Raw genomic sequence first — 57,671 nt, forward strand, 5'->3', positions numbered from 1 at the left:
GATTATTCGCTTTGGTATAATGAATTAGTAAAAAAAGCCGATTTGGCAGAGAATTCAGCTGTACGTGGCTGTATGGTAATAAAACCGTATGGCTATTCTATTTGGGAGAAAATGCAGGCTGAGCTTGATCGAATGTTCAAAGAGACAGGTCACTCCAATGCATATTTCCCTCTTTTTATTCCAAAATCTTTTTTGAGTAAAGAAGCTAGTCACGTAGAAGGCTTCGCGAAGGAATGTGCTGTAGTTACTCATTATAGATTAAAAAATGCGGAGGATGGAAGCGGAGTAATAGTAGATCCTGAAGCAAAATTGGAAGAGGAACTAATCGTACGCCCAACTTCTGAAACCGTCATATGGAGCACGTATAAAAGCTGGATTCAGTCTTACCGTGATCTTCCTTTATTAGTCAATCAATGGGCGAATGTAGTACGTTGGGAAATGAGAACTAGGTTATTTCTAAGAACTACTGAATTCCTTTGGCAAGAAGGACATACCGCTCATGCTACTAAAAAAGAGGCAGAGGCAGAGACGCTTCAGATGATGAATGTTTACGCTCAGTTCGCCGAAGATTTTATGGCATTGCCGGTTGTAAAAGGGCGAAAAACTGAAAGTGAGCGATTTGCAGGAGCAGACGATACACTTTGTATCGAAGCAATGATGCAAGACGGGAAAGCACTTCAGGCTGGAACTTCTCACTATTTGGGACAGAATTTCGCCAAAGCATTTGATGTAAAGTTTGCCACTAAAGAAGGAGGTCTTGAATACGTTTGGGGTACTTCTTGGGGAGTAAGCACACGGCTGATGGGAGCTTTGATTATGGCTCACTCCGATGATAATGGGCTGGTACTTCCTCCTAAACTTGCTCCTATCCAAGTCGTAATTATCCCGATCTATAGAAAAGACGAAGAGTTTGATGCGATTAGCGAGAAGGCAAATGAAATAATGGCTGAGCTTCGCAAAGTTGGCGTTTCAGTTAAATACGATAATCGTGATACACATAAGCCAGGGTTCAAATTTGCGGAGCATGAACTAAAAGGGGTTCCGCTTAGAATTGCAATCGGCCCTAGAGATTTGGAAAACGGAACTATTGAAATAGCAAGAAGAGATACCTTGACCAAGGAGCAATTTGAATTGGCTAATCAGCCAATTGCAGAGAAAATTGCTGATATGTTGGAAGAGATTCAGACCAGTATTTACTCCAAAGCTTTCAAATTCAGAACTGAAATGACAACTGAAGTGAATTCATGGGATGAGTTTAAATCTGTTTTGGAAGAGAAAACTGGATTTTTGTCAGCTCATTGGGATGGTACAGCAGAGACCGAAGAGAAAATAAAAGATCTCACCAAAGCTACAATAAGATGTGTTCCTTTGGACAGGAAAGAAGAAGATGGAGTCTGTGTCTTTTCAGGCAAACCTTCCAAAGGTCGGGTTCTTTTTGCAAAAGCTTACTAATCAGGGAGCCCGGTTTTATCCGGGCTTTTTTTATACTAATTCGTAAGAGATAGCTAGGAAACTTGTATTTTACACAACTATTCTTTCACACCTAGTCAATGACAATCGTAGTTTTATCAAGCCTTTTATTAATTGGCCTTATTCTTTTATTAGCGGAGGTGCTTTTTGTGCCCGGAACTACCGTGGTCGGGATTTTTGGACTTGCGGTTAGTTTGGCTGGAGTTGCCTATGCTTTCTTGAGTTTTGAACCTGTAATCGCCTGGTGGATTACTGCTGTAGCAGTAATTTTAAACCTCGCTGCCATCATATATGGATTTAGCTCAGGTGTTTGGAATCGCTTTTCACTTAAGACGGCGATAACAGGAGGAGCTTTTGATGGACGAACAGATAGATTGCAAATAGGAATGCCCGGTAAAACCACATCAGATCTTAAGCCAATAGGAAAAGCTAGTTTTGAAGATGTGGTGTATGAAGTCAAGTCGGAAAATGGTTTTATTCCAGTAGAGACCGAGGTCACAATTATCAAAATCGAAAACAATATAATTTTAGTTAAATAATAATATGGAGGCACTAGACCCATCAAGTTCAATGTTTATTCTTGTCGCTGCTGTGGCGGGAATCGTCTTACTTTTCATCTTTCTGTATTTTGTTCCAGTCAATCTCTGGATCACTGCACAGTTTTCCAATGTAAGAGTCGGAATAGGGGAATTAATAGGTATGAGAATCAGAAAGGTGCCACCTAGCATTATTGTGAATTCTCTAATCACAGCAACAAAAGCAGGTCTTCAATTGACAACAAATGATCTAGAGACTCACTATATGGCTGGAGGTAATATCCCGAATGTGATCAGAGCATTGATCTCAGCTGATAAAGCGAATATCAACCTGACTTTCAAGCAGGCAACTGCAATTGATCTAGCAGGTAGAGATGTGTTTGAAGCAGTTCAGATCTCTGTTAATCCAAAGGTGATCAACACACCTAATGTGGCCGCTGTGGCTGCTGATGGTATCCAATTGATCGCAAAAGCCAGAGTAACTGTTCGGGCAAACATTGCGCAGTTAGTAGGTGGTGCAGGTGAGGAGACTATTCTTGCCAGAGTAGGCGAGGGGATCGTTACTTCTATTGGTTCTGCGGCTACTCATAAAAGTGTACTGGAGAACCCTGACAAAATCTCTAAACTCGTTCTTCAAAGAGGTTTGGATGCAGGAACGGCTTTTGAAATTCTTTCTATTGATATCGCTGATATAGACGTGGGAACAAACATCGGAGCGAAACTTCAAATTGATCAAGCCTCTGCTGATCTAAAAGTAGCCGAAGCAAGAGCTGAAGAGCGACGTGCGATGGCTGTAGCACTTGAACAAGAGATGAAAGCCAAGAATGTGGAAATGAGAGCTAAAGTAGTTGAAGCTGAAGCTGAAGTTCCAAAAGCCTTGGCTGAGGCGTTTCGCTCAGGCAGACTTGGCGTGATGGATTATTACAAAATGGAAAATATCCAATCGGATACTTCTATGCGAGAATCAATTGCAAATTCTGATGAATCGAAAGATTCTGGAAAAGGTAAAAATGAGAAAAAATAAAGAAAGGGGCTTAGGCCCCTTTTTTATTTCTCTTGATTGGATCTTCCAAAACTTGGATCACTGTAGGAACATATCGATCCTTTGTGAAAATCTGATTATTTGTCCAGTCAACTTTGATTTTTTCATAGGCAACAGGGATTATTACTTCACCTACATCATTTATCACTCCAGTGAGTCCGTCTTTTTGAACAATGATAAAATTCTTTCTTTCTCTTCGTAATCCGTCAAATTCTATTGGAATTATTATCTCTCCATTAACATCCAGGAGACCAGTCTTTCCGGATTTTTCTACCAAAAAATAACCATCTGTAGTTCGGGATACATCATCAAATCCAACTGTATTTAAGGGTGAGCCAAAGGAGTTTAACAGGTAATATTGACTATTGGCTTTTGCGATGGCCAATCCTTTCTGAAAAGGCTTGATTTCTTCCCATGTCGGATCAGCTATTAGCACGCCAGAGGAATTGATCAGTCCCCAGTTTAAGCTTGTCTTATAAGCTGCAATATTTTCCGAGAATAATGTAGTCTCTGCATACTGAGGTTTTATGACCCAAGTTCCTGTAGAATTTACAAATCCATAAGCTCCTTTAGATTTTGCTGGAAAAAGTCCCTCAGTTCCAAAATGAATCTCTTCAACATCAAGCATAGGCTTTACCAGCCATCCTTTTTTTCCAAGCAGACCTAGCTTTTCATCTCTGAAATGAACATTATACAAATCCTTACCGATTTTGTCGACAGAAGTAATCCCTACATCATCCAATAAAATCCCACCTTCCTCCATCACACGACGAAGTTTGCCGTGAATATATTCCAACAAAATGTCATTTTCGAAGGTGATCTTGTGGAATGAATTGTATCGGATGTTAGACTTGATGTCATTTCCTTCGATCAGTAAATACTGATCCTGATTAAATCCATAAAAGAAGTTGCCATGTGTGTGTTCTAATGTTTGAATGATTGGATCCAACACGTAGTCTCCTTCTCTATTGATCAAGCCATAAGAACCAGAATCCTTTGCCAGTACAAATTCTCCTTCATTATCAGCTAGGAGTTCATAGGTTTTGTCAGGATTCTTGGAAAATGGCATAGAGTACTCATTTCCTTTTCTGACGATGACCAAACCTGTTTTGGTGATTTTGGCCTCATTTAATTCTCCGAGGTAAGTGGTTTTGTTTTTTCCTCGTTCAAACAACCAATATTCATTCCCTTTGCTAGCCAGCAGCATAGTGAAATAAGTCGCGATTTTGTCGTACTCTAATGGTAAAACCTGCTGTCCATATTCATGAAATGCTCCGATTCCTTTTGGTCCTTTGACAAGAATCCAAGGCTCCAAATATTGATAAATTTCTGTTCCGATTAAAGAAACTGCTGGTCTTAGGTCATTTGAAAGTAAAGAAAGTTCGTTCCCTTTTTTACCAATTTTCACCGTTTCACTTAGAAGCTCTATTTCATCATATATTAAGTGTGACTGAAGTTGAATATTGGTATTATATACCTCCCATGATTGAGAATGAGCTGCCACAGAAATTAAAAATGTGGAAAGTAAACTTACGAGTAGCGTAAAATTTTTATTCATTTAGGTATTGGTTATTCGGAATGGTGCTAAAGGTAAAATGACCAAAGGTTTGATTCAATCCTTTGGTCATTTTTATTAATGAGTGAATGTAGCTAAGACTCTATTCTGATTTTACTTTTTCCAAGTCAAATAAGTCAGAAATTATTTGAATCATTTCTTCGGCTTGATCACGTTGACATGCAGCTCGAAGTTGCACCACAGGAACCTTCAGGATTTTCTGCATCATACTTTTTGTGATTTTATCAATCACGGCATACTCCTTTGAGTCGGCATTCTTCGTGAATCTCGCCATTTCCTCCTGACGGATTTGCTCCAGGGATTGCTTCAGTTTATTGATGGTAGGAGAGGCGATCATTTCTTTTTTCCAGTCAAAAAACTCCTTGATGCTTTCTTCTATGATTTCTTCCACACGGGGAACTGACGCCAATCTTTTTTCCAGTGTCTCTGAAGCCTTACTTCTGATGTTATCTACATTGTATAGTACAACTCCAGGAACATCTTCAACTGAAGTTTCAATGCTTCTAGGTACGGATAGATCGACAAGTAATTTATAACTGTTGATCTCGAATTTGTTCACTAACTCCTTTGTGATAAAAGGCTCTGATCGCTGAATAGAGCTCACGATTACGTCCGCTTCTTCCATCGCTTCTAGGCAATTTTCAAAAGGAACTACTTCAAAGCCCATTTCTGCAGCAATAATTTCTGCTTTTGACTGGGTTCTGTTTGTGATTTTTACTTTAGCTGTAGGAATATGCACCATGTTCTTGGCTACATCTTCACCTATTTCACCGACTCCAATCAAAAGAATTCTTGGTTCAAACGTATTCGAAGTCAAGCTTTCGATCAATTCAATTGCTGCGTAGGACAGAGAGGCTGCCCCATCTCTGAATGCCGTTTCCTGTACAATGCGCTTATTGGTGAAAAAGACCGTATGCATCAAACGATGGAGGAATGGTCCAGTGATATCCAAATCCGCAGATGCCTGATAGGCTCTTTTGATCTGATTTGAGATCTGAATATCTCCCACTACTTGGGCTTCAAGTCCCATCGAAACGCGGAATAAATGACGGATCGCAGCGCGATCATCATTTAGAATTTCAAAATATTCTAAATAATTAACGATATCAACCAGTCCTTTTTCAAGTCCAATAAGCTTGATGATCTCGGTACTGATGTCTTGATCATGGCTGTAATATACTTCCGTTCTGTTACAAGTGGAAAGTATAAGCGTGTCAGTTAAGTTAAAAAAGTCTTTGATTTTCAGTAAGATACCGTGTACAGCCTTTTCATCTAGAGAGATAATTTCTCTGATCTGAACAGGGGCATTTTTGTGGGATAAACTTAGTGCTCTAAAATTGACTTGCATCATAATTAAGCTTGGAATACAAATTTAACAGACATACGCACGGGAAGTGCCCATTTTGTGTAAGGATCTATTAATTTGGAATCTATCTAAATAAGACTACCCTCTTTTTTCAAATTTATTAAGACTATTGATTACTTAATCTAAAACTAGTACCTTATGTTTAGTTGGGTACTTCAATCATTTTTTTTCACATCTTATGAAAGCTAGATTTTTTTATTGGCTCAAAATTTACCTAGGATTTTCGAGTAAAGAATCACGTGGTTTTGTCCTGCTTATTCCAGTTTTGTTATTCTTGGTTCTTTCCACAAGCGTTCTCAAAGAAATCAGAAATGCCAATGCGGAAGATTTTCATATTCAATATTTGGCCACTTTGGATAGTTTACAAGCTTCTGGAGTAGTTCTCGTGGGCTCGCCTAATCCAGTCTTCAACCCCCAAGATACAATCATCACCAAGTCGAACACCAAGCAACTCGACAACCTTAATCGTATTCCTTTTGCTGAAGCGGATTCTGTTACGCTACAAATAGTCCCTGGTATTGGTCAAAGTACAGCCAGCAGAATTGTGAAGTTTAGAGAAAGCTTAGGTGGTCTACATAGTAAGAGTCAGCTCACCGAAGTTTATGGATTGAAGCCGGAAACTATCGAAGCGATCTGGGAGTATTTTGATTTTTCACCAGGAATTTTTAGAAAGATTAGAATAAATCAATTGGAAGTAGACGAGCTGGGTAAGCATCCTTATTTCAGTTATGCAGAAGCCAAGGTTTTAGTGGCTTACCGCAAGCAGCATGGTGATTATCAGTCTTCCGAGGATTTTTTGAAAATTAGAATTTTTAAGCAAGAATGGATAGATAAAATCTCTCCTTATTTAGATTTTCAATAGTTAGTTAATCCCCCTTTTTCCAACTGAGCTATTTTCCGCATCTTTGATCCATGGATTCCAATCTGGATCATATTCAATTGCCCGAACTCAATTTGCCACACTTTGAGCCCCAGCTTCAAGAGAAAGACGGGAGGATGTGGGTATTTGATGCGCTGCGCAAAAAGCATTTAGTTTTGACTCCAGAAGAATGGGTCCGTCAGCATTGGATCAATTTCCTGATCACGCAGTTGAAATTTCCTAAAGGTCTCTTGGCCTTAGAAAAAGGATTGATCTATAATAGTCTGGTGAAGCGAACCGATCTCGTCGTTTGGGATAAAGACGGCAAGCCTTATTTGCTAATTGAGTGTAAAGCTCCAAAGGTGAAATTGACCCAAAAAACAATAGAGCAAGCCTGCATGTATCATAAGGAATTAAAAACGCCGTTTCTAGTCATTAGTAATGGTTTGCAGCATATTTGCCTGAGTTTTAATTCAGTTACAGAGAAGTTTACTCAAGAGAAAAGTTTCCCAGAACCTCCAGTTTAAATGCATTTTTGTAAATTTACCGCTTAGAATTAGCCTCGCAGTTTCCGAATTATTTTATTTAATCATGTCCAAGAATCCTTCCATTCATCCCTGTGATCTTTGTGCCAGCCGGAAATTCTCCATGTTTTCCGACCTTACCGAAGAGCAGGCCTGCAATATTTCGGATAACAAAAATATGATTTCACATCGCAAAGGGCAGGTGCTTTATTACGAAGGAGCAAAACCTTTGGGCGTTTTTTGTGTAAATTCTGGAGTCGTAAAAGTTTATAAAACTGCATCCAACGGGAAAGAGCAGATTATTCACCTCACAAACAAAGGTGGACTTCTAGGATACTCGGCTTTACTTGGTGAAGAAAATTACAGCAACTCAGCCATGGTGATCGAGGACGCAAAAATCTGCTTTATTCCTAAAGAGCCTTTCCTCAAAACCATTATTAGCAGCGGACCATTTTTCACCAAACTCACAAAAGCACTCAGTCAAGAAATCGGAGTGATGGAAGAAAAACTGGTAGATGCTTCGCAAAAGAGTATCCGGGAGCGTTTGGCTTATTTACTGTTGCAGCTTGCCAGCTCATATGGACTGGATGGTTCAGAACCTCAGCAGATTAATTTGGTGCTGAGTCGGGAGGAATTGGCAAGTCTAATTGGAACAGCTACAGAATCAGTAATTCGCCTTCTATCTGAGTTCAAAAAGGATAAGCTGATTGACCTGAAAGGAAAGAAAATCATTATTCTGGATAAAAGCGGACTAGTGAAGCTTTCTGATTTTTATGCCTGAAATGAACAGCAATCAGGTTTTTGGAGTTGAGGCAATATGAAAGCAATATTAACCCCTTTCCTTCTTGCACTAATTTTATTTGTAAGCTCCTGGGCTATTTCACCCATTGCAACTGCCCAATCAGTAGCTTACAAAGGCTTACTTTTTACAATTTATGATTCTGATTTTCCAGTTTTAAAACCCGATCAGGTTTCTGACTTATCAAAGTTTCAGGTGTTGGATACTCGAGAAAAGGAAGAGTTTGCTGTTAGTCATCTGAAAGGTGCAAACTGGGTTGGATACGATACTTTTTCTATGAATAATGTAGCTGCTTTGGATAAAAATAAGCCAGTTTTAGTCTATTGTACAGTAGGAGCACGATCTCAGGAAATAGGTAAAAAGCTTAAAGAAGCAGGTTTCAAACAAGTTTTTAATCTCTATGGAGGATTGATCCAATGGGCAAATGAAGATAAACCTATTTTTCACGAGGGCTCTCCAACTCATCAAGTTCATACCTATTCCAAATCCTGGGGGATTTGGCTGAATAAGGGAGAAAAGGTTTATTAATTCCTGAAATTGGTCTTGCATGCGACCATTTCAATTATCACTACATCTTTATTTTGCATAGGATCGTAAATCATCCTAAACACAACCCAATGAAAAATCTCAAATTAAATCTCTTCCTTTCCCTGTCAATAATCCTCCTAAGCTGTCAGAGTTCAGTTCCAGGAATGGCTGCGACTACACCGCCGAGCCATAAAACTTGGAATGAGTTGCTTCAGGCAAATGTAAATGAAAACGGAACGGTCAATTACAAAGGATTTATTAAGGAAAAAGCCAAACTTGAAACCTATCTGAACAGCTTAAGTACAAACGCTCCGGATCGTAAGACCTGGTCAAAGGATGAGCAGTTGGCGTATTGGATCAATGCCTATAATGCTTTCACCGTAAAGTTGATTGTAGATAATTACCCTGTGGAAAGCATCAAAGAACTTGGTCCAGCATTGAAAATACCTTTGATCAAAGATGTATGGCACTATAAGTTTTTCGAGATTGGAGGCCAGGAATCCAGTTTGGACGAGATCGAACATTCGATTTTGAGAAAGGAATTTAATGAGCCCAGAATTCATTTCGCTATCAATTGTGCGTCAGTTTCCTGCCCGCCCTTGCTTAATGAAGCTTTCGAAGCAAAGAGAATAAATGCACAATTGGATAAAGTAGCCAAAGGATTTATAAACGATTCTTCGAGGAATAAAATCACCCCAGATGCTATTCAGATTTCATCAATTTTCTCCTGGTTCAAAGGTGACTTTACTAAAAATGGTAGCCTGATCGATTTCTTGAACAAATACAGCACAGTCAAAATCAAATCAAGTGCAAAAGTTTCTCATTTGGATTATGACTGGAATTTGAACGAATAGCACCGAGTTTTTGGTAAATTTCAATTTGAGTCTTATTTCAACCCCAAACCAATGAGTTCAAATCGCCATGTCGTCATCATCGGCAACGGAATAGCTGGTATTACCTGTGCCCGACAACTTCGGAAGTTGGATGAGAAAGTCCAGATTACTGTGATTTCCGGTGAATCGAAATACTTTTTTTCCAGAACGGCTCTGATGTATGTATTTATGGGACACATGAAATTCGAGCATACACAACCTTATGAAAATTGGTTTTGGGAGAAAAACAGAATTGAACTAAAGGAAGCTTGGGTTAAATCAATCGACTTCTCTGCAAAGAATTTACTTTTTCAATCTGGAGAAAACTTATCCTACGATGACCTGGTAATTGCTACAGGTTCAAAGCCAAATATGTTCGGCTGGCCTGGTGAGGATCTTCAGGGAGTGCAGGGTTTGTATTCCAAGCAGGATTTGGAGCTCATGGAAGAAAATACCAAATCAGGAGTTCAGCGAGCAGTAATCGTAGGCGGAGGATTGATAGGAATAGAGATGGCAGAAATGCTTGCTTACAAAAAGATCCCGGTGACTTTTCTTGTTAGAGAAGCTGGATTTTGGGATAATATTTTACCAAAAGAAGAATCAGAATTGGTAAGTCGCCACATGAGGGAGCATCATATTGACCTCAGACTGAATGAGGAATTGGCTGAAATCATCTCTGGTCCCAATGCTAGAGTTAAAGCAGTACGAACCAAATCCGGCGAGGAAATTCCATGTCAATTTGTTGGATTGACCGCAGGTGTCACTCCTAGCATAGACTTTCTTAGAAATACAGAACTGGCAGTGAATAGAGGAGTGAAAGTTGATCTCGGTTTTAAGACCAATATTCCAAACGTGTTTTCTATAGGTGATTGCGCAGAGTTTCATGAAGCCCCTGCACCTGACCGTCGACCCGTGGAGCAGGTTTGGTACACAGGAAGAATGCATGGTGAAACTTTGGGATTTATTTTGGCAGGAGAAAAAGTCACTTACCAACCTGGAGTTTGGTATAATTCTGCCAAGTTTTTGGACATAGAATATCAGACTTATGGTGCTGTTCCTGCCAAGTGGCATGCAGAAAATTTTCAGTCTTTTTACTGGGAGCATGGGGGAGGAAAGGTTGCATTTCGTATGCTGATGGATTTGGAAGGAAAAATAGTTGGAGTAAATAATTTCGGTTTCCGGTTAAGACATGAGTTTTTCGATCAAGCAATTCGCGGAAAATGGACGGGTGCGAAGGTTATTTCCAAACTCAATAAGGCCAACTTCGATCCAGAGTTTTTTGCACCTTATTACATAGAAATTCAAAAGGCCTTTAAAAGTCAATTCGGTGGAAATGTTACAGTTTCCAAGAAAACATTTATCCAAAAACTATTCGGAGCAAGCGTATGATGATGATTCAAAGATTAGGAATAGGATTGTTTTTGATTGGTTTGGCGATCTTCACTATCATGCCATTCTTAGGTAATTATACGCTAACAGAAGAACTGGTTTTAGCTAATACCAAGGATATTCATCAGGAAAAAATGACGGAAATTCTTACGCCAATGTACGGTGAAACCTACTCCTCCAACTTCTCATTTATCTCAACCTTCAAGGATAATTACAATGCCTACAACGATGCGCTAAAAGACGAGTCCAAATGGGATGAAGTGATTTGGGATGACTATAGCTTTCCCTTGGCGCAAAGTTCTCTGAATAGTCCAGTTCGGGATAATCCATGGCTTTTCATGGGTTTATCGATTGGGTTGGCAGTTTTGGGAGGATTGATGTACAACCTTCCGAAGCATAGAGACGAACCAGCTGGCATCAAAAACAATGGGATTTTCCACTCTTCCATGAAAAACCGCGGTTGGATGGGAATGATCACTGGAGCGTACTTGATACTTTTCTACATCATTTTGTATTGGTTTCCAGCCTACATCGTGAATCAAGTTTGGATGGTAACTCCGATGAGCATGATCTTAAGTGGCAACCCAGCAAGTCAATGGTTTCTTTATGGGACGATTTACACCTTGGCAATCATCGTGATGGGCGTGCGGATGTTCAGAAAATACAGGGGAAATAAATACCAGCAATTACGCACGGCTTCGGTGATGTTTTTCCAGACAGCCTTCGCTTTCCTGATTCCTGAAATTCTCGTTTTGCTGAATCAGCCTTATTTTGACTTCAAAAATATCTGGCCACTGGATTACGATTTCTTTTACGATTATCAGATTGATACATTTCTGAGCGCGGGTGGAGTAGGGATGTTTATGCTGATTTGGGGGATTTTGCTGATTATTATTGCCGTTCCACTGTTTACATATTTTTATGGAAAGCGATGGTATTGTTCCTGGGTTTGCGGATGTGGAGGATTGGCAGAGACAGTCGGAGACCCCTATCGTCAGCTTTCTGATAAATCACTTAAAGCATGGAAATATGAACGGGTGATTGTTCACAGCGTATTGGTTTTAGCCGTGGTGATGACAGGCTTGACGATCGTCAATTACTTTTCTGGTTTTGCACTTTTGGGGAACGCCACGAACCAATTACATTCGTTCTATGGTTTTGCGATTGGGTCGGCCTTTGCGGGGGTGATCGGCACAGGTTTTTACCCCTTCATGGGTAACAGAGTCTGGTGTAGATTTGGATGTCCTTTGGCAGCATATCTTGGACTTGTTCAGCGTTTCAAATCCAGATTTAGAATCACGACCAATGGAGGACAGTGTATCTCCTGCGGAAACTGCTCTACGCACTGCGAAATGGGAATTGATGTGCGATGGTATGCCCAACGCGGTCAAGAAATCGTAAGAGCAAGTTGTGTGGGATGTGGAGTTTGCTCATCTGTTTGTCCACGGGGCGTATTGAAATTAGAAAATGGGTCAACAGAAAATCGAATCAATGAAATGCCAATTATTATTGGAAATGATTCCATCAAGATAAATGCGTAAATGATCTTCTTATATCTTTTGATTGGGATTTATGCCCTGGGAATGCTGTTTATTTTCCTTTACAGCCTTGCTCAAGGGCATTTGCTTTTGAGCTTTCTTCGTTCAAAAAAGCACATGAAGGAGGTAGCTCATGAAATCCCGGAATCTTGGCCAAAAGTTACTATCCAACTTCCGGTTTACAACGAACTATATGTTGTCGATCGCTTGATTGTGGCTGTCGCCAAAATGAATTATCCTGCAGATTTGATGGAAATCCAGATTTTGGATGATAGCACAGATCAGACTGCAGAGTTGATTCAAAAGAAAATCCAGGAGTTTCCAAATCTTAATTTTCAATACATACATCGTACTGATCGAGCTGGTTTTAAAGCTGGAGCCTTGAAGGAAGGCTTGGCAAAAGCAAGTGGTGAATTCATCGCGATTTTCGATGCTGATTTCGTTCCTGATCCAGATTTTTTGCTAAAAACTATCCCTTATTTTTCTTCGGAAAAAGTGGGTATGGTGCAAACGCGTTGGACCCATTTGAATAAAAACTATTCGCTCTTGACACGTTTGCAGGCTTTTGCTTTGGATGCACATTTCCTGATTGAGCAGATTGGCAGAAATAGTCAGCATGCCTTTATCAATTTCAATGGGACCGGTGGTATTTGGCGAAAGTCATGCATAGTCGATGCAGGAGACTGGCAGGACGATACGCTGACAGAGGATTTGGATTTGAGTTATCGTGCGCAGCGCAAGGGCTGGGAGTTTGTCTACAGACCAGAAATCGAATCTCCTGCCGAGCTGCCACCCATCATGTCAGCAGTCAAGTCTCAGCAGTTTCGCTGGACCAAAGGCGGTGCAGAATGTGCTGGAAAGCATGCAAAAGCAGTTTTGGGTGAAGATTTACCTTTTAGCACCAAAATCCATGCGATGGCTCATTTGTTCAATAGCAGCCTTTTCATCGCTATTTTAGTAGTAAGCTTGAGTAGTATTGGCGTTTGGTGGGCTGGAATGCAAGGCATGATTTCAGACAATCTGTTTAAAATTGCAGGGCTGTTTATGATCGGTTTTGTTATCATCGCTGGCGTTTATTTGGTGGCTTATTTCTACGAAAAACGAAGTTTCTGGAGAAGTCTACTCCAAGCTATATACATGCTACCACTTTTCCTTTCCGTGTCCATGGGATTGGCGTTGCATAATGCGCAAGCTGTTTGGGAGGGGTTAACTGGCAAGAAATCCCCATTTATCCGCACTCCAAAATTCAATCTGGAAGGAGGCTCAGGCCTAGAAAGCAATAATTATCTCAACTTTAAAATTCCAGCTACCACCTGGATGGAAGGTTTCCTGATGCTAGTCTTCTCCGGTATGGTCGGACTTCATATGTATTGGGGTACTTTCGAAATGTTACCTTTTCACCTAATGCTGGCCGTCGGCTATGGTCTGGTTTTCTTTTCTTCTTTCAAAGCTTACAGTTTAGGTAAATAATCCGCATGCACAATCCTCCTATTATTGACGTAATTATCCCTGCTTACAACGAGGAAAAGTCTATTCCAAAAGTCATTGGAGATATTCCTGCTGTTGTGAGAAATATTGTAGTGGCGAATAATAACTCCGCAGACAATACTGGCAAAGTAGCAGAAGCAGCTGGGGCAAAAGTAGTTTTCGAACCACAGAAAGGCTATGGGAAAGCTTGCCTGACAGCAATGGATTGGATCAAAAAGCAAGAGATTCAACCGGATATTGTAGTCTTTCTAGACGGAGATTATAGCGATTATCCAGAAGAGTTATTGGATTTGATTCAGCCGATTTTGGATCAAAAAGCAGACATGGTTATCGGTTCACGCGCTTTGGGAGAGCGGGAATCAGGTTCCATGACTTTTCCGCAAGTCTTTGGAAACTGGCTGGCTACGACAATGATGAAGTACATGCAAGGTGCCAAATTCTCGGATTTGGGCCCTTTTCGTGCCATAGTTTGGTCGAAGTTACTTGACCTAAATATGATCGATCAGAACTTCGGTTGGACGATAGAAATGCAGATTAAGGCTCACAAAGCTGGACTTCGCTACACAGAAGTGCCAGTGAATTACCGCAAGAGAATAGGAGTATCTAAAGTGAGCGGAACGGTGAAGGGAGTGTTTGGAGCTGGGTATAAGATTATTTATACGATTTTTAAGTATTGGTAATATTGAGATGCTAGTAGCAAGACAAAAGTATCAAGAGCCAAAACATAGATTTTAGACCTTAGAATGTATTTTAGTAATTTTACCTATATGAAAAATTTATTCATTCTTGGATTGGTTTTACTTTTCTCTTCCTCCTGCAATTCCACAGGTCGAAAAGCTATCGACGAGGAGCAATTTGCCTCGCATTGGTATCAGGGCAAAGCTGAGATAAATGTGTTTGATCTGAAACAAATGCGCTATGGAGAGGAGCGGGAAGGTAATGCAGTGATGATCTTTGTGACGGAGGATTTTTCAAAGCGCAAGCAGGTCAAGCTGGACGATCCTGCTGCAGCCGGTAAAGGAGCTATGAAAGTGATGAAGCTGAATATGACCCGCGATTTTGTGACGGGAGTTTATCCTTACAATACCATGCTTTCAGTTTTTACGCCAGTTTATGATGAGTTGAATTCTCCCAAAATCACCGCTTCGGTCACCGAATGGTGTGGACAGTCTTTTGTACAGCTCAACTGGAAAAACAATAAGTATCAAGCCAAATTATTCTCCTATTTCGAGTCTGAAGGAGATCAGGAAATCTCAATCAGTGCCATGTCAGAAGATGAAATCTTCAATTTGATCCGCTTAAATCCTGATTTGGTGCCAACTGGGCACTTGAAAATAATTCCAAGCTTGATATACAATCGCTTCACTCATCATCCCTTGGATGCGGAAAGTGTGAATATTAGTAAGCGTAAAGCAGGTTCAAATCAAGCCGAGATAGAAGTGATCTATTCAGAGATTGGTAGAAAATTGTTGATTCGTTATATGGATGCTTTCCCGTATGAAATTATGTCTTGGCAAGAGACTCAAACCAAAGAAGACGGCACAGAAGAAGTGACTTCAGCTGTGCGGACTAAAGTTCAAATGCTGGATTACTGGGAAAAAAATGGACTTCAGGATGAGTCAATCCGAAATAGCTTAGGGCTTTGACACGGAAGCTCAAACAGCTATTAATTCTTTTAATCTGGCTAGTAATTTCTGTTGGGTTTTTCTGTTTGGCTTACTTCGTTCCAAGAGAAAATTTCTGGCTTACCTTACTAATTTATACTTCCCTATTCGCTGGAACGCTTGCAACTTATTTATTGAGTGAGCAGTCGAAATGGAAGTTGATTTTTATTGGTGGCTTGCTGATTCGGCTGTCGTTATTAATTGCCATCCCAAAATGGTCGGATGATTATCCTAGATTTTTTTGGGATGGAGAGATGGTGAAGATGAACCAAAATCCCTATCTGGAAACTCCTGGAAACTGGCTTAAGAATAATCCCAAAAGTGCAAACCCTTATTTGGAGAATCTCTTTGATTTGATGAATTCTCAGGGGTACTTTTCAGTTTATCCTCCGCTAAATCAAGGAATATTTTATCTAGCTGCTGTAGGTGGAAACCTAGATCCTTTGACTGGGATTTTGGTTTTGAGAATTCTATTGATTCTAGGAGAAATAGGCGTTTTCTTCCTTTTATTTAAGCTTTTTGATCATTTTAAAATGACTAGAAGTAAGCTGATTCTGTACTGGTTGAATCCGCTGGTGATTATGGAAATCACAGGAAATCTCCATTTCGAAGGATTGGTATTATTACTATTGCTGGCGGCGTTATTTGCCTTGATTAAGGATAAGAATGGGCTTTCAGGTGGGTTTTGGGGATTGTCGGTTGGTATGAAATTGTTGCCTTTGATGCTGATTTCTACTTTTTTTTCCTTTGTGAAAACCCGTAAATCAATAGCCTTTTGGTTGGGATCCGCATGTACCCTAATAGTAAGTTTTGCATGGCTTTTAATCGATAATTCCTGGATCCATTTCCTACAGAGTTTGAAGCTCTACCAAGGCAAATTTGAGTTCAACGCTTCAGTCTATTACCTGATACGGGAAATTGGTTTTTGGATCAAGGGATATAATATAATAGGTGATCTTACGCCGATTTTGAGCAGTATAACGCTACTAGGAATTCTCTATTTTTCTTGGAAAAGGAAGCCTGAAAACACGCATCAGCTCGTTGATTTATGGGTGTTGATTTATTTGTTTTATCTGATTCTTCAGCCCGTAGTTCATCCTTGGTATCTGATTCCAGCTTTTGGCTTGAGTTTATTTACTAATAAAAAAGCCTTCTTAATCTGGACTTTCGCGGTCATATTTTCGTACCAAGCCTATGGAGATCCAAACTATCAAGAAAGCCCAATTTTCCTTTTCTTAGAATATTCCATACTTGCACTAGCTGTTTATTGGGATTATTTTATGAAGACGGATGATATGAATTCACTATCGAATGGTAACTGAAAAAAAGCAAAACAAAATTACTGGCTATGACATTGTCGCAATAATTTCATCAATTGGATTGATTGGCTGGATTATTACTGACTTTTTTGGTGGTATGATTTTGTGGTTTCTTTCTTATGGCGTAATTGTCGCATTTATAATTCTGTTATATGTTTTCTCATTTTTCAACACTTTAATCTCCTTAATTAGAAATGGAAAAGGAGCCAGTAAAGTAAAACTTGTAGCTCACGGAACAGTACTTCTGGTAATTCTCGGATTCAATTTATACCATTCTGAACTTTTCAAATCGAAAAGTATAATGATTGCATCTTTGAAAGATGATCTCTTTTATTACCGCTTGATTTTTAGAGAAAATGGAAATGTTGAAAATCAAATTAATGGTTTCTTCGGCTTTTCTGAGACTTACCACGGGAAATATAAAATTGAAAAAGACTTGATAATATTCAGTGAAAAACCTTATGATAATGATTTTATCCCTGACACCCTTTTGATTGACAAAAGCCAGAATGCACTATTTATGGAGAAGGATTCAAATGGTGATTTTCGAACCGAGAAAAATTGGTTAAACCACTTTGAAATTGAATGAAAAGGTAAGGAATAAACATCTTCTAGAAATTGCTCCATAAATGATCTCAGTTAATACTTTCATGAATTATAAATCTCTACTCTCTATTGTCTTATCTCTCTTCTTTTTCTCCTGCACTCCCAGTCCTGAAGAGCAAGCTCAGGAACTTGTTGAAAAGTCAATTGAAGGACATGAGCTTTCAAAGAAATGGGAAAATGTTGCTGCTATAAGGTTCAAGAAATTGACTCGCTTGCTATATGAAGATGGAGCGGTTGAGAGCGAGTCAGAGCAATGGGTGGAATTTCGATTGAAACCGTACTTTGAAGCTAAACTGACTTGGAGCAAAGACAGCATTTCTCATATTGTGAATTTCAACGGAAGCAAAACGAGCTATCAAATGGGGGAGAATTCTATTCAGAATGAAGGCTTTTTGAAAGCAAAAAGAGTTGAAATTGATGCTGTTTATTTTGCTTTTGCGCAGCCATGGAATCTGCTGGATGAGAATACTAGCTTAATGTACGAAGGTCAAAAGACTCTGGAGGGTGGTAAAATAGTGGAGTCAGTTCGAGTAGAAAACTTGAATGCTCCCAAGCCATTTTGGATTTATTTTGACACAGTTTCTTTCAAGGTGGAAACAATAGAATCGCAGGGGAAGGATTATAAAAGTTTGCTTGAAAATCTAGCTCCTGATGAATCTACCGGGCTTTTATTTCCAAAAGGGCAGAAGAGTTATAGAATTGATGATTCCGGTAAAAAGCTGTTTTTACAAGCGGAGTATTTATATTCTGACTATCAGGTAACTTTTGAATAATTAAGTCGTGGCCTACATAAAACATAACAATATGAAATCACATTACCTTCTTACTTTCCTCTGTGGAATTGCGATTTCCACTTCCTGTGACTCAAGGACTGAAGCTGAGAAAATCGTGGACAGGGCAATTGAAGCTCACGGAGGTGATGCTTATACTAATTCCAAAGTTGAATTTGACTTTAGGAATATCCACTACACCATTTTAAAAACGCTGGATAGATTTGAATACATCCGTGAATTTTCAGATTCTACAGGAAATGTGATGGATGTTCTCAATAACAATGGATTTGTACGCACAGTAAATGGTGCCAAAATCGATACGCTTTCAGAAGAGTGGATAGGTAAATACTCCCGCTCAGTGAACTCTGTGGCCTATTTTGCTTTTTTGCCTTATGGGCTAAATGATCCTTCGGTTTTTAAAGAGTCACTGGGAGAGACAGAAATCAATGGTGAGAAATACGATTTGATTAAAGTGACTTTTGCGGAAGAAGGAGGGGGAGAAGATTTTGACGACGAGTTTTTGTACTGGATTGGAATCGAGGATTCGATCGTCGATTTCATGGCATACAGCTATCACACGGATGGAGGAGGAGTGAGAATGAGGGAAGTAAGTGCAGTTAATGAAGTGGGAGGAATTCGGTTTCAGAATTATTTGAATCTCAAACCTGAAGATGAAACGGTGCATGTAGAAAAGATGCAGGAGCTTTACGAATCTGGAGATTTAGAGCTACTTTCAGAGATAAACCTGGAGAATATCAAGGTGCAGCCAATCAATAATTAACCTAAAATGAATCCAAAACGACTGACATTTACAAATAGAAACGGCTTAGAATTGGCAGCTCACTTGTATTTGCCAGCGAATCAAAAGCCTAGCTTTTTTGCACTATTTGCTCACTGCTTTACATGCTCCAAAAATTTCTCTGCAGTCACCCGCATTTGTACTGCTCTCTCACAAAATAGTATCGCGACCTTAAGTTTTGATTTTACCGGCCTTGGGATGAGTGAGGGGGAATTTGAGGAGTCAACATTTTCCAGTAATGTGAGCGATTTGTTGGATGCTGCTTATTTTCTTACCAAAGAATATCAAGCACCGAAAATGCTTATTGGCCACTCGCTAGGCGGAGCTGCAGTATTATACGCTGCTGCCGAGATGCCTGAAGTGAAGGCGGTGGTGACTATTGCTGCGCCTGCTTATCCTGGGCATGTGCAAAATCTTTTTTCCGAGAGTGTTGCTGAAATCGAGAAAAACGGAAAAGCAAAAGTGAATATAGGAGGTAGGCCGTTTACGATTTCGAAGAGTTTTTTGGATGATTTGGAGCAAAAGCCCTTAGATACCTTCCTGAAAAAGCTTCGGAAATCTCTGTTGGTGATGCACTCTCCTCAGGATGAAATCGTCGAAGTAACTAATGCTGCTGAAATATATAATGCGGCGTTGCACCCGAAGAGCTTTATATCGTTGGATGGCGCTGATCATTTGATTTCTAATCCAGAAGATGCCGAATACATTGCTGAGATGGTCGGAAGTTGGAGTAAGAGATATGTTGCAATTGAGGGGGCTGAGGAGGAGAATGATACCCGAGGAAATCAGGTTTTTGTACGACTTTCTGGAGATAAATATACGACCGAAGTCATGACTCCTAATCATCATTTGATTGCTGATGAACCAAGTGAAGTTGGAGGTGCTGACCTTGGACCTAATCCTTATGATTTGCTCATGGCTTCGCTTGGTAGCTGCACAGCAATGACGCTGAAAATGTATGCAGAACGTAAAAAATGGCCATTGGAAGAAGTTTCAGTTTTTCTCAATCACGAGAAAGTACACTTGGCAGATAGTGAAAATCCGGAAAATTCTTCAGCTAAAGTCAGTCAGTTTACGCGCATCATAGAGATTGAAGGGGATCTCGATGGAGAGCAAAGACAAAGGTTGTTGGAGATATCCAACAAATGTCCTGTGCATAAAACACTGCAGGAAGAAATTGTCATTCAAACTATGCTGTCAAAATGAAGACTTCTACCCAAAGAACATATCTTTTTAGCTCTGTAGGAGTCGTTCTGCTGTTGGGTTTGAGTTGGTGGTTTTCGCCTGAAAGTACTGGTGTAATAGCACTTGAAAAATGGAAAGGCGTCTGCTGGGTTGGAAGTAGGTCTCCACTCTTAGGACCTGAGTTGGAAGCTTTGAAAGCTACAGGAGCAGATGCACTCTCGCAGACTCCATTTGGCTGGCAAAGTGAGAAGAATACGCCGGAAATCCGTTGGGACACGCATAATGAGAACAAGTGGTGGGGAGAATCCTCCGCAGGCATTAAGGCGACTTTCGATTCCTCGGCCAGACATGGAATTATGAATATGCTAAAGCCGCACTTGTGGGTTCGTGGTAGCTGGCCGGGAGAAATTGAGATGAAGAATGAGGCCGATTGGGAGGAATGGTTTGCAAACTACAGAGGCTTTATTCTTGATTATGCGCTTATGGCTGAAGAGCATCAGATTCCCATGCTTTGTGTGGGAACAGAGTTGGAAATGACTTCTGAGCGTGAAGAAGACTGGAGAAAGGTGATATCGGAAATCAGAAAAGTCTATTCCGGTAAATTGATTTATGCTGCCAATTTCACTGAATTTGAGCAGGTTAAGTTTTGGGATGCGTTGGATTATATAGGTATACAGGCATATTTTCCACTTTCTACCAAAACGGATCCAACACTTTCAGATCTTAAATCAGGCTGGAAAAAGCATTTACCTAAAATTGATAAGGTGGTCCGCAAGTACAAAAAACCTGTCATGTTCACCGAGATTGGCTATTGCAATACCGTTGATGCAGCGGAGGAGCCTTGGGTTTGGCCAAACGAGCGAAAAGAGGTGGAGCTGTCAGAGGAAATTCAGGCGCTTTGCTATGAGGCATTTTTTGAAACCGCTTGGAAGGAATCTTGGATGGCAGGAGTATTTTTCTGGAAATGGTATCCTGAGGGGGAACATAGAGATCCGGATTTTACGCCACAGGGGAAAATGGCTGAGCAGGTAATGCAAAAATATTTTTTGGCTAATTGAATTCTAAAGGATGTAATCCATAAATTAAGCCTGTCAAAATCAAAAGATTATCAATAAAAAACTCAGCATTGAAGAATAAATGTTGGTTAAGTTGAGGAGTTTCGCTCTTCAGGGTGAAACGTCACTAATTAGTTAACCTATGAAAACGATTCGAATTTTTATTGCCTCTTCATCAGAATTAAAAGGGGATAGGGAAGAGTTTAGGGCTTTTATATCCCGTGAAAATGATCGTTTACACACCAAAGGGATTTACCTAAAGTTGGAGCAATGGGAGTTTTTCAAAGATTCCATTTCTAGCACTCGACTGCAAGATGAATACAATGAAGCTATACGTCAGAGTGATTTGGTTTTATGTCTTTTCTACACCAAGGTTGGAAAATACACTGCTGAGGAATTTTACACTGCATATGAGATTTTCAAAGCACAAGGGAGACCTCGGATTTGGACCTATTTCAAAAATGCTGCTATTAATGTGGGAGCAATCACAGACGAAATCAACACCCTTTTAGAGTTTAAAAGGAAATTAGGTGAATTAGGACATTTCCATACTGAATACACTTCAATTGACAATCTGATTAATAAATATCGAAGTCAGTTGGATATGATTTTGCCGGAATACGAATCTGACTCAAGACCTGAACAAGTTGAAACTGCTAATGAATCCTCTGATGAAAAAGAGGAGGGTCCAGTAGAAAATAGTTTTAATGAAGTGCTGACGAAAAACCTACTGGAAGCAATTAGTACGCATAACCGCAAAGCTGGAGATTTTTTATCTGCTAATGCTGACTGGGCAGAAAATGAGGATTTGGTTAAAACGGCGAAGCGAATCATCATCGGCGGATATGTAGGAGTAATAGGCGGCCAAATCCGAAAGTTGATGTCCATAGGCGCAGAGGATTATTCTGACAGCAAAATGATGAGGTATTTGGAGAATTGCCAGATTACGGCAAAGCGTGGCTTACAGCTTATTTGCTACGCAATGCTATCGAGCTTGTGGGATCATCAATTAGCAGATAAAATTGAATTTTCTTCATCTCAAAAAGATGGGCTAGTCAAGTTTTTCAGAAATGCAGCTGAAGAAGATATCCTGGCATTTGTAGAACTACTAGGTCATTTACTGGAAATATATACAGACAATAAATTGGATTTTCTTATTTCAGAATCCCTACACTTGCTTACTGGGCTTCAGGAAGATGGAGATATTAGGAATGCTTGTTTAAAGCTTAATGAGTCCTCTCAGTTATTGAAAAATGCCTCATATACCCTTGAGGATTGTTTGGAAGCAGAAAAAAATCTGTCCGTTGTTTTGGAGAGCTTAAGCTTCTTGTCAGAATACAGGATGATATCTATAAATGAGATAGATTTCAATCAACAGAGAAATGATCATGAAGGATTATATCTACACAATTATACTTTGCTGGTAGGTGAGAGTCTGGCAAATAATGAAAGTCAGAGCAGTGTGCGCAGAGAGTCGTCTCCAGTGATTTCTCATGCCGTGATTATTTTCAAAGATAATTATCGAAATAATATAAATCTCGATCCTTTTATCATTGATTTGAATGGATTGAAGTTAGAAGGAGGGTCAAAAATCTGCTTTTATTCTCACGCGAATACTTATGACGACCTTAGTCTCAACTATAGTTTTATTGAGGATAACAGCAAGGAAATCATTAAAAAGTCAAGTAATCCAAGGCCCAGCGACTCTAGCTTGAACGTACTTAATTCTTGGCTTTCCAAGAAGGAAAATAGGATAGATATGAACCTCGACAAGGTTTACAGTTTGTTTTTCGAAGCTAAAAAAGCCTTAACTGGAGTAGAAGAAGAATTCGCAGAAGACTCATTTTAATTTTTTGTAATCCATTAACAGCAAGCCCCATGAAAAAGTATCCTTTCAAATTTCTTGACTCCTATCAAAGAGAAGATAGAAATGTGTTTTTTGGAAGGGATGAGGAGATCAAAGCCTTGTATGAAATGGTCTTTCAATCTGCGACGGTACTAGTGTATGGAGCGTCTGGAACAGGTAAAACGAGTTTGATCAATTGTGGATTGGCAGGGAAGTTTCAGCGTCACGATTGGCTGGATCTGATGATCCGACGAGGTTCTGATATCAATAAATCCTTGAAATCAGTTTTGGAAAAGGCTGGAGGGAAAGTGGATGAAGCGTTCGATGAGACTAAATATCTAGACGAATGGGAAATAGACACGGATGGCTCGGGTCAGGAACTGACACCAATCAGTAAATCAATTCGGGCTGTTTACCAGAAGAACTTCAGGCCGGTGTATTTGATCTTTGATCAGTTTGAGGAGCTTTTCATCTTAGGCTCCCTTTCGGAACAGCAGATTTTCATCGAAACAATCCAAGGGATTCTTCAATCAGGTCAACCTGTCAAATTGATATTCTCAATTCGAGAGGAGTATTTAGGATATTTGTTTGATATTGAGCGGGCTATTCCTCAGCTTCTTCGCAAGAAACTGCGTGTGGAACCAATGAACCTGGAAAAGGTAAAGCAAGTAATTTTTGGAGCTACCGCATTTGAAGGATCGAATATCTCTATCAAAGAAGGAGAAGAAGAAGCAGTAGCTGAAGCTATTTTTCACAAAATCAAAGGCGACAAAAAATCCCTGACCATTCAATTGCCATTTTTGCAGGTTTTTTTGGATAAGCTATATCTGAATAGTACTGGAGACAAAAAGCGGGAAAAGCCAGCTGAATTCACTTCCGATAAAGTGAATGAAATGGGTGAGATCGGTGATATCCTGAGCAATTTTCTGGAGGAACAGGTTGCTGATATTTCTAGAGAATTGATAAGTAAATACCCGATCTTAAATCCAGGGCTAATCTGGAAAATACTTTCTCCATTCGCCACATTGGAGGGCACCAAAGATCCTATCACAAAAAAGGAATTATTCGATCGCTTGCCGGATTTAGATCAAAAATTGGTCAATGATGTGGTGGAGGCTTTTTCTAATAACCGACTCCTTCGCTACAATGAGAACACGGATACGTACGAGATTTCTCACGATTCCTTAGCTAAGCCAATCGCAGAACGGAGAAGTGTTGAGGAAACTGCTCTACTGGAAGTTAAACGTCTCATTAAGAGCCAAATCGGTGTATCGGATGAAGCTAGGGAGTTTTTTAGCGAGAAACAGCTTATCTATATTGAACCGTATTTGGCGAAGATCAAGCTGAGTGAGGAAGAGCTTAATTGGATAGCAAAAAGCAAATCAGAAATCCAGTTACAAAAAGAGCAATTGATAAAAAATCAACTTATAGAAATTAACAAGAAAAGGAAAGAAAGGGCGAAATGGATTACAATTATTGTATCAATACTTCTACTGAGTTTTGTAGTGGTTGTACTTTTTGTTTTTAATGCACAGCGAAACGTAGTCGAGGCAAAGGAAGCTCAGCTTGATAGCCAATTAAAGTCTTATGAGACTAAATCATTATTAAAGCTTATCGTTCAAGGCAGGGGGCCGGAATATGAAAATCTTTCAGATGAAGAAATCGAACAACTTGTATACAAAGAGAGAACTTATCCTCTTGATAGTTTAATAGAAGTTAAAGCCTCAGTTAGCCCTTCAAATACAAGTGGAAACAACAGGAATTACACTATGTGGCTGGATCTGCCATCTTTTAGAAGAAATGAAATCAAAGAAGTTCAATATAATTTCTGTAGAGGTTTTATAGATCAAAAACGGGTTTCGAAAGATCCCAGTTCTTCATTTTCAATCGGATACTTAGGTTTTGGATATTGCCCAACTATGGAAATCGATATAATTTTAGTCCATGGGGACACCATCAATAAGACCTTTTCCTTTGAGAATTATTTTAAAGAAAACCCGCTGACAGATTAATTCTAAAGATTTGATCTACTGAACAATAGTTAATAATCCCGCATTTTTAAGATGATCTTGCACTGTTAGATTTCCGCTAAGATCCAGTTCAGGAACCTCTCCTATGTCATTTTGGTGGAAGTGATAAACAAATAGCGATAGGACCATATTTGAGAGGCTTTTCTCCCTCAGAGGATCTGGGAGCGTATCGTAGCTGTTTTTCAACAATTGCTGTGCAAAGCCTGGAGTCATTGCAACATTGCTCATGGTGGCTGGGTTTGATGCCACGATAAATGCAAACATCCTAAACTCAGACTCTACCTTAAAAAACATGGACTTAAAAATTTCGAAGTAGGAGAACTTTCCATCACCGCCGAGATTCTGAGTAAATCGCTCTTCTGATGGAACTGGAGAACCATCGATGTTGAATTTTTCCAAACTGGTGGTCAACGCAAATCCATCCATATCATAATAGTAATGAAGTTGATTTTTGTACCCTGCATCGACTAAACTTTTGCTGAGGAATGAATCTACTTGGCCAAGAGTGGATAAAGTAGGCTTAAAAGCTAGTTTTATGAAATATGCTGATGCCTTTGGAGCTGGGTTAGGGAAAAAATAGTATTGCGAACTTTTAGAAGGCATTTGGACCATAGCTGAGGTACCTGCACTATTCTGTTCTCCAAATTGCTTATCGATGGGGAACTTACTGCTTATTTCCCTGCTCAGACTTTCAAGCACCTTCTGGTTTAATTCTTCCTTTATAAATCTATCTTTCTCACTCCTTACGCTACTTTTGAAATCTTTGAACTGTTCATGCAAAAGTTGTTTATTGAAATTTCTGGGAGCCCGAGTTCTTCTTGATGCTAAGTATTTTAATTGAACATATCGTGAAAGTATATCCAATCGTGAATCCGCGAGATATTCAGAGCTAATAAAATTAGGATCCCCAAAGGAAAATGGTTGAAAATCAGGCTTATTATTGGTGATTTCCATACTAAGTGGCATATCATAGATGCCAGCATAGAATTCAAGTGAATCAATATGGTACTGATTTTTATTTTTTGCAGCTAAGAAAATACGCTGAAAGTCAGGATAAATATCTTCGTTAAACAATGTGTTTAATTCATTTTTCAAGCTTCTGATTTCAGATTTCAACAACAGGTTTGATTGAAGATCAAATTTGATCAACTCATACAGGCTATTTTCTTTTTTATCAAATGTCTTGAAATCTTCAATTTTAGCATCATTGTAATATTTAATTCCTCGATCAAGGATGCTTTTCAATCGACGCAATAAGCCGCGGCTCACTTCATCTTTAGTGCTGAGTAAAAACTTCGTTTGGTTTTGATGAAAAAGGGCATTTGTGAAATTATAAAGCGTTGAATTTGATCGAATGAAGGCGCTGTCATTAATGGATTTGAGTTGATCATTTTCATATGCAATGATCTTTTTTAAGCGTTCATCAGGGATGCTGTCAAAATAAATTTCTACCAAATACAAGTTCATGTATGCTTGTGCAAGAGTAATTGTATCATTTTTACTGGAGATAGAATTATCCTGAGCTCTGGTGGAGTCTAGAGCAGCCACCAGTAATATTATGAGAAAGACGAGCCTGAAAAACTTCATTTGACTTAAATAAATGAATTATTTGAAACCTCGCTAATAGTTTGGGTATAGCTGAGATTACTTTAAAACAATTTTCTTACTTCAATATACTCTTTAAATTTATAAATGCCTGTTTAAGTGTGATTTGATTCTGCCTTGTTGTGCTTGATCAATCGTATTTTTCGTTTAGCTAAAATCCTTTTAAGGCATAGAATCCTTGGGATTTTATTGATCTATGTCATTTTTTTTGGGATAGTTAAGATTTACTTTTGCACGAAGAATCCGAACAGTCCTTTGAGTATTAGTTGTTGAAAAGTGAATAATCGCCCCTAACTTTTTGTCTATTATCTAATTTCTGGATTGTAATCCTTGCTAAGAAAGTTTGATTGAATAGTCCCAAATTATGATTGGAGATAACCGAAAGCCAAAAGCTTTCGGTTTTTTTATTTATAAGGTGCCCGGACTTCCTTTATTTTTTTATTAATTAGCTGAGTCATTAGATTTAAGCAATTTGAAATTGAACATAGAGTGACTTACTGCTATCGATAGGCGAATCAGACAAGCGAGATTCCTCCCGATAGCGGGATGACCATTGAAAAACAATAATAAACGTATGAAAAATAACCAGAGAAGAGAGTTTCTGAAGTCTACCGGCCTGGTAGGTTTGGGGCTTTTCGGAGCGGGATCTACCCTCGCCAATGAATTTGAAAACCTACCTTTACAAGCTAAGAAGGGCGTTAATCGCATCCAATCTTTCAATATGAGCGGTTTTGCTGCTCCTAAGATTGATACTGTTCGCATAGGGATAGTTGGACTTGGAATGAGAGGGCCTGGTGCTGTTGATCGATTGAGTAAAATAGAAAATGTAGAAATAAAAGCGCTTTGCGATTTACTACCCGATCGTGTAGAAAAAGCAAAAGCTCAATTGAAAGACACTCCACATAAGCCAACTGGTTATTCAGGCAATGCTTATTCTTGGAAAGAAATGATGGATCGTGATGATCTTGACTTGATTTATATCGCGACACCGTGGGAATGGCATACTCCAATGGCTGTATACGCCATGGAAGCTGGTAAGCATACGGCCTGCGAAGTTCCTATAGCGCGAACACTCGATGAATGCTGGCAATTGGTGGAGACTTCTGAGCGGACTAAAAAGCATTGCATGCAGTTAGAGAATTGCTGCTATGATTTCTTTGAGTTGATGACTTTGAAAATGAAGCGTGAAGGCTACTTTGGAGAAGTAATTCATGTAGAGGGAGCTTATATTCACGATTTGCTTGCTCTGAATTTCAACAAGGAGAATGGTTATCAGGATATGTGGCGATTAAAGGAAAACTATAGAAATGGTAACCTTTATGCTACGCATGGTTTGGGACCAATTTGTCAAATTCTAGACGTAAATAGAGGAGATCAAATGGACTTTTTGACCTCAACATCTTCCAATGATTTCTCCATGCATGCAGAGGCTGTAAAATTGGCTGAGCAGGATAATTTCTTTGCTTCTTATGCTGAGAAGAAATTCCGTGGCAATATGAATACCACCATGGTCAAAACTAAACTTGGCAAAACGATCATGATTCAGCACGATGTGTCCTCACCACGTCCATATTCAAGACTTCATGTAGTGAGTGGGACTGAAGGCTACGCTCAGAAGTATCCACAACCAAGAGTAGCTAAAGGTCACGGCTGGTTGAAGGATGAGGAATTCAAGGATTTGGAAACCAAGTATACTCCAGAAATCATCCAGAAAGTAGGAGAGTTGGCCAAAAAGGTAGGTGGCCATGGAGGTATGGACTTTATGATGGATTGGAGATTGATCGACTGCCTGAGAAATGGCCTTCCTTTAGATCAAGATGTTTATGATGCAGCTCTTTGGAGTGCAGTATCTCCGCTGAGTGAGTGGTCGGTAGCCAATAGATCCAATTCTATTGATGTACCAGACTTTACTGGCGGAAATTGGAAAACAAATGAGCCAGTCAATATCACTTTAGCTGGTGGTGGAAATACAGGAGTGAGAGTTTGATTTATTAGTCCCAAGTATTAAGTACACCAAATACCGAGTACTAATTATACTCTGATAGAAGTTTGGAGGATATGATCCAAGAACTCACAAAAAAGCCCGTTGATTAGTAGATCAGCGGGCTTTGATTTTTTAGTTAAAGTCTTAATTCTGAACTTGACTATTTTTCATTAAGCTTTTTGATAATTAACGCTTCTAATTTAGCCTGATCATCTTTGATAGGATCTAAGTCGATAATTCTAACTTTTCTAAAATCAATTGGATGACTTTCACTTTGTAATGAAATCCATCCTCCAGTTAGCATTTGACCATCTACTTTCACTTTTGGATCGGCTGGGTTTACATTTCCTCCACCTATTTGGGCCTGAGTGTAGCTTAAGACCGTGTCTTGTCCTACCAGATGATGCACGTCTCCATTTCCTAGGACTATGAAGTTTGCAGTTACCCACTGATCTCCATGGTATGTTTCGGAGGTAGAGTTGACACAGTGGGAAGTGATAAGTTTATCATCCATCACTACGTTGGTGCCTGGAGTACACAGATTACAGGTACTTCTTTTATCGGTTCCATTGCCACCTAGGAATTGTGCTTCTATTGAGATTGGGAAGTCCTGATCTTTAAGCATGGTTTTAGGATCTTGACAATGAAGCATGGCTCCACTATTTCTTGTGGCCCAGCCTTCTCCACCATTTGCTTGATCACCCACAAATCTATATTCTACTTGAAGCAAATAATTTGAGAATGACTTTTTGTAAAAAATATGACCATACTGCCTGTCAAACTGGTCGTAGCCATCATACCTAACTTTCATCAAGCCATCTTCAACTCTAAACGTATTTGCGAAATTGTCATTAAGTTCATGAGTTCGGATTTTTACAATCCAATCTTTCATGTCTTTTCCATTGAAAAGTGATTGCCAATCGGGGTCTTTAGCATCAGTTGATAAGAGCTGAAAGGAAAAAAATCCAACAGATAGCGTTAATACAAGGAATAGGGCTATTTTTTTCATTCTTTATAGGGTTTTATTAATCGAAGGGTAACTAAAACGGGGTAATGATCAGAGAAGGGCGCGTCAATTACCTTGTAGTTCACAAGCTCAAAATACTCTGAATCATACCATACGTAGTCAATTCGTTTTCCTTCCTCTGAGTTGAATGTTGAAGTGGTATCGTTTGCCACCATTCCGGCATCACTCCATTTTTCTGGAATACTTTTGTATACTTCTGAGGCAGGATCAAAGTTTAAATCACCTACCCAAAATGCTGGATTAGGAAGTGAATCTGCGTAGCTAATGATAGAATCCAATTGTGCAAGGCGGTTTTCTGGAAACTGATGGCAGAGATGTGTTGCTCCAAAGTAAAGCTCTTTTCGTTCTCTCAATTCAATTTTTGCCCAGGCAGCAGCTCTAGGTTCCCCACCAGCAGGTGTAGGTAAGGGCAAAGTGGTGTAATTCAAGGCTTTTTTGACCAAAATACCTTCACCATATGCGCCTTCTGCAAAATCCATCGCCTTGGCAAAGTAACTTCTATAGCCGGTCTTCTTTCCGAGCTCGGCTATCCAGTCAATTTTCTTACCGTAGATTTCTTCAGAGCGAGTCGTCATACTGTCCACCTCTTGGAAAGCTACCACTTCAGGTTGCAGTAAAACTATCAGATTGGCAATATCATCTAAGTTGGGCTCACCTAGGGAATCTGGCTTTTCCCCATGGTAAATATTATAGGTTAGAATCTTAAATTCAGGATACTTTTCTTGAGCAAATAAACTGAAGGTTAACCCCAGTAAAAAAAATAGTAATACAAAAGATGTTTTTTTCATGTTGGATCGAATTGCTCGTTCTTACTTTTTAAATATCTCAAATTAATTTATTTCGAAAAAAGTAAACGAATCAAAGTGGAAGTTAATGATTTTTGAAGCTTCGAAAGAATTAAAATAATGCCCTTGTTTCCACTTTTTATTTTTATGGTTGAATACTGCTTTTATGTGGAAAATTTCATCGGTTAATTAAAAATGATTTAGTTATAATTTATTTGTATCTTTTTGAAATTATCCATTGATAGATTCATCCTTACTTTAGTTTATTAATCTCCTCTTGAAAAAAGTTATTTGGGCTGTAGGAATTCTGATTTTCTTAGTCGCCGTTGCACTAGTTATTTTAGAGAAATGGGTAATTCAAACCTTGCCCGATTTAATCAATAGTAAAGAAGATAGAGCCTATACTATTCTTTATGAGGATGTTGATTTTCACTTGCTACGGGGAAGCATAGAGTTACAGGGAATCTCCCTTTTGCCTGTAAAGGAGGAAAAGTCAATTACCATCACCGGTACTATGAAATCTCTTAGGCTAGGAGGGGTAAATATGCTTGGATTTATTTTTGGAAAAGTGGCTGAAGTAGATGAGCTAAGATTCGATTCGCCAAAATTCATTTTTGTCAGAAATGATTCTGTTGCGTCAAAACCTGCAGATATGTCTAAAGAATTCCAAGGACTCTTTGGTGATTTGGTGTCGCGAGGAGTCATTCATAACGTAGTGCTAACTGGCGGTTCGGGAGAGTTTTATACCAAATCGGATTCTGTAAGGAAGTTTGGGAGTTTCGAAGATTTTGAGATAGCTGCGGTAAATCTTGAGACTGATTCAGTCCGAATGAATTATACCATTCCGTTTAAATTGGAAAGTATCAAGACCAGTATGAAAAACCTTCTGGTAAACATTAATCAAGATCAAACTTTCACCTTAGGTTCTTTGGCTTACGATTCTAAACAGGAAAAATTTGATTTTTTTGACCTTCATTTGAAATATAAGGATACCAATATTGAAGTAGCCAAAAAAGCACAGGTTCAAAAGGATTTCATTGAAGTAGATGTCAAACACCTTCGTATTGAACATATCAATGCACAAAGTAATATCTATGGCAACTGGGCTGTAGTGGCTGGGTTGCTGACGATAGATAGCCTGCATTTGCATGATGTCAGGAATAAAAACAAACCGAGACCTTATGAGCCTGAAAAGCCTATGTTTGAAGGAATGGTGGAGCAGATTCCCTTTCCTCTAGAGATAGATACGATTAAGGTATTGAATTCTAAAATTACCTATTCCCAAATTTCTGAGGGGAAATCTGAACCGGGGAGCCTGGTTTTTGAGCAACTCTCGGCCAAGATCTCTCATGCAATTTCTTTGGATTCGCTACAGTCTGGTGAGTTACTTATTCATGGAGAAGCTGTATTGAACGGTTTTGCACCCATGCGCATGGACGTAACAGTGCCCTACACAACTGATAGTACAAAGGAGAACTTTCACCTAGAAGCTAGTGTGGATCCTTTTTCCATGCCAGCTCTCAATGGGATTTTGGGAGACCTAGTTTCTGTAAATATCACCTCAGGAAGGATGCAAAAGCTAGAAATCACTATGGATGCCTCACGTTTTGCTTCTTCCAATTTTATGAAGTTCCACTACGAGGATCTCAAACTAGAGCTAAGAGACGACAATTCACAAAAGAAGAAATTGATGTCTATTGTCGCAAATGTGCTTACTTCAAGCAACAATCTTCCCGAAAACAAGAACTATAAAACAGCCATTTTTCAAACAGAACGAAATGTGTATCGAGGGACTTTCAATTTAATTTGGGAATCATTAAGAGAAGGAATGCTGGAAATAGTACCGGGTGACCTGATGCAAATCCTGATGAAGGAACAAGACCCTCCAGATGGAGGAAAGAGAAGATAATTGTGGCTAATTATTAATTCGTAAGTAGAAATTTTAACCCAAAAAAAGGCTCTCCAAAACATGGAGAGCCTAGCAGAGTCCAAGCACCACGCCTATTCAATTAGCGCTCTTCTTCTGTCAAAACCATAATAAGTATGAACATCGTTGATGAATTGATGCTGAGGTCCTACTGGCCAGGCGTCGTCATCAAACCCTGGAGCATTCTCTAGCTTTTCTTTGTTGACCTTTACTGTGATGACATCACGTTGGTGACCGTGAAAATCAAATGCCTCCCAAGGAAGAGCTAAGAGTTTGCTTCCAAGGTTTAGAAATCCACTATCTACTGAAAGTACTACATATGCAATTTCGCCAGTCTCTGTGTCTAGCATGATGTCCTTTATGCTTCCTACTGTTTCATCGCTGATTGTTTTAACTGTACAATTTGCTGCCGTTGAGCTACTTATTGGGAAATAATATTGGGTATTCATGGTTAAATTGGTTTAGTGAAAAATTGTGGTTGAGAAATAGGAAACCAAAGGCATGCCATCAGCCTATTTATTCGGTTTGGGGAGTTATTACTATTTTTTAAGATTTTTTACGTGTCGAGATAGGACGATTTGGGCAACCACCTCCGCAGAGATATTAAGGATTGGTTGGTAGAATTATCTCTTAATATGTTTTGATAGGGTTGGAAAAAGCCAATATTTAGTTGGTGAGGATTTATTTGTCTTCACTGCTAAAAGTTGTGGTGAACTCCATTTGTGGATTGCAAATAAAAAATCGAAATTAGTTAGATGAAGTATTTGACTTCATTCTTTAATCTATTCATTTTTAAAAATAGTAGTTTCGCTAAATGGGAAATCAAAGTACTGACAAACTTGAGCTGGCTGCCAAGTTTGTCAACAATACCGGAGCACCGATTTTTTTGACTGGAAAAGCAGGGACTGGGAAGACCACTTTTCTGAAAAATCTAGCTTTACAAACACACAAAAGTCATGTGATTGTAGCGCCTACGGGCATTGCTGCACTAAATGCAGGTGGAGTCACCATTCATTCGCAGTTCTTATTCCCGCTCGGATTCTTTCTCCCTGTCAATGAGCCAGAAGGCAATTTCTCCGACCAATATGGGTGCTTTACGCAGCATACCCTGATTCGAAAACATCCGCTGAATGCATTGAGGAAGAATGTGTTGAAATCCATTGAACTTCTCGTCATAGATGAAGTGAGTATGCTCCGTGCGGATGTGTTGGATGCGATAGATTACAGACTTAGAAGTGTAAAAAGAAACTACAATACTCCCTTTGGCGGCGTGCAAGTATTGATGATTGGAGACCTTTTTCAGCTTCCTCCCATAGTTCGGGATAATGAGTGGCAAGTACTTCGTAAATTTTATCCGAGCATGCACTTTTTCGAAGCTAGAGTTTTGCAGGATTCGGGATTGGTGTATCTGGAGCTCGATAAGATTTTTCGTCAGCAGGATGAAGACTTCATCCAAGTGCTCAATCATCTTAGGGAAAACCAAGTCACGTCCCAGGATATTGCACTGTTAAACAAACACTACAAAACTCAGGATGAAATTGCTGAAGTAAAGGACTGCATCACGATAACCACGCACAATTATAAAGCAGACCAGATCAACCGGGATCGATTGATGGCGCTGAAGGGTGATTCTAAGTTCTATGAAGCGGATATTGAAAATGATTTTCCTGAAAATATTTATCCACTTCCCAAATCACTTGAATTAAGGGTAGGGGCACAGGTGATGTTTATCAAAAATGATTCTTCAGGCAATCAGGATTATTTCAACGGCAAACTTGCTACGGTGGAAGAGCTTGAGGATGATTCTATCAAAGTAGTATTGGAGGGAAATCGATTTGCTTACCAACTAAGGAAGGAAATCTGGGAAAACAAGAAGTACGTGATCAATGCAGAAACGAAGGAATTGGAAGAAGAAGTGATCGGTACTTTTAGCCAATATCCTATAAAAACTGCATGGGCCGTTACTGTGCATAAAAGCCAGGGATTGACTTTCGATCAGGCTATTATCGATGTAGGGAATGCATTTGTACCGGGTCAAGTCTATGTGGCGTTAAGTAGACTGAGAAGTTTGGAAGGTTTGATCTTGAGGACAAGAATTCAAAACAATTCTCTGCAGTCAGATTCGCAGGTCCAGACATTTGTAGAGAGTGCCAAAAAACATTCGAAACTAGATGAGCTTTTAGGAGCATATCAGCAGCGATATCTTTCTTTGTTATCAGGAGAGACTTTTGATTTGTCTGGCTTACTACAGGAAATAAATAGCTTTCAGCGAAAAAATGACAGTTCCTTGGAGTTTGAAGATCCAGAGATGCAGAAAGCGGTGGGAGAGATCGCTGCACTAATTCGAAATGAAGTGGGGACTGCCGAGAAATTTAGTAATCAACTTCGATTTCTCTTGCAGCAAAATGACAAGGAGAAATTGATGGAAAGACTTGACAAAGGAGCTTCTTATTTCAAGGATTTTTTGAAAAAAGCCCTTGAAAAAATACTGATTCATCGTGCGGAGGTGGAACGGTTTTCCAGAACAAAAACTTACGCAAATGCCTTGGAAGAATTGGAAGTCAGTTTGCTTAGAAAGTACGGGGAGATTAGCAAAGTAAGTCGTTTGATTTCCTCAATTATGGATGGCGGTATTCCAGACAAAATGAATGATTTGGAACAGGATAAAATCAACCTCAGAGTTCGATTGGCTGAGGCAGCGAAACAAGCTGCTGCGGACAATCCAAAATTTGCAAATAATAAAACGGGTAGAAAAAAGAGCGGAAAAGCTAATCTTAAGCGCAAAGTAGGAGAGACTTATGAGATTACTTTTGGGATGATCAATGAAGGAAAAAGTATAGGAGATATTGTAGTGGCTCGAGGATTGGCTGAATCTACGATCAAAGGTCATTTGGCAAAAGGAATTCAAGAAGGAAGAGTGGAATTGGAGGATTGTTTGCCTATTGAGGTGATCTCAGAGATCAGTTCACAAATCGAAAATATCAAAAACCTGCAGGCTCTTAGAATTCACTTTGAAGGGAAATACGATTACAATACCATAAAAATGGTGGTGGCAGGAGTAAATAACGCATAAGATACCCATGAATATGAAGAGGATTATAGGACTAGTTGCTTGCTTATTTACACTTCTAACCTTGGCCAATGCTCAAGAATTAAAGATCACGCCAAACGGCAGATATTTTGAAACTCAAAAGGGCGAACCTTTCTTTTGGTTAGGAGATACCGCTTGGGAATTGTTTCATCGGCTCAATAAGGAGGAGGCTAAGTTTTACCTTCAGACTCGTGCAAAGCAAGGCTTTACAGTTATTCAAGCAGTCATTTTGGCCGAAAGAGACGGAGTGAAAACACCCAATTCAAATGGCGACTTACCTTTTCATAAACTAGACCCAACTCAGCCAAATGAGGCATATTTCGAACATGTAGATTTCATAATTGAAGAGGCAAATAAGCTTGGTTTGACTATGGGTGTTTTGCCTACATGGGGGGATAAAATTTATAGTGCACATCCAGGTGCCGGACCATTGATTTTTGATGTGTCAAATGCCAAGGCTTACGGACGGTTTTTGGGTGAACGCTATAGAAATAGCGAACTCCTATGGATCTTAGGTGGTGACCGTATGGTTGCCAATGAAGAGGTCGCCCAAATTTGGGATGCTATGGCCGAAGGCTTGGAAGAGGGGGATGAAGGGCGTCATTTGACTACATACCATCCAAGAGGGTTTAGCTCTAGTTCCGATGCGTTGGATAACCCAGATTGGTTGGATTTCAACATGTACCAGAGTGGCCATGAAAAGCGATTTTTGGAGGTGTATCGATTTGCCCGAAAGGATCTTGCTTTGCGACCCCAAAAACCTACGGTGGAGGGCGAGCCAGCTTATGAAGATATTCCAGTGAAGTTTTGGAATTACATGAAATTCAAACCCGGAGAATTTTCCGATCAGGTTGATGCAAAGGGAAATATTAAAGATCAGGCTAAATTTCCAGAGGGATTCTTTAGCGGGTATGATGTGAGAGTTCTCGCTTATTGGAATATTCTTGCTGGTGCTGCCGGATACACCTATGGCAATAATGCAGTTTGGCAAATGCAAAAGGAAGGAGAAACATTCGTGATTCCTACACTGACTGATTGGAAAGGAGCATTAAAGCGTCCTGGAGCAGAATCTATGAAGTTTTTCAAAAAGTTTTTCGAAGCAATAGACTTTACTAAGATTGTATCTGATCAAAAGTTAATCCTGTCAGAAAATCCGGAAAATGAAGATCAAATCCGTGCTGCCATTGCCAACGACGGTTCTTATGTTATTGCTTATTTGGCAAAGCCAAGAGAAGTAAAAGTAGATCTCACAGAATTGACGGGTGATAAGCTTCACGGGATATGGTATAATCCCAGAAATGGCAAAAAAATAGCGATCAAAAAGCTGAAGCCTACACCATCACTTACCTTCCAACCTCCCACAAGTGGAGTTGAGGAAGATTGGGTTCTTTTGATTCAGGACAAAGATCAAATCAAAGGCAAATAGGGTTTTCGTGCCTGTATAGAGCTCATAAGTCATGGAATACCATGTTTCTTGCCTTTTGAGTCAACCGATCTTAATTCCATATTTTCCGAGCAAACCAGGCAATCCTTCTAAATCGAATCGACCACCTTTGATCCGGTTTCTTTCAGGGTCAATGGAATAGTGAATTGCATTTCTGAAATCAACTTTCTCTACAATGGTTTGGTCAAAAGTAGCTCCACTTAAATCTGATCCTTGAAAATCTGAGGAAGTCAACTCAGTCTGGGTGAAATCGGTTTCCAAGAGCCTACAATTGATGAATTTTGATTTTTTGACCTTCAGATTGTAAAAGCTAGAGTAGTCAAGTTGACAATTGGAGAAGGTGAATTCTAGCAAAAAAGGATTACTCGCATGGAAATGAATGCCAAGCATCTTGCAGTGCTCGAATCTTACATTCTGAAATGATACATCTGGAACTTTGATATTGCTCAAGTCGCAATTTTTGAAAGTACAGTTTTCGAAATTATTACCTCTCAAATCTAGTCCTGACAAATTGCAATGCTCAAAGGTGCATTGTTCGTAATCTGCTATTTCAAATGATGATTTAGTAAAATTTAGGTCATTAAAGGCCTTTTCTTCGATGTAGGGCATTGAAACTGATTTTTAATAAAATTCTTCTGCTAAAATAAGATCAATATTATTTGGATCGCAGATATGCCAAAAATGTGAGACTGCATCCGTTTAAAAATATCTAGGTGTTAATTAGTTTGAAAGGAGTATTTGTTGTTCGAAAATACTTTTTAAAATGGTAGAATTAACTTATGTGTTTGCTATCAGATAGGATAAAGAAATGTTAATGAATAATTGTTTGGTTTTTCAAAGATGCTATTGGATTATTTTTATGGATATTGGTATACGTATTAACACCTATTTTTATTGTATTTCATTGAAGAAACGAAATAAATTAGCTAGTTTAGAATTGTGATCTTTTATGAGTGGAATGATTTTGAGCTTACAAGAGATTGTTTTGAGGTTATTAAATTTTTGATTTTCTATGAACATTCTCAGGGATACTAGAAGGAGTTTTATCATAAAGAGTGCATTGCTTGCTGGTGTTTTTTCGTGTATCAAATATGGTGCTTTTGCAAGTTTAGCTGATAGGAAGAGAAAGCTCCATGTCAGAGTATTTCATGGTAATAGCTCTTTTGAAGCAGTTCAAAATACTTTTAATAAAAATTTATTAAGGTCATCCCCAAATATTTTCGTAGGGAATGAATCAATTTGGTGCTCTAAGGAGGGCAGTGAATTAGTAGGAAGTACCAAAAAAGATTTTAAATTTTCTACTCACTTTTTTAGGCGTAGACAAATAGATAAATATGAATCAAACTTCGAGAACAAAGGAAGGATAAACTCAACTTTGGTACTTGAAGAAAATTTACCAAATCGAAATATTGCACAATATGAGGTGGTTAAAAGTTCAGGACTAACTATAGGTTTGATAAGAATTGGATTTTTCAATTCTTCACAATCTCAGGGTGGGACTATCAATAAAATGAATGAGGTATCTTGGATGCTAAAAAACACCCAAGGATGTGATTTGATCTATTGTTTGACTGATTGCCCAAAACAGATTTTTCCTTATTTCAGTGCGAAAGAATTGGCAGAAAACAGTCTATGCATTGATCACTTTTTTGTGAATTCACATAGCAGCAAGGAGAACAAACTTTTTGTTTTGCGAAATCAAGAAGGAGGGCAAGTATTACTCAGCCAGAAGAACACATTAGACGAAAGTTTAGATGTGGTTGAAGTAGGGGGTGTTGATAGATTCTCAATTTATCAACTCAAGTAGGTTTTAAATAGAGCCTTTTGTGGCTAAAAACATAGTTTAATTTTTAATTTCAGTATAACCAAAATCAATTTTATTATGGAAGAATTAATGGCAACAATTAAGCTTTTTGCAGGGAACTTTGCTCCTCGTGGATACATGCTCTGTCAAGGGCAGATTCTGTCGATTTCTCAGTATACGGCTTTATTCTCTTTGCTCGGCACTACCTATGGTGGGGATGGTAGAACTACTTTTGCTCTGCCGAACCTAAGTAGCAGGTCACCTATTGGTCAAGGGCAGGGGCCAGGGTTAAGTCGAATTATACTTGGACAAACTGGAGGAAATGAGCAAATAACCCTGACTATTCCAAATCTTCCAAATCACACTCATTCAGTGAATGTGAGTTCATCAGAAGGAACAGCTAATGTACCGACAGATAAGGTACTTGCTTCGACTTCAGTGGTAGTAGAAAGGGGTGGGGCTCCAGTTCCTGTTTTAAGTTATGGTTCTACCCCAAATAGCCAGCTTGCGGCGTCGGCTTTAGGTTCTACGGGCGGTAATATTCCAGTGCAAACTAGGAACCCATTTTTAGGGCTTAACTACATTATATGTGTACAAGGAATTTTTCCATCAAGAAACTAAGAATATTGTTATGGATGAAATGATCGGAGTAATCAAATTATTTGCAGGGAATTTTCCCCCAAGAGGATGGGCATATTGCGACGGGACGTTGTTGCCTATAAGTTCGAACGATGCGTTGTTTTCAATTTTGGGAACAACTTACGGCGGTGACGGTAGAACTACATTTGCATTACCGGATTTAAGGGGTAGAACACCTATAGGAACGGGGACTGGGCCTGGCCTTTCTACTATCAATCTGGGCGCAAAAGGAGGAATTGAATCTACGACTCTTACTACTGCAAATATGCCAAGCCATTCTCATGTTTTTAATGGGAGTTCCAATCCTGGGACAACAAATAATCCAACAGGCTCATTTGTGGCACAGAGTACCGTAGTTTTGGAGCGAGGCGGAAGCCCAGTCCCCTCTCTGGGTTTTTTGGATTCCTCAAATGCACAGTTGGCAGCCAGTACCATTAGTCCAGTAGGTGGAAGTCAGCAAGTATCGTTGAGAAACCCCTATCAGGCTACTAATTATATTATTTGCCTATATGGAATTTATCCTTCCAGAAACTAAGTTTTAAAACACCCGACCCTATTCTGGGTCGGGAATTTTTATTTAAATAATTATCTGATGATACGTTTAGTCTTCAAATCCATTTTTACTGTTCTTTTTGTCTTGGGTGGTTTTTCCTTTGGGTTAGCTCAAACTACTACAGTTACCTTTAATGAAATTACTACTAGCACTGGTCTTTCCTTGAATGGAACTAACACTTATGACAATTCAGGAATCCGGTTTCAGATTTTTTCTGGTTCAAACTCAAATGCATGGGTTAGTTCAACTGAACAAGGTCTTGGAGGTACAAGAGCGCTAGACGATAATAATACCGCCATAGGAGGTGTTACGGGTTGGAGAATTACCAAGGTGGATGGCACAGCTTTTCAATTGAATAGTATTTGGTTGCAAAATGGAGACCCTTTAGCTTCTGCTTCTGGAACAGTAAAAGCCTATAAAAGTGGAGCACAAGTTGGAGCTACAGTAAATGTTAATTTCGACAGTAATACTACTGGAACAAAAAGCTTTGCAGCAAACCCTGATTTCTACGACGTTGATGAAATCAGGATAGAGGGTACAGACCTCTATGTATATATAGATAATTTTTCATTTGGAACTGCGATCGTTCCAGTAGATTCTGATCCTCCAGTAGTGACCGGGATTTCACTTGTTGGGGCTCCTTTGACAACGGCTACTTCTGTAAACTACACAGTAACTTTTTCGAAAAATGCTAAAAATATATCTACGGATGATTTTCAGTTAACTACAGCAGGTACAATTGGTACGGTAGCATCAGTATCATCCTCCATTGGAACAAGTGTCACAGTTACTGTAAATGGTATCGACGGTGAAGGGACCATTCGATTAGATCTAAAAGCAGGTACTAATATAGCTAACGATGATAATACCCAGGGAACGCCAGCATATACCTCAGGGCAGCTTCATTATGTAGGTGCTTGCTTTGTAGAGACTTTTGAAACTGAGACTGATGCAGCTACTACGTTCAGTGGAAACGGTGTGAGCTTTTCTCTAGGGACAGGATTTGAAATTGAGAAGAAGGCAGGTTTTGGCGCAGGAGGTTCCAATGGATATGTTATCAATAATAATACAGCGGGATCATTTTCACTGACAGGTGCTTCCGAGTTTACCATGAGCACAATAGATTTGTATCTTTCAAATACTGCTAATAGTACAGCGCCTACTGGTACAGGAACAATTACTATTACCGGTAAGAAAGGTGGCGCAGACCAATATACTATTACAAAAAATTCTGGCTTTCCTACTACTACTACTGTTAACGGTGGATTCTTTACCATTAATTTCGCCACAGATGGAGCTGCCAATTATCGCAATACCAATGTGGATGAACTGGTCTTTACAATAGGAGGAGGATTTATAGAATTGGCAGTTGATAATATGAACTTCTGTGAAGCTGCTCCGGATGTGGATTCACAAGCTCCGGTAGTTCAAAGTATCATAAAGACTGGAAATCCACTTTCTACATCCAGTACAGTTAATTTTCAAGTAACTTTTGATGAAGCTGCAAGCAATGTAACCATAGATGATTTCACCTTGCTCAAAACTGGTACAGCTACTGGCACGATCACTGGTATTTCAGGTTCCGGTTCTGTCTATACCTTGACAGCTACTGGGATTTCAGGTGAAGGGTCTATCCAAGTTAAATTGAATGCCGCAACCGATATTGAAGATGCGCTGGGGAATAATCCGCCTTTTGAGTATTTGGATGGTGAAATTCATCTTGTAGGTGCTTGTTACATAGAGACTTTCGAAACATTTGCAGATGGAGTGACCACATTCTCATCTAATGGAAAAGGCTTCACTTTAGGTGGCAATTGGGCAGTGCAGGATAGATTAGGCTTTGGCATAAATTCTTCTGATGTATTTCTTGAAAATACAGGTTCAGGACCATACAGTTTTTCAATTGATGCACCAGTCAAAATCACAAAACTAGCTTTATTCCTGACGTCCAACACAACTGGGCCTAGTCCACTGCCAACCAATGACGGTACTGTTACCATTCGAGGTAAGAGTGGAGCAACGACGGCTTATACAATTACGAAATCAACCGGTTTTCCAACTGACTTCACATCAAACAATGGCTACTTCTATATTGATTTTGCCACAGAAGGTGGCGCTGATAATTCTAATACCTATGTAGATGGTTTGGAGATTGAAATAGGTGGTGCTTTCGTTTATCTCGCTTTGGATAACCTTGAGTTCTGTTCAGATTTTGAAGCACCTTCTGGCTATTCAGTAGTGATAGACCAAGACCCAATTAATGCTGGTAATTCATCTGCGGTTAGTTTTACCTTTGCTGATGCTGAGATCGGAGCTACTTATAATTATACTTTTTCTACTTCTGGAGGAGCAACAACAGTAACAGGATCTGGTACGATTGCTTCGGCAACAGATCAAATTACTGGCATAGACCTTAGTGGTTTAGAAGACGGGACAATAACTCTGTCTGTAACTTTAACTGACCCTTCAGGTAATACAGGCGATCCGGCAACAGATACTTCGGTTAAAGCTCCAAACAATATCCCAGTGGCTACAGCTCCATCAGCCCCTGTGGTAACAGAAGATGAAGTAAATGTCGCTCTGGCAGATGATATTCAAGTGGCAGATGCTGATGGAGATGATCAGACTCTAACGTTTACCATCACTGGAGGTACAGTGACTCTTGGTATTGCAGGAATCACCTTTGCAGGCTCAGGAAATGGCTCAGCTAGCTTCACTGCGGCGGGTACTCTAGCCGCTTTAAATACGGCATTGGATGCTGCCACTTTTACACCAACTCCTGATTTATTTGGTACAGGAGTAGCGACTATTGAGTTTGTATCTAATGACGGAACGGCTGATTCAGACCCGGCTTCAGTTACTTTCAATATTACTGGAGTAAATGATGCTCCAGTCTTTGATGGAAATAGAATTATCTCTTATACAGAAGGAGGAACCGCCACGAAGTTTAACGGAGGTGGAAATATAGGGTTGAGTGATATAGAAGGAGATGATATAATCGAAGCTAAAATTACTTTTAATGATAAAATCACTGGAGATGTACTTTCTGTAGAGGCACCCAATCCTTATAGTGTCACGCAAGAAGGTGATGTAATTACACTCTCAGGTACAGGTTCGGTTGCCCAAATGATTGCAGCTTTGGAATCAATAGAATATAGCCACATTGGAAATGACCCTACTGTCGGGGGTACTGACAATTCCAGGTTAATATCGACAGTAGTGAAAGATGCATCAGGTCTTTCTTCCAATATTTTAACTGTTCAGGTTGCTTTAACCGCCGTCAATAATGATCCAAGTATAGCCTCCTTACCAACAGATATTACTGTCCAAGAAAATGCAGCGAGTAATGTGAACCTTTCAGCAGCTACTTTTGGTGATCCTGATGCAGGAGCAAATAGTATCACGCTAGAAATAGCTGCAGATTTAGGAATTCTGACTGCTTCGGATGGTGGAGGTGTAACGATCAGTAATTCTGGTACTGGCGCTATTACGTTAAGCGGTGCTGCTGCAGCTATTGATGCTTACTTTAACACTGCCTCCAATATTCAATATACCGGACCTGTGGCACTTTCAGGTGATAATGCAGCCACTTTGACTTTCACCGCAAATGACGGAGGGAATACCGGAACAGGTGGTGGAACTAACGTTGTTTTGGGTACTGTAAATGTGGATATTTCAAATGCTCCGCCTACAGTTACTTTATCGGTTTCACCTTCAAGTAAACCTGAGGGAGTCGCAACAGATAATTTGGTTATTGCCACTTTGTCGAATACTTACGATTTGGATGTGACTGTCAATTTAGCGTTTTCAGGTACAGCCACTCACTCCGTAGATTATATCAGAAGTGGAGCTACCATAACTATTCCAGCAGGATCTACGACTGGGTCTATCACATTCAATAATATTGATGATAATCTATATGAAACTAATGAAACGGTAATTGTAGATATCACTTTAGTTACCTATGGAACGGAGGATGGTGTTCAGCAAGTGACATTTACAATAACTGAAGATGATCTGCCTCCAACAGTATCCTTAGAGGTGTTGGATATTTATAATCCAATCACAGATGAAAGTGGGGGACAAGCCTATGTAAGAGCTAAACTGAGTGCAGTTGCTGGTGTGACGGTATCAGTCCCACTTACTTTTAGTGGTACAGCTACAGGTGGAGGAACCGATTATTCAATAACTGGATCTACGATTTCAATATCTTCAGGAGATTTGATGGACAGTATTCGTGTTACTTCCCTATTTGATGGAATAGAAGAGGGAGATGAAACCATTATCATTGATATGGGTACACCTACGAATGGTACTGAAGATGGAATCCAGCAGGTGACTTTGACTATTATTGATGAGGATGCAGTTCCTCCTATTGGTTATTCCGTGGAGATAGATCAACCATTCATCAATGCCGCTAATGAATCGGCTGTCGGTTACACGTTCTCAGGTGCTGAAGTAGGTGCTACGTATAACTACACGTTCTCCAGTGATGGAGGAGGGACTAATGTGTCAGGAAGTGGTACAATAGTGACTACAACAGATCAAATCGCAGGTCTGGATCTAAGTGGCTTAGCTGATGGCACAATTACCTTATCTGTAACACTTGAAGATGGATTTGGCAATACAGGTCCTCTGGCTACAGATACAAAAATTAAGGATACCCAAGCTCCTGCTAAGCCAGGCCTTCCTGATCTGGTAGCAAGTAGTGATTCTGGTATCAGTGATACTGATGATATTACCAATGATGTAACTCCGACTTTAGAAGGTACAGCAGAGAATAATAGTACTGTTTCCATAACTAGCTCTATCGATGGAACCTTAGGTACTGCCACAGCAGATGGTTCTGGACAATGGTCATTTACTCCAGGTACTGATTTGTCAACAGGAGTACATTCTATTACTGCATCTATTTCTGACATTGCTGGAAACAGCAACGAATCAGATCCATTGAGTTTGACTATTGATACAAAAGCACCAACTCCTGTAATAATTAATGGGTTGTCGCTTACTTTGGATGTCAATGGTGATTCACCAACCTTGTTTGCTGCTGATTTCATAGCAAGTCCTTTAACAGACGACTTCTCTGATGCAGCTGATATTGTTTTAGATTTGGATAAAACGACATTTAACTGCTCAAATGTTGGTTCTAACCTAGTTAGAATTACTGCCACAGATGAAGCTGGTAATTCGGATTATGCAGAAACTTATGTTTTGGTTCAGGACAATATAGCCCCTACAGCAATAGCTAAAAACATCATTCTGAATGTCGATGCATTTGGAACAGTGACGCTATTGCCAAGTATGATTGATGACGGATCAAGTGATAACTGTAGTATTGTATCACGGACTTTAAGTAAGACAGAGTTTGACAGAACAGATGAAGGACCAAATAATGTAACCTTAACTGTCTTTGATGGGAGTGGTAATTCTTCAAGTGCGATTGCAGTAGTCACTGTAGTTGTAGTGCCAAAAATACTGACCATCACAGCTGATCCAGATCAGTCAAAACTGATAGGTGCAGCAGATCCTGTATTCACTTATTCTGCCTCAGGATTTGAAGGGACGGATGATGAGACAATTCTAACGGGTGCACTTTCTCGAGATGCAGGAGAAACAGTAGGAACTTATGCAATTAATCAAGGTGACTTAAGTGCTGGCTCTAATTATTCAATCAATTTCGTTCCAGCTGATTTTGAGATCAAAAAAGGTACAGTTCAGATAACAGGTTCTTTTGATGCAGCTGATAAAGTTTATGACGCCACAAAGGCAGCCACTATTTCGGTGAATAATCTAAGCCTAAGTGGAATAGATGCCACTGTGCCAGATGTGTCAATTGGTACCGTTACCACTGAGTTTGTTGATAAAAATGTTGGGGTAGGTAAAGAAGTAAGAATCACATCAATCACTTTAACCGGTGCTGATGCAGGTTCTTATGATATTGACTATACTGGAGCACCAACTTCTACAGCTACAATTTCTGCTGCACCGCTTTCAGTAGTTGGTTTTAGTTCTAATAATAAAGTGTATGACGGTACGACAATAGCTTCTCTATCTGGGACTTCGTCAGTTACTGGAATTGGTGCAGATGATGTTTCTGTGACAGGCACCCCTATTGCTAATTTCTTACAGTCTGATGTTGGAGTCGCTATCCCTATAACAGTAACAGGGCTTACCTTGGGTGGGTTGGATAAGGATAATTATTTGATTATCCCACCTGCAGGATTGGAAGCGAACATTACAAAAGCGCAACTATTGATCAGCGCCAATCCAAATCAAAGTAAAGAGTTTGGATCAGCCGACCCAATATTCACTTATTCATCATCAGGATTTGTAGGAGGGGAAACCGATGCAATCCTGACAGGAGCATTAAGTCGGACTGCAGGGGAGGATAAGGGGACTTATCCAATTAATCTTGGGACACTAGATGCAGGGTCGAATTATTCAATCAACTTTACTGGAGCTAATTTTACCATTGCTGCGAAAGTATTGAACATCACAGCAGATGCCGGACAAATGAAAGTCTATGGTGAAGGCGACCCTATCTTTACTTATGTAGCTACAGGATTTGAAGCTGGAGATGATGGATCGATTCTTACCGGAGCCTTATCAAGAGCTGCTGGTGAAAATGTAGGTAACTATGCGATCAACCTTGGAACACTTTCAGCTGGTGCCAATTATACAATCAATTTCACTGGAGCTAATTTTGCTATCACACCACGAACTCTGAATGTAACAGCCAATCCTAATCAGGCAAAAGTCTATGGTTCTGCCGATCCGGTTCTAGCTTATTCAGCCAGCAATTTCGGGAATGGAGATACAAATGCCATATTGACTGGAGCATTAAGCAGAACGGCAGGGGAAAACATCGGTTTGTATCCAATCAACCTTGGAACGCTTAGTGCAGGGTCAAACTATACGATCAATTTCACTTCAGCAGACTTTGAGATTGCTACCAAGATATTGAATGTGACTGCTGAAGCTGGTCAAACCAAAGTCTTTGGCACAACTGATCCTGTGTTGACATATACTGCAACTGGTTTTGAAAATGGGGATACAAATGCAATTCTGACTGGAGCATTAAGCAGAGCAGCAGGAGAAAACGTTGGTAGCTATGCAATAAACCTTGGTACATTGAATGCTGGTGCTAACTATGCCATCAATTACGTCGGAGCAAACTTTGCGATAACCAAAGCACTAATCACTGGCATTACACTGGCAGATGGAAGCTTTGTTTATGACGGTACCGCTAAATCCTTGGCCATTTCAGGAACGCTTCCAACAGGTACATCTGTAGCTTATACTAACAATTCTAGGACGGATGTTGGAACGCAGGAAGTAACTGCTACCATAAGTGGATCCAATTACATGAACCTAGTCTTAATGGCAGACCTCACAATTACTCCAGCCTCTATAGTAGGAATTAGCTTTGAAGATGGCTCATTTGTTTATGACGGTACAGCTAAGTCGTTGGCGATTACCGGAGCTTTACCACTGGGAGCATTTGTAGCTTATACTAATAATAGCAGAACCGATGTAGGCCTTCAAGAAGTATCCGCAACTATTTCTGGAAGTAATTTCACATCCTTTGAGCTTACTGCAGATTTAGAAATCACCAAAGCGATTCTGGAAGTGATAGCTGATGCAGATCAGAGTAAGTTGTATGGAGAAGCTGATCCGGTATTGACTTATTCTGCTTCTGGATTTGGAGTTGGAGATGATGAAAATATATTAACAGGAACCATATCCAGAGAACTTGGAGAGGGTGTAGGAAGCTATGCGATTACTATCGGGACTTTAGATGCCGGTTCTAATTATACCATAGACTTTACAGGAGCTGATTTCGAAATCATAAGTAATGACACAGATGGTGATGGTGTTCCAGATGATATAGAGGAGGAGCAAGGTACCGATTCTGAAGATCCAATGGATTATTTGGATACTGACGGTGACGGAGTTCCGGACTATGTGGAAGAGCAAGAGGGAACTGATCCTGATGATGCAGGTGATTACTTGGATTCTGATGATGATCTGGTTCCAGATTATGTGGAAGAGCAACAAGGCACAGATCCTGAAGATGGTACTGACTTCCGAGATGAAGACGGCGATGGAAATCCTGATTATGTGCAGGAAAGATCTGTCACTGAGTTTGTAAATGAAAGTATTGAAGCACTTTGGGGAACTGATTCTGAAGATTTAAAACTGCCTACCGAGGTAGTTGTAATCACAGCTCAGGGAGAATTTATCAATCTTCCAGTAACATGGGATCTTACAGGTTATGACCCGATAGTTTCAGGGACAACAAACTATTTAGGTACGGTTGATCTTCCGGCAGGATTATTCAATCCGGATGACCTTCAGCCGATTCTGGAAATAACCGTGTTGACTAAGCCAGCTCCGCAGGATGTAACACTTAGTGCCAATAGTTTTATTGGGATTCCAGACCAATACTTCCAGGAAATCGGAGCCTTTACAGTAATCGATCCTACTGATAACGTTCATATGTTCAGTCTACCAGAAGGATTGGAGGATAATGAATATTTTGAAGTGCTGGACGGTATTCTATTCTGGAGTAGTGCAGAGCAGGCGGGAGGTAGAACAACTTTCACTGTTGTCCTTCAAGTGACGGATCGTGCAGGAAATGTGCTTGAGAAGAGCTTCCTGATCACCAGAACCCGTACTCCTTTAGATCAGCTCGATGTGCCAAATACCTTCACTCCTAATGGAGATGGGTCAAATGACACATGGGGTGTGCTGGCATTGCGTTACTATACAGATATCAGAATAACAATTCTGAATGTTGGTGGAGAGGTAGTCTTTTATACTGAGAATCCTGACGTTCAGTGGGATGGTGTATTCAATGGCAAAGAAATGCCTGTAGGTGCATACTTGTATGTGATTGAAGTGGGTGAAACAGACGAAATACGAAGAGGTATGCTGAATCTGCTAAGGCGATAATTTTGACTTAAAGCAAAGACCTGAGTCCAGGCATTAGCACTTAAAATATAATAGGGATAGAATTAACGGGAGGCGTTGGAAGACGCCTTTCCACAAGCAATTTTTAAAAGGAAACACCATGAAGGAAATAAAATACATCGTAGCGGCATTTTTTCTGATGATAGGAGGGCTGTCGCAAGTCCAGGCACAATCCCGGAAATATGTATCGAGCTTTAACCTTTTCCAGAGCTACTACAACCCAGGCTTGACGGGCTATGAAGGTTCAACAGTAAGAGGCTTTGTACGAAACCAATGGTCTGGCGTAGATGGGGCTCCTAAAACTTACTTTTTCAGCACTGAGCTAGACTTCGGAGAATTGGCAGGAGAGGAAGACCCTGCTTTGATGGGCAAGAATGCAGTTTCTGTAAATGTGCTATATGATACTTATGGTGCATTCAGAGAAACAGAACTGACACTAGGATATGCGAGTAGAATCAGGCTTTCAGAGACGCATAACCTACGACTTGGAGCAGGCTTGAATTACCAGAGTGTTCGATTGGATGGAAACGCACTAACGACCGAGGAGCAAAATGATCCTACACTTGGGCAGTACGTCGGGCAATTTTCAAACATGAATGTTGTAGACTTTAATCTGGGTATAGCGTTGACCCATGCTAATTACTATATCTCTTACGGGATACGTAGAGTGAACGGCGGTAAGATCACCTCAGGAGATGAGTTTATGGATGCCTACCCAGCTAGTTCAATTTTTCAGGCTGGGTACAGAAGTGCTGTAAGTGACAATCTAGCTGTGATAGTAAACGGAATGTACAGCACCCAAAAGAATCAGGATGATAACATCGAATTGAACATTAAGGCTTTGATGATGGATAGGATCTGGCTGGGTATTGGACATAGGATTGACTATGCTACCAATGCGCAATTTGGTGTGGTGACTAATAGACTTAGAGTTGGATATGTATATGAATTTCCTACCGGCGGAGGTTATAATCTTCCAGGTAACACCCATGAGTTTACTGCAATTTTCAACTTGTTCAGAGACAATGTGAGAACAGATTCTCAGCAGGTGTTGATGTGGTAGAGTACAAAGCTATCAATCTAAATCCAAGAAAAATCCCTGTTGTAGTAACGCAACAGGGATTTTTATTTTAGAACAAATATGATAAATTCTTAACCTTAGAGTATTTAATCCCTCGGCGGAGTAATCATAATGTGTGCTCTATGCGTACCCGGATCCATAATCCAAGGCATACCTGGCGCACTAGGTTTCAGTGGAAGACCAGTAGTCTCTGGGGTAGCCCAAGGTAAATAAACCACATACCTCAAATAGGTATCCGAGACATCTCCGGTGGTCGTGTTATAATTTTCTGCATCGGCGCTTAGGACAAAAAGAGTAGCCCCTTCTTTAGGCATTTTGAGCTTACCATTTTTGGCTTCAGCCTCTCTTGTGTCAAAGATTTCTTGAAATGACTTTCCTTCTTTTTTCAATTCTCGCCCTCTGATCATAAATGGTTCCAAATCTGAAGCATAGCAGGAAACACTAAATCCCTTACCATTAGGATCATCTGAGATACAAATCATCTCATTTTTACCTTTTTTCAACTCTACGAGATCTCCCTTTTCATTGTATCCTAAAACTGTAGCATCCGCTTGTTTTTCTTCTGGAGCAGCCATCACTGCTGTTTTGATTTGAATTGCAGCGGATGGAGTTATCACTTCTTGTGAGAAAGCTGGGAAAACCGCCAAGCAGACTGCCGTTGCACTTAAAAATGTTTTCATGATATCAGGGTTTAGTGATAAGGTAATTTAAGCTTTATTAGGAAGCTTGACAACTTGATTGTCAAACTTTTAGACCTTACTTACTCATCAAAACAATGGGCTTGTCTTGAGTACTATCACGTTCTCTAATTGTAATCTTTAGGATAAGTGCAAGCTCCCATTCCAAGAGCGATAGTTTTCATCACTGACTATGGCTCGCTTAGTATAGCAGGTGACTTATAGCTTTTCATGCAAAAAAATCACCTATGCTTTACCTCACATTGAATTATCCTAGAAATTCAGCGACCAAATCCCGCCTTTTCCGGCAGGCACGATAGGTAGAACAGTATTATTAATTACAGCAATCGGATTGCCTGAGGGATCCATATCCCACATATTCCCTCTGAAAAACACGTTAAATCCAACTTTAGCTTGGGTGCCTCCTATGCGTTTTGGTATGCTATATTTTCGCCAAGCTTCCAGATTTGAAAGTTTGCCTATATCATTAGAATCAAGATTTTCTGGAGCCATTTTCCCATCATATCCAATCCAAGTTGAGTATTCTGTTTGATTGTCTCTTAAAAATGAAGGACTTAAAATAATTTCGGCAGATTCGATTATCGCATTTTCATAAGACTGAGCATGCCAGCTGTCATTAAATGGTATTATGCATGTTTTCCCGAAGGGTAAATCAAAGACTTGTAGGTTTTGTGGATCTCCGGGAGTTGTGTAGCTGTCTTCTGAAGTATTGAGGTAAGACTTCAGGATTGGATCACCAATTATTTTTCCATCTGGTCCATACAAAAATGAAGTATTATAAAGTGGGCCTAGAAGGTTTAAAAAAATCTGACCATCGACTACACTTGGATCAGGTAAAAGGATAGAGCCTCCGACTATATAGGTATCAGTTTCCATAGCCAGCTCTCCAAAGGTCTCATTATATACCTTTAGCATTGATTTGGCTTTCATTCTGATTATAGACGAAAACTCTTTATTTGGCTCATCTCCAGTTTTGATGTATCCCAATAAAAAATCAAAAGCATTGCTAATTGCTAAAGTTCTCAGTGCTTCGTTTAGTGTTTTCTTATTATTTAGGTTACGTTTTTCATCAACCAAAAACAGCCAAGTGCCGATATTCTCTGGATATATAACAATTGTATTTTTTTGGAGGAAGCCCTTTCTATTAGCAGCAACTAAATAGGCTTGAATTTTCTCTTTGAAATTAACTTGATTAAAATAGTCTGACACCTCCATGAAGGGCTGTACGCCCACAATATTCCTTGTTAGAGAGTCCGAAGGATTGATTTCCTGAACAATCGATAGTTGGCTGTTAGTTTTCTCCAAAGGAGTGTTTCTCCCGTAAAACGACCAAATAAGCCAGATGAAAACTGTTAATATGATTAAGGTGATGAATCTTCTGATCATTGACTGAATTTAGCGAATGCTAGATGAAAACGACTTCTAATACTACAGGTGGTTTGTATTTTATTACTTGACTTGTTGGAGTGGTGACTATCAAAATTTAAAATTCTACTTCAAAGCTTTGGCCTCGCTCAAGGTCAATGTCCATTTCAGACCCATCATATAAAACCAAGATTTTTCCAGTTTTTCCAGCCTGAATTCTACAGGACTTTAGTTCACCATCTTGCCAAGTCATGTCTATGGTATAGTCTCCTCTGGCTTTCAAGCCGGAAACACTGCCACTTGCCCAAGCTTTTGGAAGAGCTGGAAGCAGTCGAATAAGTCCGGTTTCATGAGATTGAATCAGCATTTCTGCAACTCCGGCGGTGTAACCGAAATTTCCATCTATTTGAAATGGAGGATGTCCGTCAAACAGGTTTGGATATAAGGACTGAGCAAGAAGTTTTTGAATATGCTCATGTGCCATCTCTCCATCTAGCAGCCTAGCGGAGAAATTAATCAACCAAGCGCGTGACCAACCAGTGCCAGCCCCGCCATTGGCCAATCTAAATTCAAGGGTTTTCCTTACCGCAGCAAATGCCTCTGGAGTTTCACTTTTTGTGATGGCATCTCCAGGGTGAAAAGCATACAAATGAGACATGTGTCGGTGTCCTTTTTCATTTTCCTCATAGGGTTGATCCCATTCTAATATTCTGCCATCCTCAGCTATTTGAACTCCAGGTCTCAGCTTATCGAGTTGAGTTTTTACTTTTTCTCTAAGTGGCGTTTTCTTTCCAAGTAGATCAGACGCTTTCAGGAAATTATTAAAAATATCTGCGATGATTTGTTGATCCATTGCCGCTCCCATCGTGGTGGCTACTACTTCTCCTTTACTGTTGATAAACTGGTTTTCTGGTGAAGTGGAAGGGGAGGAAACAAGAGTTCCGTCGGCTGGGTATTCTACTAACCAATCAGAATAAAATGCTGAAATAGCCTCAAGAGCAGGAAAGGCTCGCTCTTCAAGAAATTGCCTATCCTGAGTAAATAAATAATGATCCCAATAATGTCTGCCTATCCAGCCTCCAGCTCCAATCCAACCTCCCCAATAAGCTGTAGCTGCTCGTAAAAAGGCTACTTGCCATAGATCTGTGGTATGTGGGACCATGGAGCCAGCCATGTCGAAATTCTCTCGGGCGGCATTTTTACCATTTTCTATTAGCCCATCAATAAAATTAAATAGAGGTTCATTTAGCTGACTCAAATTGGTGACGTCGGCTGGCCAATAATTCATCTGCAAATTGATATTTACATGGTAATCGGCATTCCAAGGAGCTGCAATATGTCTATTCCATAGCCCCTGTAAGTTTGCTGGATTTGTTCCTGGCCGACTTGACGAGATCAAAAGGTATCTTCCATAGTCGAATAATAGCTGTTCCAAGTGCAGGTCAACTTCCCCGTTTTTGACGCGCTCAATTCGGGCGTCGGTTGTGATATTGTCAGGTTCATTAGGACTTAACTGAAGGTCCATTCGCTTGAACCAGGAAGCGTATTCAGTTTCGTGGGTGTGAAGTAGCTCACCCCAGCTTTTCAACTGGATTTTTTCTAATTGACGTTCTGCCTCAGCCTCAAAGTTTTCATGATAAAAAGAAGTAGCTGAGACTAATTTCAGCATGAATTCCTTGGCGCCGGATATCACTAGTGTGGAATCAGTTGTGCTTATCTCACCAGATTGGTTTTGAGCAAAAAGTAAGGTTTGGAATTTGACCCCATTCAAAATCTCAACAGGCTTGCTGTCTAATTGCCCTTTTCGTTGTGTGATCATTCCTGACATTTCGAGTTGTCTGTCATTGAGGGCAGTAGTTTTTGCGGTGGCAAAACCATTGTCTTCAGGCCTATTCATGGAGATTTCTCCATTGAATCCTTTTGGGTGATTGGTTTTGAATCGGATGATCAATGCATTGTCAGCCGCAGAAGCAATTACTTCTTGACTGACTTCAAATCCTTCGGAAATAAACTGAGTGAGGACCGTTGCTGTCTCAAGATTTAAACTCCTCCTGTAATTCTGGGATTCTATCCAGTCAAAGTTAAACCACAGGTCACCCATGGTCTGATGAGATCGTGTGACACCTTTTCTGGAGAATTTCAAGACTAGTAACGAATCTGCTTTTTTATTGTCTCCAGCCAGCAAATAGGCTCTGATTTGATCTAGATCAGCTCTTTTTCCTTCTGCCAACCCCCAATCTTCATAGCCGCCAGGCCAAAGTGAATCCTCATTAAGTTGCAAATGTTCTTGACCTGGTATGCCCATTACCATCGCTCCCAGACGGCCATTTCCCACTGGCAACCCCTCTTCCCATTCTTCTGCAGCTTGATTATACCAAAGGATGGAAGTGGATTGGGAATAGGCTAGATTAACTAGGGACAGTGAGATGAGGGCACTCGCGAAGAACTTTAGCATGGTATTTTGGGTCAAAAAATAAGATTACGATAAATCTTTGAAGTCCCCAACCATAAATGTTCTAAAATTCAGATAGCGCAGTAAATTCGTAGGTAAAGAGGTAGCTGCTTTATTGCCATTTTGCAATAAAAGCTTCTTGAGATAATGGAATAAGGATTAAATTTTACTTATCCTCGTTTTCTAAAACGCTTGGTACCTTCCATTTTACCGATCCTACAGCTCTACTATTTGCCAAATCTACTGCTTTGGCAGATCGTCTTTTTTCGTAGATCATAGCCACAGTCATTATCAAACTGGTTCCAATAATTACAAAAAGCAATATCCCAGGCTCAAATCCTGGCACTATAGCTTCCTCAGGAATAGCATAATAAAGCAAAACAGTGATCAAACCCCTAGGTGCTATAAATGCCTGAGGGATAACGTCTTTTCCTTCAAAAATCCATAGTAGGACTATACGGATACCATAAATAGATAGAATCAGCATACTACTGATCAAAGCTACCTGCAAGTTGAACAGAGAGGTGATGGTAATAGTAAGTCCAAAAATCACAAAGAAAAGCGTCCTAACCACAAATGCGGTCTCTCCTGTAATGGTGTGAAGTTCATGGTATATCTGGTGTGCTTTGTCATAGTCCAACCATTTGGAAAGTCGTCCTTTGAAAAACAACTTCATATTGGCGATGACCAGTCCAAAAATCAAAATGATGATCAGTGATGATAGGTGCATTTTTTTACCTAAAGCATAAAGCAGGAGCAAAACAGCGATCATCAAAAAGAGCTTTACATTGCTTTTGATTTTCTGAAAAATCAAAATAATAGCGTAGCTCGCTATCAGCGAAATCGTAATAGTTAGTAGGAAATTTCCTCCAAACCCTACCAATCCTGAATCTTCAGCAGGATTCAATTTACCGGTAAGAAAGTAAAAAAGCATGATGCCTAATATATCTGAGAACGTGCTTTCGTAAATATGAAACTCACGCTTTTTAGCTCGCAATCCAGCTACGCTAGGAATGATAATGGCACTTGATAAAATTGACAAAGGAGTAGCATACAGCCAAGCAGACTGCATGCTCATATCCGGAATATAATAGTAAAGGATGCTCGCAGCTGCCCAAGTGGAGAGTCCAAGCCCAATAAGAGCAATGGCGAGTGATTTGAGAATTGGAATCAATTTCTCGCGCTTGAGTTCTAACTCAAGTGCCGCTTCCAGCACGATCATGATTAGTCCCACTATTCCTAGAACCTCTAATATTGGGAAAAAGTCAATTGTTTCAGAGGTGAAGTATTGCAAAATATACTGTAAAATAACCCCTAAGGCTATCAGCATCAATACTGCAGGGATATTCGTTTTCCTCGATAAGCCATTGAAGAGAAAGGAAAGTATAATAATCACTGAGAACTCAATGATCAGATTATATGAAGAGATTAATTCCATTAGGCGTCAAAGTTTTCAGTAGAATTTGTCATGACTTTATGGTCATGCAGGTAATTGATGAAATCTTCATGTCTTGCACCTTTTACCATGGTGTAATGCATCAAGAAGATTTGCTTATTGGGTAGCTCTTTTAAATTAGTCGGTTTGCCCAAAGCTAGAATGGGATGGTTAAAAACCAAGTCCAAAAGAGCTTCCTTGCTAAGATCAGTTTTAAGATAAAGAGCCCGTTGAAGCACGTTCGTCTGATTGGAAATCAGCGTAAATCCGGTTTTGTCAAAGAAGTTGTACCAAACCCAGCGTTCGCCTTGGTCAGTACCAAGTACCATCCCCAAGCTTCCAATTCTATTAATTCTGCCGTGGATTTTACCAGCTTTCACTAAGGTGTCTGTGACCACCATTGGGCTGGCACGGATGAACAAACCACTGATATAATTACCCAATTGCTTGTATGCAAAACCTGCAACCAAAACTATAATTAAGCCATGAGTTACAGGGTCTAGAGCAATGAAACCGCCAATAATAACTAACCAGGCAACTGGCTTGTAGAAAAGTCGAATCTTATTAATTAATGCTAGGTAGCGATCGTTAATACGTCTTTTTTTCAAATATCGGGTAAACCCGAAAAAACATAGGGACAAGAAAAAGTAGATCGCAAAGACGATTAGGATTAATACGTAAAGATCATTCCAATAATTCATGTCAATTAGGCGAGTAGTTCTCTGTATTTCAAAATGGAGTAAAGATCTTGTCGAACTGTATTTCTGATAATCAGGTAGCCATTTGGATCTCTATCCAAAATGCTAATATTCAATAGTTTCCGAATGGCTGGTTTATACTCTGATTCATATCTATCTGTAAACAGATTTTTAATCTCAAGATCACTGCTGTATCCAAAAAGAAGACAGTTCTTCAAAATCAAAAGCTCTGTATTAGAAAGGAAATCGTTGAGATGAGTTTCTTTTTCTGAAAATAGAATGGAGCTATCTTCCTGCACGTCAGTACAGAAAATCCATGCCTGTAAAACTGCGCCTATATTATAATCAAACTTCTTTGTTAGCCATCCGATCTTTTTTCTCACCTGTTCTTCACTCATTTCTTTTCCTTCTTTTTCATAAAGTGTGCGGTGAGAAGCGCCGTGACGTAGCATAAGTGCTCGATAGATTTCGTCAGAAGTGGAAGTATTGGTATTTAAAATATTAGTAAATCCCTGAGAAAATGGAATTCTAGTGTCTAAATGCATTCGAAGAGAATTCGTAATAGCTACAATCACAAAAGCTTTGGAACTACTCAAACTCATAAAATCCACCAAAGAGGTAACATTCATAAGGAGAGAGCGATCAGAATCTCGCCAGAGATGTAGATCATCTAAGACAAGGATTGGTTTTGAATTACTTATAGACCTCCTGATGAAACTTAAAACTTCCTCTAGGTTTCTACCCATTTTAAGTTTCCTGCCTTCTATGCTGATTTCATTGCCAGGAACCAGATAATGCACATCATTTGACTTGAACTGGTGGGTTGCAAATTCCAGCAAGGTA

43 protein-coding genes (2 of these 43 only partly in view) are annotated in these 57,671 nt (G+C 39.7%); 30 read left to right on the forward strand and 13 right to left on the reverse strand.

All coding sequences use genetic code 11. The annotated features are described in order from the left end of the window. The 3 genes from proS to floA form a co-directional block, all read left to right on the forward strand. A protein-coding gene (gene proS / locus ACPUEN_RS01770) for a proline--tRNA ligase (RefSeq protein WP_425638122.1) crosses the window boundary here: on the forward strand, nt 1-1,452 show its 3' portion. It extends 30 nt beyond the left edge of the window; the window shows 1,452 of its 1,482 coding nt (coding positions 31-1,482); its start codon lies off the left edge, out of view; it ends in the stop codon at nt 1,450-1,452. A 98-nt stretch (nt 1,453-1,550) separates the two neighbouring features. Continuing rightward, nucleotides 1,551-2,009 carry an NfeD family protein gene (locus ACPUEN_RS01775; protein ID WP_425638123.1) on the forward strand — a complete coding sequence of 153 codons (459 nt, stop codon included), beginning with the start codon at nt 1,551-1,553 and terminating at the stop codon, nt 2,007-2,009. Between the two features lie 31 nt (nt 2,010-2,040). After that, nucleotides 2,041-3,030, forward strand: a complete 990-nt coding sequence (gene floA, locus ACPUEN_RS01780; RefSeq protein WP_425638124.1) for a flotillin-like protein FloA — start codon at nt 2,041-2,043, stop codon at nt 3,028-3,030. 10 nt (nt 3,031-3,040) lie between these two features. On the opposite strand, the gene ACPUEN_RS01785 is transcribed toward floA, so the two are convergent. Next, nucleotides 3,041-4,606, reverse strand: a complete 1,566-nt coding sequence (locus ACPUEN_RS01785; protein ID WP_425638125.1) for a WG repeat-containing protein — start codon at nt 4,604-4,606, stop codon at nt 3,041-3,043. A gap of 100 nt (nt 4,607-4,706) precedes the next feature. Then, the gene (gene hemA, locus ACPUEN_RS01790; protein WP_111611977.1) at nt 4,707-5,972 is read right to left on the reverse strand and encodes a glutamyl-tRNA reductase; all 1,266 of its coding nucleotides are present in this window, start codon (nt 5,970-5,972) and stop codon (nt 4,707-4,709) included. Between the two features lie 196 nt (nt 5,973-6,168). Here hemA and ACPUEN_RS01795 point away from each other — a divergent pair, with 196 nt between their 5' ends. The 18 genes from ACPUEN_RS01795 (at nt 6,169) to ACPUEN_RS01880 (ending at nt 25,246) form a co-directional block, all read left to right on the forward strand. After that, nucleotides 6,169-6,852 (forward strand): ComEA family DNA-binding protein, encoded by a 684-nt coding sequence (locus tag ACPUEN_RS01795; RefSeq protein WP_425638126.1) that lies wholly within the window; start codon nt 6,169-6,171, stop codon nt 6,850-6,852. A 50-nt stretch (nt 6,853-6,902) separates the two neighbouring features. Then, nucleotides 6,903-7,376, forward strand: coding sequence for a type I restriction enzyme HsdR N-terminal domain-containing protein (locus tag ACPUEN_RS01800; protein ID WP_425638127.1), 474 nt, complete (start codon nt 6,903-6,905; stop codon nt 7,374-7,376). Nucleotides 7,377-7,440: 64 nt separating this feature from the next. After that, nucleotides 7,441-8,154: a Crp/Fnr family transcriptional regulator gene (locus tag ACPUEN_RS01805; protein ID WP_245947054.1), complete on the forward strand. Its 714-nt coding sequence runs from the start codon at nt 7,441-7,443 to the stop codon at nt 8,152-8,154. Nucleotides 8,155-8,190: 36 nt separating this feature from the next. Then, nucleotides 8,191-8,700: a rhodanese-like domain-containing protein gene (locus ACPUEN_RS01810; RefSeq protein WP_425638128.1), complete on the forward strand. Its 510-nt coding sequence runs from the start codon at nt 8,191-8,193 to the stop codon at nt 8,698-8,700. A gap of 89 nt (nt 8,701-8,789) precedes the next feature. Beyond that, nucleotides 8,790-9,554, forward strand: a complete 765-nt coding sequence (locus ACPUEN_RS01815; RefSeq protein WP_425638129.1) for a DUF547 domain-containing protein — start codon at nt 8,790-8,792, stop codon at nt 9,552-9,554. A 51-nt stretch (nt 9,555-9,605) separates the two neighbouring features. Continuing rightward, the gene (locus ACPUEN_RS01820; protein ID WP_425638130.1) at nt 9,606-10,961 is read left to right on the forward strand and encodes an NAD(P)/FAD-dependent oxidoreductase; all 1,356 of its coding nucleotides are present in this window, start codon (nt 9,606-9,608) and stop codon (nt 10,959-10,961) included. Continuing rightward, nucleotides 10,958-12,502: a 4Fe-4S binding protein gene (locus ACPUEN_RS01825; RefSeq protein ID WP_425638131.1), complete on the forward strand. Its 1,545-nt coding sequence runs from the start codon at nt 10,958-10,960 to the stop codon at nt 12,500-12,502. The genes ACPUEN_RS01820 and ACPUEN_RS01825 overlap by 4 nt, the downstream gene beginning before the upstream one ends. Further along, nucleotides 12,503-13,969, forward strand: coding sequence for a cellulose synthase family protein (locus ACPUEN_RS01830; RefSeq protein WP_425638132.1), 1,467 nt, complete (start codon nt 12,503-12,505; stop codon nt 13,967-13,969). Nucleotides 13,970-13,974: 5 nt separating this feature from the next. After that, nucleotides 13,975-14,667 carry a glycosyltransferase family 2 protein gene (locus ACPUEN_RS01835; RefSeq protein ID WP_425638133.1) on the forward strand — a complete coding sequence of 231 codons (693 nt, stop codon included), beginning with the start codon at nt 13,975-13,977 and terminating at the stop codon, nt 14,665-14,667. Between the two features lie 87 nt (nt 14,668-14,754). Further along, nucleotides 14,755-15,633 carry a hypothetical protein gene (locus ACPUEN_RS01840; RefSeq protein ID WP_425638134.1) on the forward strand — a complete coding sequence of 293 codons (879 nt, stop codon included), beginning with the start codon at nt 14,755-14,757 and terminating at the stop codon, nt 15,631-15,633. Next, entirely contained in the window at nt 15,630-16,973 is a 1,344-nt protein-coding gene (locus ACPUEN_RS01845; RefSeq protein WP_425638135.1) for a glycosyltransferase 87 family protein, read from the forward strand. The genes ACPUEN_RS01840 and ACPUEN_RS01845 overlap by 4 nt, the downstream gene beginning before the upstream one ends. Further along, on the forward strand, nt 16,963-17,559 hold the full coding sequence (locus ACPUEN_RS01850; protein WP_425638136.1) for a hypothetical protein: 597 nt from the start codon (nt 16,963-16,965) through the stop codon (nt 17,557-17,559). The genes ACPUEN_RS01845 and ACPUEN_RS01850 overlap by 11 nt, the downstream gene beginning before the upstream one ends. A 40-nt stretch (nt 17,560-17,599) precedes the next feature. After that, on the forward strand, nt 17,600-18,349 hold the full coding sequence (locus tag ACPUEN_RS01855) for a hypothetical protein (protein ID WP_425638137.1): 750 nt from the start codon (nt 17,600-17,602) through the stop codon (nt 18,347-18,349). A 31-nt stretch (nt 18,350-18,380) separates the two neighbouring features. Then, entirely contained in the window at nt 18,381-19,130 is a 750-nt protein-coding gene (locus ACPUEN_RS01860; protein WP_425638138.1) for a DUF6503 family protein, read from the forward strand. A 6-nt stretch (nt 19,131-19,136) separates the two neighbouring features. After that, nucleotides 19,137-20,354: an alpha/beta fold hydrolase gene (locus tag ACPUEN_RS01865; protein WP_425638139.1), complete on the forward strand. Its 1,218-nt coding sequence runs from the start codon at nt 19,137-19,139 to the stop codon at nt 20,352-20,354. Then, nucleotides 20,351-21,391, forward strand: coding sequence for a glycoside hydrolase family 113 (locus ACPUEN_RS01870; protein WP_425638140.1), 1,041 nt, complete (start codon nt 20,351-20,353; stop codon nt 21,389-21,391). The genes ACPUEN_RS01865 and ACPUEN_RS01870 overlap by 4 nt, the downstream gene beginning before the upstream one ends. A 139-nt stretch (nt 21,392-21,530) precedes the next feature. Beyond that, complete coding sequence (locus ACPUEN_RS01875; protein ID WP_425638141.1) at nt 21,531-23,237, forward strand: hypothetical protein; 1,707 nt, start codon at nt 21,531-21,533, stop codon at nt 23,235-23,237. 29 nt (nt 23,238-23,266) lie between these two features. Then, nucleotides 23,267-25,246, forward strand: coding sequence for an ATP-binding protein (locus ACPUEN_RS01880; protein WP_425638142.1), 1,980 nt, complete (start codon nt 23,267-23,269; stop codon nt 25,244-25,246). 15 nt (nt 25,247-25,261) lie between these two features. On the opposite strand, the gene ACPUEN_RS01885 is transcribed toward ACPUEN_RS01880, so the two are convergent. Further along, nucleotides 25,262-26,812: a hypothetical protein gene (locus ACPUEN_RS01885; protein WP_425638143.1), complete on the reverse strand. Its 1,551-nt coding sequence runs from the start codon at nt 26,810-26,812 to the stop codon at nt 25,262-25,264. 631 nt (nt 26,813-27,443) lie between these two features. On the opposite strand from ACPUEN_RS01885, the gene ACPUEN_RS01890 reads away from it, so the two are divergent. After that, on the forward strand, nt 27,444-28,856 hold the full coding sequence (locus tag ACPUEN_RS01890) for a Gfo/Idh/MocA family protein (RefSeq protein WP_425638144.1): 1,413 nt from the start codon (nt 27,444-27,446) through the stop codon (nt 28,854-28,856). Between the two features lie 157 nt (nt 28,857-29,013). Here ACPUEN_RS01890 and ACPUEN_RS01895 read toward each other — a convergent pair whose 3' ends face one another. Then, nucleotides 29,014-29,862, reverse strand: a complete 849-nt coding sequence (locus ACPUEN_RS01895; RefSeq protein WP_425638145.1) for a 3-keto-disaccharide hydrolase — start codon at nt 29,860-29,862, stop codon at nt 29,014-29,016. Continuing rightward, nucleotides 29,859-30,668 carry an endonuclease/exonuclease/phosphatase family protein gene (locus tag ACPUEN_RS01900; RefSeq protein WP_425638146.1) on the reverse strand — a complete coding sequence of 270 codons (810 nt, stop codon included), beginning with the start codon at nt 30,666-30,668 and terminating at the stop codon, nt 29,859-29,861. Before ACPUEN_RS01900 ends, ACPUEN_RS01895 begins: the two co-directional genes overlap by 4 nt. 274 nt (nt 30,669-30,942) lie before the next feature. Here ACPUEN_RS01900 and ACPUEN_RS01905 point away from each other — a divergent pair, with 274 nt between their 5' ends. Beyond that, nucleotides 30,943-32,574, forward strand: coding sequence for a hypothetical protein (locus tag ACPUEN_RS01905; protein WP_425638147.1), 1,632 nt, complete (start codon nt 30,943-30,945; stop codon nt 32,572-32,574). Nucleotides 32,575-32,666: 92 nt separating this feature from the next. Here ACPUEN_RS01905 and ACPUEN_RS01910 read toward each other — a convergent pair whose 3' ends face one another. Beyond that, nucleotides 32,667-33,041: a PRC-barrel domain-containing protein gene (locus ACPUEN_RS01910; protein WP_425638148.1), complete on the reverse strand. Its 375-nt coding sequence runs from the start codon at nt 33,039-33,041 to the stop codon at nt 32,667-32,669. A 365-nt stretch (nt 33,042-33,406) separates the two neighbouring features. Here ACPUEN_RS01910 and ACPUEN_RS01915 point away from each other — a divergent pair, with 365 nt between their 5' ends. Both ACPUEN_RS01915 and ACPUEN_RS01920 read left to right on the forward strand, forming a co-directional pair. After that, complete coding sequence (locus ACPUEN_RS01915) at nt 33,407-35,665, forward strand: helix-turn-helix domain-containing protein (RefSeq protein ID WP_425638149.1); 2,259 nt, start codon at nt 33,407-33,409, stop codon at nt 35,663-35,665. Between the two features lie 13 nt (nt 35,666-35,678). Continuing rightward, complete coding sequence (locus ACPUEN_RS01920; protein WP_425638150.1) at nt 35,679-37,109, forward strand: glycoside hydrolase family 140 protein; 1,431 nt, start codon at nt 35,679-35,681, stop codon at nt 37,107-37,109. A 60-nt stretch (nt 37,110-37,169) separates the two neighbouring features. Here the strand turns inward: ACPUEN_RS01920 and ACPUEN_RS01925 are convergent, their stop codons facing one another. Continuing rightward, on the reverse strand, nt 37,170-37,736 hold the full coding sequence (locus ACPUEN_RS01925) for a pentapeptide repeat-containing protein (protein WP_425638151.1): 567 nt from the start codon (nt 37,734-37,736) through the stop codon (nt 37,170-37,172). Nucleotides 37,737-38,187: 451 nt separating this feature from the next. On the opposite strand from ACPUEN_RS01925, the gene ACPUEN_RS01930 reads away from it, so the two are divergent. The 5 genes from ACPUEN_RS01930 to ACPUEN_RS01950 all read left to right on the forward strand — a co-directional run bounded on the left by ACPUEN_RS01930 (nt 38,188) and on the right by ACPUEN_RS01950 (nt 50,162). Then, on the forward strand, nt 38,188-38,934 hold the full coding sequence (locus ACPUEN_RS01930) for a hypothetical protein (protein WP_425638152.1): 747 nt from the start codon (nt 38,188-38,190) through the stop codon (nt 38,932-38,934). A 75-nt stretch (nt 38,935-39,009) separates the two neighbouring features. After that, nucleotides 39,010-39,552, forward strand: coding sequence for a phage tail protein (locus ACPUEN_RS01935; RefSeq protein ID WP_425638153.1), 543 nt, complete (start codon nt 39,010-39,012; stop codon nt 39,550-39,552). Next, nucleotides 39,521-40,105, forward strand: coding sequence for a phage tail protein (locus ACPUEN_RS01940; protein WP_425638154.1), 585 nt, complete (start codon nt 39,521-39,523; stop codon nt 40,103-40,105). The genes ACPUEN_RS01935 and ACPUEN_RS01940 overlap by 32 nt, the downstream gene beginning before the upstream one ends. Before the next feature lie 57 nt (nt 40,106-40,162). Next, the gene (locus ACPUEN_RS01945; protein ID WP_425638155.1) at nt 40,163-49,081 is read left to right on the forward strand and encodes an MBG domain-containing protein; all 8,919 of its coding nucleotides are present in this window, start codon (nt 40,163-40,165) and stop codon (nt 49,079-49,081) included. Nucleotides 49,082-49,199: 118 nt separating this feature from the next. After that, the gene (locus ACPUEN_RS01950) at nt 49,200-50,162 is read left to right on the forward strand and encodes a PorP/SprF family type IX secretion system membrane protein (RefSeq protein ID WP_425638156.1); all 963 of its coding nucleotides are present in this window, start codon (nt 49,200-49,202) and stop codon (nt 50,160-50,162) included. Between the two features lie 104 nt (nt 50,163-50,266). Here the strand turns inward: ACPUEN_RS01950 and ACPUEN_RS01955 are convergent, their stop codons facing one another. The 6 genes from ACPUEN_RS01955 to ACPUEN_RS01980 form a co-directional block, all read right to left on the reverse strand. Then, nucleotides 50,267-50,860 (reverse strand): hypothetical protein, encoded by a 594-nt coding sequence (locus ACPUEN_RS01955; protein WP_425638157.1) that lies wholly within the window; start codon nt 50,858-50,860, stop codon nt 50,267-50,269. A 270-nt stretch (nt 50,861-51,130) separates the two neighbouring features. Continuing rightward, complete coding sequence (locus ACPUEN_RS01960; protein WP_425638158.1) at nt 51,131-52,264, reverse strand: hypothetical protein; 1,134 nt, start codon at nt 52,262-52,264, stop codon at nt 51,131-51,133. 97 nt (nt 52,265-52,361) lie between these two features. Beyond that, the gene (locus ACPUEN_RS01965) at nt 52,362-54,698 is read right to left on the reverse strand and encodes a glycoside hydrolase family 95 protein (RefSeq protein WP_425638159.1); all 2,337 of its coding nucleotides are present in this window, start codon (nt 54,696-54,698) and stop codon (nt 52,362-52,364) included. Nucleotides 54,699-54,861: 163 nt separating this feature from the next. Beyond that, complete coding sequence (locus ACPUEN_RS01970; RefSeq protein WP_425638160.1) at nt 54,862-56,133, reverse strand: cation:proton antiporter; 1,272 nt, start codon at nt 56,131-56,133, stop codon at nt 54,862-54,864. Then, nucleotides 56,133-56,831 carry a hypothetical protein gene (locus ACPUEN_RS01975; protein WP_425638161.1) on the reverse strand — a complete coding sequence of 233 codons (699 nt, stop codon included), beginning with the start codon at nt 56,829-56,831 and terminating at the stop codon, nt 56,133-56,135. Before ACPUEN_RS01975 ends, ACPUEN_RS01970 begins: the two co-directional genes overlap by 1 nt. Nucleotides 56,832-56,836: 5 nt before the next feature. Beyond that, nucleotides 56,837-57,671 carry the final stretch of an ATP-binding protein gene (locus ACPUEN_RS01980; protein ID WP_425638162.1) on the reverse strand. The gene runs 1,556 nt beyond the window's last position, so the window shows 835 of its 2,391 coding nt (coding positions 1,557-2,391); the start codon falls outside the window, past its right edge; its stop codon occupies nt 56,837-56,839.

It is taken from the genome of Algoriphagus yeomjeoni (assembly GCF_049821175.1).
Classification (GTDB): Bacteria; Bacteroidota; Bacteroidia; order Cytophagales; family Cyclobacteriaceae; genus Algoriphagus; species Algoriphagus yeomjeoni_A.

What these genes read in the sequence shown, in the direction of transcription:
- ACPUEN_RS01970 (WP_425638160.1), bottom strand. Translation starts at nt 56,133, where the DNA reads ATGGAATTAATCTCTTCATATAATCTGATCATTGAGTTCTCAGTGATT.
- hemA (WP_111611977.1), bottom strand. Translation starts at nt 5,972, where the DNA reads ATGCAAGTCAATTTTAGAGCACTAAGTTTATCCCACAAAAATGCCCCT.
- ACPUEN_RS01945 (WP_425638155.1), top strand. Translation starts at nt 40,163, where the DNA reads ATGATACGTTTAGTCTTCAAATCCATTTTTACTGTTCTTTTTGTCTTG.
- ACPUEN_RS01890 (WP_425638144.1), top strand. Translation starts at nt 27,444, where the DNA reads ATGAAAAATAACCAGAGAAGAGAGTTTCTGAAGTCTACCGGCCTGGTA.
- ACPUEN_RS01850 (WP_425638136.1), top strand. Translation starts at nt 16,963, where the DNA reads ATGGTAACTGAAAAAAAGCAAAACAAAATTACTGGCTATGACATTGTC.
- ACPUEN_RS01860 (WP_425638138.1), top strand. Translation starts at nt 18,381, where the DNA reads ATGAAATCACATTACCTTCTTACTTTCCTCTGTGGAATTGCGATTTCC.
- ACPUEN_RS01825 (WP_425638131.1), top strand. Translation starts at nt 10,958, where the DNA reads ATGATGATGATTCAAAGATTAGGAATAGGATTGTTTTTGATTGGTTTG.
- ACPUEN_RS01805 (WP_245947054.1), top strand. Translation starts at nt 7,441, where the DNA reads ATGTCCAAGAATCCTTCCATTCATCCCTGTGATCTTTGTGCCAGCCGG.
- ACPUEN_RS01800 (WP_425638127.1), top strand. Translation starts at nt 6,903, where the DNA reads ATGGATTCCAATCTGGATCATATTCAATTGCCCGAACTCAATTTGCCA.
- ACPUEN_RS01900 (WP_425638146.1), bottom strand. Translation starts at nt 30,668, where the DNA reads ATGAAAAAAACATCTTTTGTATTACTATTTTTTTTACTGGGGTTAACC.
- ACPUEN_RS01835 (WP_425638133.1), top strand. Translation starts at nt 13,975, where the DNA reads ATGCACAATCCTCCTATTATTGACGTAATTATCCCTGCTTACAACGAG.
- ACPUEN_RS01975 (WP_425638161.1), bottom strand. Translation starts at nt 56,831, where the DNA reads ATGAATTATTGGAATGATCTTTACGTATTAATCCTAATCGTCTTTGCG.
- ACPUEN_RS01920 (WP_425638150.1), top strand. Translation starts at nt 35,679, where the DNA reads ATGAAGAGGATTATAGGACTAGTTGCTTGCTTATTTACACTTCTAACC.
- ACPUEN_RS01820 (WP_425638130.1), top strand. Translation starts at nt 9,606, where the DNA reads ATGAGTTCAAATCGCCATGTCGTCATCATCGGCAACGGAATAGCTGGT.
- floA (WP_425638124.1), top strand. Translation starts at nt 2,041, where the DNA reads ATGTTTATTCTTGTCGCTGCTGTGGCGGGAATCGTCTTACTTTTCATC.
- ACPUEN_RS01865 (WP_425638139.1), top strand. Translation starts at nt 19,137, where the DNA reads ATGAATCCAAAACGACTGACATTTACAAATAGAAACGGCTTAGAATTG.
- ACPUEN_RS01815 (WP_425638129.1), top strand. Translation starts at nt 8,790, where the DNA reads ATGAAAAATCTCAAATTAAATCTCTTCCTTTCCCTGTCAATAATCCTC.
- ACPUEN_RS01840 (WP_425638134.1), top strand. Translation starts at nt 14,755, where the DNA reads ATGAAAAATTTATTCATTCTTGGATTGGTTTTACTTTTCTCTTCCTCC.
- ACPUEN_RS01950 (WP_425638156.1), top strand. Translation starts at nt 49,200, where the DNA reads ATGAAGGAAATAAAATACATCGTAGCGGCATTTTTTCTGATGATAGGA.
- ACPUEN_RS01915 (WP_425638149.1), top strand. Translation starts at nt 33,407, where the DNA reads ATGGGAAATCAAAGTACTGACAAACTTGAGCTGGCTGCCAAGTTTGTC.
- ACPUEN_RS01925 (WP_425638151.1), bottom strand. Translation starts at nt 37,736, where the DNA reads ATGCCCTACATCGAAGAAAAGGCCTTTAATGACCTAAATTTTACTAAA.
- ACPUEN_RS01870 (WP_425638140.1), top strand. Translation starts at nt 20,351, where the DNA reads ATGAAGACTTCTACCCAAAGAACATATCTTTTTAGCTCTGTAGGAGTC.
- ACPUEN_RS01910 (WP_425638148.1), bottom strand. Translation starts at nt 33,041, where the DNA reads ATGAATACCCAATATTATTTCCCAATAAGTAGCTCAACGGCAGCAAAT.
- ACPUEN_RS01875 (WP_425638141.1), top strand. Translation starts at nt 21,531, where the DNA reads ATGAAAACGATTCGAATTTTTATTGCCTCTTCATCAGAATTAAAAGGG.
- ACPUEN_RS01935 (WP_425638153.1), top strand. Translation starts at nt 39,010, where the DNA reads ATGGAAGAATTAATGGCAACAATTAAGCTTTTTGCAGGGAACTTTGCT.
- ACPUEN_RS01965 (WP_425638159.1), bottom strand. Translation starts at nt 54,698, where the DNA reads ATGCTAAAGTTCTTCGCGAGTGCCCTCATCTCACTGTCCCTAGTTAAT.
- ACPUEN_RS01830 (WP_425638132.1), top strand. Translation starts at nt 12,503, where the DNA reads ATGATCTTCTTATATCTTTTGATTGGGATTTATGCCCTGGGAATGCTG.
- ACPUEN_RS01895 (WP_425638145.1), bottom strand. Translation starts at nt 29,862, where the DNA reads ATGAAAAAAATAGCCCTATTCCTTGTATTAACGCTATCTGTTGGATTT.
- ACPUEN_RS01855 (WP_425638137.1), top strand. Translation starts at nt 17,600, where the DNA reads ATGATCTCAGTTAATACTTTCATGAATTATAAATCTCTACTCTCTATT.
- ACPUEN_RS01795 (WP_425638126.1), top strand. Translation starts at nt 6,169, where the DNA reads ATGAAAGCTAGATTTTTTTATTGGCTCAAAATTTACCTAGGATTTTCG.
- ACPUEN_RS01810 (WP_425638128.1), top strand. Translation starts at nt 8,191, where the DNA reads ATGAAAGCAATATTAACCCCTTTCCTTCTTGCACTAATTTTATTTGTA.
- ACPUEN_RS01960 (WP_425638158.1), bottom strand. Translation starts at nt 52,264, where the DNA reads ATGATCAGAAGATTCATCACCTTAATCATATTAACAGTTTTCATCTGG.
- ACPUEN_RS01785 (WP_425638125.1), bottom strand. Translation starts at nt 4,606, where the DNA reads ATGAATAAAAATTTTACGCTACTCGTAAGTTTACTTTCCACATTTTTA.
- ACPUEN_RS01880 (WP_425638142.1), top strand. Translation starts at nt 23,267, where the DNA reads ATGAAAAAGTATCCTTTCAAATTTCTTGACTCCTATCAAAGAGAAGAT.
- ACPUEN_RS01955 (WP_425638157.1), bottom strand. Translation starts at nt 50,860, where the DNA reads ATGAAAACATTTTTAAGTGCAACGGCAGTCTGCTTGGCGGTTTTCCCA.
- ACPUEN_RS01775 (WP_425638123.1), top strand. Translation starts at nt 1,551, where the DNA reads ATGACAATCGTAGTTTTATCAAGCCTTTTATTAATTGGCCTTATTCTT.